Source organism: Achromobacter sp. 18P8.1.1, from assembly GCF_057799415.1.
The window spans coordinates 56,109-112,318 of sequence record NZ_JBYOKH010000015.1 but is presented as its reverse complement, the minus strand read 5'-3'; the positions used below and the strand labels follow the sequence as shown (position 1 = coordinate 112,318).

Sequence of the window (56,210 nt, the reverse complement as noted above, 5' to 3'; positions counted from 1 at the left end):
CGGATTCCTGCTGCTGCGCCTGGGCGGCAAGCCGCCGGAAGCCGCACCGCCACGATGAATCCGCGCGGAGCCTGTCGCCGCCGCCGGGGTCCAGGGTCGAAATATCGAAGGTGGCCGCGCTGCCGGGTGCCTTGCGCTACGGCTGCTGGCAGGCGTGCACGCCATTCGCGATCGCCTGCGCCACCCGTTTGACGACTTCAGGGCGGGCCAGGCGGCGTTCCTCGTCCGGATTCACGATCACCCCCACCTCTACCAGCACCGCAGGCATCGGCGCCGTCTTCAACACCGCCAACCCGTCGAAACGGTGCACACCCAGACGGCGGTCCAGCAACGGCCGGTTTTCGCCGGCGATCGGTTCCGCGTGATACAGCGACGGCTTCTCGCCCGCGGCCACCAACTGCTCGCCGATGGCGCGCGCGCAGCGCAGGCTTTGTTCGTACCTGGGATTGCGTTCCGACACGAACACGGAGAACCCCGCAAACTCGCGCTGGCGCCCCGCATCGATGTACTGCTGCTGCATCGAGTCGTGATGGATCGAGACAAAGAAATCCGCCGTCGGCGCTATGCGCGAACGCTTGCCCAGTTCGACTTCGGCGCCATTGGCCGCCACCTGGGTCACGCGATCGCCGGCGGCGCGCAGAACGGCCGCCACCAGATTGCTGACATCCAGGTTGTACAGATACTCCACCCGCCCGCTTGCGCCCGTCGCGCCCGGCCGGTTGGGGGTGTGCCCGGTATCCACCACGATGTGCGCGGCCTGCGCGGGCAACCCCAGCAGAACGCCCGCGCATAACGCCACGCACGCCGCAGTGCCCCGGAAACGATGGATGAAAGCTGATGCCACGCTGATGACCGCCTGCAAGAAGGGTAGGCATCTGGGAAAGGCCCAGCCGCCGGAATGGGCCAGATGTTACCGGCAACCGGCGGCCCGATGGCGTTCAGGCGTTGCTCAAGCTGAAGGGCTACCATCCAGGGATGCTCCTTGCGTCGGGGAGGTCGCACTCGCGCCTTCCCCTGCAAGGCCTGTTGCCGGCTCCGCGCCACGATGCAGCATGCGCGGGCCTGCCGGCATTCCTGAACCGGAGGTTGCAGCATGAGCCAGTTGAATGGAAAAGTCGCCGTCGTGACCGGCGCCGCCAGCGGTATCGGCAAGGAAATCGCCCTGACGCTTGCGCGCGCAGGCGCGACCATTGCGATTGCCGACCTGAACCAGGCCGGGGCCGACGCCGTTGCCCGCGAAATTGAACAGGCCGGCGGCAAGGCGATGGGCGTGGCGATGGACGTCACCAGCGAAGACGCCGTGAACCAGGGCATCGACAAGGTCGCGGCCGCCTACGGCAGCATCGACATCCTGATCTCGAACGCCGGCATCCAGATCGTGAACCCTATCGAGAACTACGCCTTTTCGGATTGGAAGAAGATGCAGGCCATCCACGTGGACGGTGCCTTCCTGACGACCAAGGCGGCGCTCAAGCACATGTACCAGGACAATCGCGGCGGCGTGGTCATCTACATGGGATCGGTGCATTCGCACGAAGCCTCGCCCCTGAAGTCCGCCTACGTGGCCGCCAAGCATGCGCTGCTGGGCCTGGCCCGCGTGCTGGCCAAGGAAGGCGCGGCGCACAACGTGCGTTCGCACGTCATCTGCCCGGGCTTCGTGCGCACACCGCTGGTGGAAAAGCAGATCCCCGAGCAGGCCCGCGAACTGGGCATCAGCGAAGAAGACGTGGTGAAGAAGGTGATGCTGGGCGATACGGTGGACGGCGTCTTCACCACCGTGGAAGACGTGGCCCAGACCGCGTTGTTCCTGTGCGCCTTTCCCAGCGCGGCCTTCACCGGCCAGTCATTCGTGGTCAGCCACGGCTGGTACATGCAATAGGCGAATGGATGCGCCGAAGTTGATACCCTTATGCCGTTGAGCCGGCGCGCGGCGTTGCGCGCTGGCCGTCATTGGCCTGCCTGCGGGCATAAGGAATCCCATGTCTTTCAGCTTTGACGCCTGGGCGCGCAACGCCGCGCTCTATGAAAAAACGCGCGACATGCCGTTCAACCAAGAACTGGCCAGCGGCCGGCTCGACGAGAACGCATTCAAGCACTACATGATTCAGGACGCGCACTACCTGGTGGCGTTCGGGCGCGCGCTGGCGATCGCGGCCGCCAAGGCGGACGACGCCGACGGCGTCGTGCAATTCGCGGACGCGGCCAAAGGCGCAGTGGTGGCCGAGCGTTCGCTGCACGCGGGCTTCATGAAGCAGTTCGGCATCGACGCGGCCACTTTCGAAGCCACCCCGCTGACGCCCGCCAGCCATCACTACACCAGCTTCCTGATCGCCACCGCCTGGAGCGCGCCCTACCCGGTGGCGCTCGCCGCCTTGCTGCCGTGCTTCTGGATCTATGCCGAGATCGGCCGCGAGATCCATGCCCGCGCGGCGCGCCCGAATCCCTATGCGGCGTGGATCGACACCTATGCCGGCGACGATTTCCACGCGCTGGTGCGGTCCGTGATTGCATCGGTAGACCGCGCCGCGGAAACGGCGTCGGCACAAACGCGCGAGGCCATGCACCAGGCCTACACGCACGCCGCCCAGCTGGAATGGATGTTCTGGGACTCGGCCCACCGCCAGGCCGGCTGGCCGGTCTGAGCTCGGCACGGGCCGGCGCTTGCGAGCTAGCCGGCCCGTGTTCCGGCGGGCGCGCAGGCCATGCTCGCCTCCCGCTTAGAACTGGTAGCGCGTGCTCAGCAGGAAACTGCGTGGCGTGCCGTAGTAGTTGCCGCCGTTGTTGCCTTCCAGTGAATCGAAATAGCGCTTGTCGAACAGGTTGTTCACGTTCAACTGGATATCCAACTGGCGGTTGACCTTGTAGCCGGCGACCAGATCAACCACAGCATAGGGTGATTGCGTGATCACGTACCCGGCACTACGGGTCGTCGACTGTGTCGTGGTCTTGCTTTGCGCGCGCACCGCGCCGCCCACCCGCCACCCGTCAAGGGCGCCTGGCAGGTGATACATGGCCGATACCTTGAACTGGTGCTGCGGGATGTAGCTGGCGTAAGGCTGGCCGGCCGCACCGTCCACGCCGCCGCTTGAAACCTTTGCCCGCGTGTACGAATAGCCGACGCCCACATTCAGCCGCGGCAGCAATTCGCCATTGACGTCGATCTCCACCCCTTCGCTCTTCACCTCGCCCACGGCCCGGTAGCAGTTGGTGGCTACGAAGCACGAAGGAATGTCCGTCACGGCTTGCGGCAGGTTCGTCTGCGTCGTCGAGAACAATGCGATAGCGGCGTTGACGCGCTCGTCCAGATAGCTGCCCTTCAGGCCGATCTCGTAGTTGATTCCCTCCACCGGCTTGAGCACGGTGCCGGACGTGTCCAGGTAGTACTGGGGCTTGAAGATGCTGGAATAGCTGGCATAGACCGAATGGTTGTCGTTCAGGTCGTAGACCAGCGCGGCGTAAGGCGTGAAGTGGGCGTCTTCGCCGAACTTGCGGTGGCTGCTCCAGCTGCCCTGCGTCTGCTTGTTGTCGAAGTCGAACCAATCCATCCGCGCGCCGAGGATCATGCTCAACGGATCCGCCAGGCTGAAACGGCCCGTCGCATACGCTGACGTCAGGTCAGAGCGCTGGTCGCGCCGCCACATCGTGTCTTTGGTGAAGTCCTGGCGACGCATGGAATCCGGGTTCCAGGTCGAGGGATCCACGCCCGAGACCATCAGGTAGCCGCCCGGCTCGTTCAGGTAGCTATAGCCGTTGTCGAGCCATCGGTCGTTGCGGTAGCTTGCGCCCACTGCGATGTCGTGCTGGCGGCCGAACAGGGTGACGGGGCCTTGCGCGGACAAGTCGAAGCTGCGCTGCTTCTTGTCGTAGTCGTAGCGGCCGCCCATTACGTCGTACACGTTGCCGCTCAGACCGCTGTCGCTGGCGACGAAATACGCGCCGTCCAACGACGATTTGGCATTGACCCCCCGAGCCGCGGCGCGCGCAATCCAACCATTTTCGAAATTGTGCTTGAGCTCCGCGAAGAGGCTGTACTCGCTCTTGTCCCAGTAGCTCCATGACGGCGAGAACCGCCGCGACCGCCGGATATCCAGCGGTGATCCGTCGATCGCGGTGGGTACCCCCATCCATTCGGAACCCGGGTTGTCTTCGCGGTTGGAATGCCCGCCCAGCGTCAGCGTGGTGTTGGCGGTGATGTCGATGTCCACCACCCCGTAGTACAGCTGCTTGCGGCTGCTGTAGCCGTCGGTGAAGTAGTCCCGCGATTGCTGCGACGTCACGAAGCGGCCGCGCACGGAACCGCTGTCGTTCAGCGGGCCGCTCGCGTCGAATTCGCCCGAGAAATTGTTCCAGGAGCCCGCACGCGCGGTAGCGATGAATTGGGCCGCATCGGTCGGCTGCTTGCGCACGAAGTTGATGGTGCCGGAGGGGTCGCCCATGCCGGTCATGAGACCCGTGGGGCCGCGCACGACTTCCACGTGGTCGTACATCGCCGTGGTGCTGTAGGTGGACGTGTCCGTCTCGTACGACACGGGCAGACCGTCCATCAGGAAGGTGTTGATGGTGAAGCCGCGCGAGAAATAGCGCGAGCGATCGTTGCTCCAGTGGTTCACCGTGACGCCGGTGGTGCTATTGGCCACGTCATCGATCGTCTGCATCGCAAAGTCGTCCAGCTTCTGCCGGGTGACCACGCTGACGGACTGCGGCGTTTCCTGAATGGTCAGCGGCAACTTGGTCGCCGTGTTCATGGCGCCGGTGGTGTAGGAGCCCGTGTCTTCGGTGATCGAGTTGCCTTTGCCCACGACCGTAATGGTGTTCAACATGACGCTGGACGTGTCGCCCTCCGCCTGGCGCGACACGGACACGCTGCTGCCGGACCGTTCGAACACCAATCCCGTGCCAGCCAGCAAGGCCCGCAACGCCTGGTCCGGCGTCAGGCTGCCCGACACTGCGGGCGCCTTCAGGCCCCGCACGGTGTCGGGCGCGTAGGCCAATTCCAGCGCGGCCTGCGTCGCCAGCTGCGTCAATGCGCCTTCCAGCGATTGCGCGGGGATGTTCAAGGACAGCGGCGCCTCCTGCGCCTGGGCGGCAGGCTGCGGGATGGCCAGCGCCAGCAGCACGGACACAGCCAGCACGGTCAACCCGCGCGTCGGCAAAGCCAGGCGCGCAGCGGCGCGGGTAGAGGGTCCAGAAGGGATACGGTTCACGGGACTAGCATTCCTGGAGGGGTCTTGAGACAGGGCTCGCCAGTCAGCCGGATGCGGAAGATTCTGGCGGCGCAGCGGCATCGGATCGATGCCCTTGGGAGACAAGACGCCTGTCGCGGTGAAATCCCTGATGGAAAAACGCTGCTGAATAGTAACTATTCGTAATTTCATTCGCCGCGCAAGGTGGGCGGCGGGCTGTCAGCCTTGCTTGGCTAACGGCGGACGATCAGGGACGAGCCATCCGGGCCGGCTTGCACGCGCACCGGCGCAATCGCGGGCAACAAGTCCAGGAACGCCCGGGGGTTGTCGACGCTGAATACGCCCGACACCCGGATTGCGGCCACGTCCGCGCCGGACACGCGGATCGGCGCGTGGCCATAACGGTTCATCTCGGCCACGGCGTCGCCCAGCGGGACATCGCGGAACACCGCGCGGCCGGTATGCCAGGCCAGCAGGTTCGGCACGTCCCATTTTTCGGAGGGCGACAGGCGTCCCCCCTCGACCGTGCGGGTGCCCTGCCCCGCGCTCAACAGCACCTGGCTGCGGTTCCACCAATGCCCGGCCTCGACCGCCACCGTGCCGGCCTCGACGGCCACACGTACGGCGTCGCCGTCGCGCCGCACGTTGAATCGCGTGCCGGTCACCCGGACGGTCGCGCCGCCCGCTTCCACGTAGAACGGCCGGCTGGCGTCCGGCGTCACCGAAAACGTGGCCTCTCCGGCAGCAAGCGCCACCACGCGGCGGTTGTCATACAGCGCCACCGACAATTGCGTGGCCGTGTTCAGGTCGACGACCGACGCATCAGGCAACGTCACGTGCTGGCGTTGCCCCGGCTGCGTGGCGTACTGCGCCGAGTAGCCGGGATCCCCCGCGATCCATCGTGGCAACACCACGGCTGCGACCACAGCGGCGGTACAGGCCACCGCCACGCCCGCCATGACACGGCGGCGCGACGACACGGCACGGGGCCGGCGGGCGGCGGCGGGCGCCTCTTGCAGCAGCGCGCGCAACCGGTCTTCGCCCAACTGGCTGCTGGCGTTCCAGATGCCGCGCGCGCGCCGGTATTCCAGGTCGTGCGCGGGGTCTGCCCGCAGCCACGCGTCGAACTGCTGGCGTTCGGCCTGGCTCATCTGTTCCGAATGCACGCGGGCGAACCAAAAGGCCGCCGCGTCGCGGGGATCAGTCAGGGTGTCTGGGTCGATGGGGTCTGTCATTGCGCGGCGGATCAATCCGGGCAGAAGTGTTTCAGCTGTTCGCGGATTTCTCGCGTGGCGTCCATGATATAGCGCTCGACCGTGTTCAGCGCCAAGCCCATCCGGGCAGCGACTTCGGGCTGCGTATAGCCCTCAAGGCGGCACCAGACATAGGCTTGCCGCTTCTTCAACGGCAGGCTGGCCAGGGCGCATTCCAGCGCATCGGCCAACTGGCGCGCACGCGCGTCGGACTCAGGATCATGCCACTGCGCAGGGTCATCCGCCGCCCACGCCTCCAGCGACACCTCGTCATGCCGCGTCTGCCGCCGGATCTCGCTGATCAGCCGGTTCTGCGCCGCCCGGAACAGATAGGACTTGCCATTCAATACGCCGCTGTTCGCCCCGCTCAACAAACCGGCCATCACGTCCTGGGCCGCGTCCTCGGCATCGCAAGGCCTGGAATTGCGCTTGGCCCACGCGCCCACCAACTCGCCGTAATGGGCGAGCCAGGCTTTCAGGCTGCTGGGGGGACGGGACATGAGGGCGACTGCGGCAAAGGCACGAAGGCCGCAATATTAACAATGATTCTCAATTAATAAACAATATCCCGCGCTTGCCGGCACGCCGGCACGCGGCGCCTTGCCTATGCCAAAATCGCGCCCATGCCGATCGATAACCGCCTCGTTCCCCACGCCCTCGCCGCCCAGACGGCGCAACTTCCCGACGCCTGGGCCGCCGCCTTCGGCAACCGTGCCGTCGCCGACGCGCTGGCCGCGGTCACCGCCCACGTCGAAAAGCGCCTTGCCGAAGGCACGGTGGTCTATCCCGCCACGCCGTTCCGGGCCCTGCACGGGCTGGCGCCGTCGGACGTGCGCGTGGTGATCCTGGGGCAAGACCCGTATCACGGCGCGGGCCAGGCCCAGGGCCTGGCGTTTTCGGTGCCCGACGATTGCAAGCGTCCGCCCAGCCTGCGCAACATCTTCAATGAAATTGCACACGAGTTCCCGGGCACCCCCGTCCCGGCGGGCAACGACCTGAGCCCCTGGGCGGACCAGGGCGTGTTGCTCCTGAACACCGCACTGACGGTGGAAGACGGCCAGCCCGCCTCCCACGCCAAGCGCGGCTGGGAGACCGTGACTGACGCCCTGATTTCGCTGGTCGCCCGCGACCCGTCGCCCAAGGCCTTCCTGCTGTGGGGCGCCCATGCCCAGGCCAAGCGGATGTTGCTGCCCGACAACAGCGGCCACCTCGTCCTGATGTCCAATCATCCCTCCCCGCTTTCCGCCCGGCGGCCCCCAGTGCCTTTTCTGGGCTGCGGCCACTTCCGGGCGACCAACGACTGGCTCGTCGACCAAGGGAAAAACCCTATTGATTGGGGACTGGACAAAAAAATAATTCCCTTGCAAGGCGAATTCGGGTTATGATCGCCGCACTGCACAAAACGAGTTCGGCATTTACCGCCTTGATTTAGCGGAATTTTTTGCAGTCTGCCGGGCAGCCTACGCCCCGGCCCCATGCCGAACTATCATCGATTCCTGACCTCCTTTCCTTTCGCCCTGCGTTCCACTCTGTATACGAGAACGCGCCACGCGCACGGTTGATTCGGTCGGCACGATGCTCCATCAACCGTCGCCTGGATCCGGCCGCCTAATCCCCTGGCCCGACCAAGCACTGCGTCGCATTGATTGCGGCAAGGGAAAGTAATGTCTTTCGAAAACCTGGGTCTTGCACCCGCTCTGTTGTCGGCCGTTCAAGAAGCTGGCTTCAGCACCCCCACCTCCGTCCAAGCCGCTGCCATTCCGCAAGCGCTGGCCGGTCACGACCTGATGGTGTCCTCGCAGACGGGCAGCGGCAAGACCGCCGCCTTCATGCTGCCGGCCCTGCACCGTATTGCCCAGATGCCCGCCAACAAGGGCGTCGGCGTGCAAGTGCTGGTGCTGACCCCGACCCGCGAACTGGCTCTGCAAGTCACCGAAGCGACCGAAACGTATGGCCGCAAGCTGGCCGACCTGCGCACCGCCACCGTCGTGGGCGGCATGCCTTACGGCGCGCAACTCAAGGCGCTGTCGCGCCGCGTTGACGTGCTGGTCGCCACTCCCGGCCGCCTGATCGACCACCTGCAATCGGGCCGCGTCAAGCTGAACACCGTGCACACGCTGGTGCTCGACGAAGCCGACCGCATGCTGGACATGGGCTTCATCGAAGATATCGAAACCATCGTCAGCCGCCTGCCGGAAGATCGCCAAACGCTGCTGTTCTCGGCCACGCTGGACGGCACGATCGCCAAGCTGGCTGCCAAAATGATGCGCGACCCGCAGCGTATCGAAATGGCCGGCGCCAAGGAAAAGCACACCAACATCACGCAAAGCCTGCTGTACGCGGACGATGCCAGCCACAAGATGCAGCTGCTGGATCACGTGCTGCGTGACGCCAAGCTGGACCAAGCCATTGTCTTCACGTCGACCAAGCGCGGCGCCGATGACCTGGCCGACCGCCTGGCCGACCAAGGCTTTGCCGCCGCTGCCCTGCACGGCGACATGAACCAGCGCCAACGCACCCGTACGCTGTCGCAACTGCAACGCGGCCAGCTGCGTATCCTGGTTGCCACCGACGTGGCTGCCCGCGGCATCGACGTGCAAGGCATCAGCCACGCCGTCAACTTCGACCTGCCGATGCAAGCCGAAGACTACGTGCACCGTATCGGCCGTACCGGCCGCGCCGGCCGCAGCGGCCTGGCGTTCACGCTGGCGACGCACTCCGAGCGCCACAAGGTTCGCCGTATCGAGCACTACATCGGCCAATCGATCACGCCTGAAGTGATCGCCGGCCTGGAACCCAAGCGCACGCCGCGTCCGTCGGCTGGCGGCAGCGGCGCCCCGCGTGGCGGCAAGCCGTTCGGCAAGCGTCCTGGCGGCTTCGGTGGTTCGCGTCATGAAGGCGGCTACCAAGGCAACCGTGAAAACCGTTCGTTCGGCGGCCCGCGTGACGGCGCCCCGCGTGGCGAGTTCAAGCCGCGTGAAGGCGGTTACCAAGGCAATCGCGACGGTGCGCCGCGCGAAGGCGGCTACCAAGGCAATCGTCCTTTCGGCGACCGCCCGGCCCGTTCGTTCAGCGACCGCCCCAGCTTCGGTGATCGTCCCCAGCGCGAAGGCGGCTACCAGGGCAATCGTCCCTTCGGCGACCGTCCCCAGCGTGAAGGCGGCTTCCGTGGCGGCGACCGCGATGCGCGTCCCAGCTTCGGCGGCGACCGTCCTAGCTTCGGTGATCGTCCCCAGCGCGATGCCCGCCCGTTCAGCGAGCGTGCTCCCCGTGAAGGCGGTTTCCGCGGCGGTGACCGTGATGCCCGTCCGAGCTTCAGCGATCGTCCCAGCTTCGGCGACCGTCCCCAGCGCGAAGGCGGCTTCCGCGGCGGCGACCGTCCGGAAGGTGGTTTCCGTGGCGCCAAGCCCTCGTTCGACAAGCGCCCCGGCGGCCCCGCCAAGCGCTTCGCCAAGCCGGCTGACCGCCGCGGCTAATTCGCCCGCTTGACCCCAAACAAACCCCGCGCCTGTCGCGGGGTTTGTCTTTTCAGGCCGGCAAACGCGCGCAGCAGGGCCGTTCTTTTTTTGGGAAAATGCCGCAATGACCACGCCTTCTTCGACCATGCAACGCCCCGCTCCCGCCAATCTTCCCCCGCTGTCCACCGCCGCCCAGGAACATAGCGACGCCGCTGCCGCGCACCTGCGCGCCGCGATCACGGCCAACGGCGGCTGGCTGCCGTTCGACCACTGGATGGCGGAAGCGCTGTATGCGCCCGGCCTGGGCTATTACGCCGCCGGCAACGTGAAGCTGGCCGACGGCGACGACGACGCCAAGACGCCCGCGGGCGACTTCGTCACCGCGCCGCAACTGACGCCGTTATTCGCCCACACGATGGCCCGGCAGGCGGCCCAGGTGCTGCGTCAGACGCAGACGCAGGCCGTGCTGGAATTCGGCGCGGGCACCGGCGCGCTGGCCGAAGGCGTGCTGCGCGAGCTGGATGCGATGGGGCTGGACCAGACCCGGTACCTGATCCTGGAAGTGTCCGCAGACCTGCGCGCCCGCCAGGCGGCGCGCCTGGCGCCGTTCGGCGATCGCGTGCAATGGCTGGACGCGCTGCCCAATGCGTTCGCGGGCTGCGTGCTGGCCAACGAAGTGCTGGATGCGATGCCCGTATCGCTGTTCACCTGGGACGCTGCCGGCGCCGTGCAGGAACGCGGCGTGGCGCTGGATGCCGACGGGGGATTCATCTGGGAAGACCGCCCCGCCCCGGTCGCGCTGGCCTCGGCCGTTGCCGCACGCATGCCGGCCTTGCCGGGCTACGTGTCCGAGATCAATCTGCAAGGCGAGGCGTGGATCGCCGCGATGGGCAGCTGGCTGGAGCGCGGCGCGGCACTGCTGGTGGACTATGGTTTCCCCCGCAGCGAGTACTACCATCCGCAGCGCGCAGGCGGCACGCTCATGTGCCATCTGCGCCACCATGCGCATGGCGACCCTTTCACCGCGCCGGGTCTGCAGGACATCACCGCGCACGTGGATTTCACCGCCATGGCCGACGCGGCGCTGGAATCCGGCTTGCAGGTGCTGGGCTACACGTCGCAGGCCCGCTTCCTCATGAACGCCGGCCTGATGGACTTGCTGGCCCAGCTGGACCCGTCCGACGCGCAGCAGTACGCGCAAGCCGTGGCGCCGGTTCAGAAGCTGCTGTCGGAAGCCGAAATGGGCGAACTCTTCAAGGTGCTGGCCGTGGGCCGAGGAGTGACCGAGCCGCTGGCCGGGTTCTCGCGCGGCGACCGGCTGGGCAAGCTGTAGCGCTGGGCGGGCCGGGCGGCCTCAGCCCGCCTGCAGCTGTTCCAAACGTTCAAGGCGCGCCTGGCGCACGCTGTCCTTGATGCGGGCCGGGTCGCCCGCACAGGCGCGGGCAATCGCCCCCGCGTCCACGCCGCGTACGGCGTCCGCACGCGACTGCCAGGCGGCCATGTCCACGGGTTGCAAGACCGAAGCCGTCTTCAAGAGATCGAAGAAACGTTCGGGTTTGCGCAGCGCGTCGGCGCGCTCCATCAGCGCCAGCTGCGTATCCGCGCCGCCCCCTTCGGCGGCGTCCAGGCCCGCCAGCACCTCGGGCAGCAGGCGGGCGTAATCATTGCATTCGGTGGGCACGCGCATGCGCCGGCCCAGCGCCTCGCGGTCGGGTGTCAGCCGGCACAGCAAGGCATAGCGCCCCGCCAACGACAGGGACTGCGCCGCTGCGCGGTCCACGTCGGCGCCCACTTCATTCACGCCTTGCAGTTCGGGCATCACGCGGGCGAGCGCGCCGGAATCCTGCAGCACGCCCAGCATGCGCGACGGGTTCTTCGCCATCAGGCCGCGCGACAATTCCTTCCAGACGCGCTCGGCCACCAGGGCGTCAGCCTCGCCGGCGTCCACCATGCGCCGGCACAGGGCCAGCGTTTCGGGGGCCACGGTGAAGTCGGGAAAGCGCGCCGCGAAGCGGCCCAGCCGCAAGATGCGCACCGGGTCTTCTTCGAATGCTTCGCCCACGTGGCGAAAGACGCGCGCGCGCACGTCGGCCTCGCCGCCCAGGGGATCGACCCGTTCGCCGTCCAGCGTCTGGGCGATGGCGTTGACGGTCAGGTCGCGGCGGCGCAGGTCTTCTTCCAGCGTCACGTCGGCGCCGGTGTAGAACGTGAACCCCTTGTAGCCGCGGCCGGACTTGCGTTCGGTGCGCGCCAGCGCGTATTCCTCTTTGGAGCGCGGGTGCAGGAACACCGGAAAATCGCCGCCGACCGGGATGAATCCACGGCGGACCATGTCTTCGGGCGTGGCGCCCACCACGACCCAGTCGTGGTCGCCCGGCGGCAGGCCGAGCAGCGCGTCGCGCACCGCCCCGCCCACGATATAGACCTGCAAGCCGTCGACGGCCGGATCCCGCGTCATGGAATCGACGTGCTCTCGGCGCCGATCGGCACGATATTGCCCAGCCGTTCCTTCAGGGACTGCGACTGCCCGCTGAACATCGCCGCGTAATAGACCGCGTTGGACATCACGTTCTTCACGTAGGTACGCGTCTCGTTGAACGGAATGGTCTCGGCGAAGATAGCGCCTTCGACCGGATGCGTGAACGTCGAGCGCCAGTTGTGCGGCCGCCGCGGACCGGCGTTGTAGCCGGCGCTGGCCAGCATCTGCGACCCGTTCAGGTCGCGCAGCACCATGTTCAGGTAATTGGTGCCCAGCACGGTGTTGGTGTCGAAGTCGTTGACGCTGGCCGGGGTGAAATCGGTCATGCCGATCTTGCCCGCGACCCATTTGGCGGTGGCCGGCATCAGCTGCATCAGACCCGAGGCGCCCACATGCGAGCGCGCGTCCATGATGAAACGCGATTCCTGGCGGATCAGGCCGTAGACCCAGGCAGGATCCAGCGCGATGGCGTTGGCCTTGGCGGTGACGCGGCCCTCGAACGGCGCGATAAAGCGCTGGCTGAAGTCGAATTCCTTTTCCGTGCGGTCGGACGTGTTGACGACGCGGTCGTAGATGTTTTCGGCGCGAGCCAGCTCGGCGGCCGCGATCAACTGGCGGTCGCTCATGCCGCGCAACGTGAAGTTCCATTCGGGCACGGCTTCGCCGCGCCAGCCCAGGCGGAACAGCTGCACGGCACGCTGCAGGCCGGGATTGGCGCGAGCCTCGGCGATTTCGCGGTCGCTGACGGGTGCGGGGCGCGGCGGCACATTGATGCGGCGGCCCAGTTCCTCGGCGGACAACTGGCCGTAGAAATCGAAGCGGTCGGCGATGCTGGCGTACAGGGTGTTGGCCTGGTCCTTGCGGCCGGTCGCGGCCAGGCCGCGCGCCTTCCAGTACACCCAGGAGGGGTCATCGCGCTGCGACGCGGGCATCTCGTCGATGGATTCAATGACCCACTTCCAGTCGATCTTCGGTTGGCGCAGCGCGGCGCGCACCTTCCAGCCGGCGTTGTAGTCCGTCATGCGGATATGGCCGGCTTCGTGATACCAGTCGTCGGCGCGGCTATCCAGCTTCAAGGCGGCCATCAGCGCGTACTGCCCGCGCACCCAGGCCAGGTTCGGCTTGGACATGGACTTGGCCCATTCGCGGCGCAGATAGGAATCGGCCACACTGACGTCCGAACGCGCCAGGCGAGCCAGCGCGATGGTCACCAGCTCTTTTTCGTTGCGACCCACCGGCATGCGGTCTTGCCGCGTCAGCCACTTCATCGGATCCTTCATCAGAAGGTCGTAGGTTTTGATGTCGCGCGCCTCGAACATGTATTGCACGAGCTTGCGCGCGTCGGCCGTCTTGTCGGCCTCGATGGCGTCGCGCAGTTGCGGCTCCAGCTGTTCCCAGCCCAGGATGCTGTCGGCCACCAACTGGTCATACAGCGCCCAGCAGGCGCCGCCCGGCGCGAACACCGCCGTGGCTTGCGCCGCCGTGGCGCGCTGGCCGGTCATGTGCTTGGCGTCCAGGATGGCGCATTCAATCTGCGCGTTGCTGTTCTTCACGGGCGCCAGCTTGCGCACGGTCTCGAAATCGCCGCTGCGCGCGGCCGCCAGCAGCCAGTCGCCGCGCAGGCGGTCGGCCAGGTAGGCGTCGCCGTTGCTGCTGATGAAGCGCTGCAGCTCGGCCGTGGGCCGGCCCGTGGCGGGCGGGGTCCAGAGCTGATAGCGCAGCAACCAGTATTCGGGGTACATGCCCAGCGTGTCAGGCTTGGCCTGCGGTACCAGCGCGCCCAGCACGGACCACTGCTTGCGGTTCATGGCTTCGCGCGCGGCCACGACGGCGGCGAGAGCGGGTGTGTCGGCGGTGGGCGGCAGGCCGGCCAACACGGCGGGCGGCACCGAGATGATGGGTTGCGTCGCCTGGACGGCGGGTTGCGGCTGGGGATTGACGGCGGCGCTGCGCTGTTGCGCGTCAACCGGCGCACAGGCGGCGGTGAACAGGGCCAGCAGCGGCAGCCAGCGGCGCAGCCCCGCACGGGGGTCCGAAGCGACGGCGCCGCCCGGGGATTTCCGGCCGGTTTTCTGATACCGTCGGACTTGCAGAATCTGTGTCATGCCGCGTCCCTCATTTGCCGTCATACACCGGCCCTGCACGCCGGCATGCCGACTGGCGTTTCAGATTCCTGCATGCCCGATTCCAGCATGTTCGCCTTCATTGTCCACCCCCATCACAGCCACTGCATGACTACGCAAAATACTCCAGAGGATACCGCAGTCCAGCACCGCACGCGATTGCGGAAACTGCGTGCCGAAATGCCCGAAGACCAGCGCAGCCGTGGCGGTTTGCTGATGCGTGCGCGTCTGTTCACCTGGCTGAATGTGGCGCGCGACGAAGCGGCCCGAGCCGGCCGTCCGGCGCCTGCCACCGTGGCTGCTTTCTGGCCCATGGCGGACGAGCCCGACCTGCGCCCCCTGCTGTCTCAATGGGTGGAAAACGGCGTCGCGGTGGCGTTGCCCGTGGTGCGCGAACGCAACGCCCCCCTCGCCTTCCTGCCCTGGACCCCTGATGCGGAACTGCGCGCCGGCCCCTACGGCATCCAGGAACCTGTGGCTGGCGCCGAAGTCCTGCCCGACGTGGTTCTGGTGCCGACGCTCGGTTACACGGATCAGGGTGACCGCCTGGGTTACGGCGGGGGCTATTACGACCGCACCCTGGCAGCGCTGCGCGAACGCGGCCACCCGTTCGTCACGATCGGCATCGCCTGGAGCTGCGGCGAACTGGACGCCGACTATGTCCCGGCCGCGCACGACTACCCGCTGGACGCCGTGCTGACGCAGGACGGCTGGGTGCCGCATGCGCCGCTGGAACAAGGCGCCACGAACGGCACCACGCTACACACGTACCGGATGAACTGACGCACCAGATAGGCCCGGCGGAATGCACCAATACGGTGCATACAGTACCGCTGGTGCCCTACGCGCGGCGGGGGATGGCGTTTCGGCGCCCTTGGGAGGATATTGTGCCCAAGGCCCCGGCTTGCCCGAAAAGCTGGCATGCGGGTTGCTTATTCTTTGGGACTGGCCACGTATCGGCCGGGTAATGACCGTGTGCAAGGCCGCCGCCTGCCGGCTGGCCGCAGCACCCAGCATCGGAGGAGCCATGAAGGACAGATCATCCCGTCCAGCCGCTTTTGACGAAATGCGCGACAGCGCCGGCGGCATACGCTCCCAATACCAGGCCTTCGAGCGCTGGCACCAAGAGCAATCGGCCGAAGCCATGGCCGTGCGACGGCTCGAAGCCGACCTGAGTTTCCGCCGCGTCGGCATCACTTTTTCGGTCGCCGGCGACGCCGCCGGCACCGAACGCCTGATCCCATTCGACCTGATCCCCCGGATCATCCCCGCCGACGAATGGCGCCACCTGGAAGCCGGCTTGAAGCAGCGCGTGCGCGCGCTGAACATGTTCATCCATGACATCTACCATGGCCACGACATCGTGCGCGCGGGCATCGTGCCGGCCGAACAGGTGTTCCTGAATGCCCAGTACCGCCCCGAAATGCAGGACGTGGACGTGGCGGAAGACATCTACTGCCACATCGCCGGCGTGGACATCGTGCGCGCGGGCGCGGGCGAGTTCTACGTGCTGGAAGACAATCTGCGGGTACCCTCCGGCGTGTCCTACATGCTTGAGAACCGCAAGATGTCGATGCGCTTGATGCCGGACGCGTTCAGCCGCATCAAGGTCGAACCGGTGGCGCACTATCCCGACCTGCTGCTGGACAACCTGCGCGAGGTCGCCCCGCACGGCGGCGACGACCCCACCGTGGTGGTGCTGACGCCCGGCATGTACAACTCGGCCTACTTCGAGCATGCCTTCCTGGCCCAGCAGATGGGCGTGGAACTGGTCGAAGGCCAGGATCTCTTCGTGGAGCAAAACACCGTCTACATGCGCACCACGCAAGGCCCGCGCAAAGTGGACGTGATCTACCGCCGGCTGGACGACGACTTCCTCGATCCCCTGTCGTTCCGCGCCGATTCGGCGCTTGGCGTGCCGGGTCTCTTGTCGGTGTACCGCGCCGGTCGCGTGACGCTTGCCAACGCCATCGGCACCGGCATCGCGGACGACAAGTCCACCTACCTTTACGTGCCGGACATGATCCGGTTCTATCTCAGCGAAGAGCCCATCCTGTCGAACGTGCCGACCTGGCGTTGCGGGCGGCCCGACGAACTGTCCCACGTGCTGGCGAACATGCACGACCTGGTGGTCAAGGAAGTGCACGGCGCAGGCGGCTACGGCATGCTGGTCGGCCCCTCCTCCACGCGCGCCGAAGTCGATGCGTTCAAGGACCGCGTGCGCGCCAACCCCGCCAACTACATCGCGCAGCCGACGCTGGCGCTGTCCACCATCCCCACCTATGTGGAATCGGGCGTTGCGCCGCGGCACGTGGACCTGCGTCCCTACGTGCTGTGCGGCAAGGACATCCGCACCGTGCCCGGCGGCCTGTGCCGCGTGGCGCTGACCGAGGGCTCACTAGTGGTCAACAGCAGCCAGGGCGGCGGCACCAAAGACACCTGGGTTCTGGAGGACTGAACATGCTGAGCCGAACCGCCGACAACCTGTTCTGGATGTGCCGCTACACCGAACGCGCCGAGAACACCGCGCGCATGCTGGACGTGAACCTGCAGATGTCACTGCTGCCGCAAGACACGCAGACGCGCGAGGGCTCGTGGCTGGGCGTGCTGCGCATCTCTGAACTGCAGGGCCTGTACCAGAGCAAGTACGCGGCCATCTCGCCGCACGACGTGCTGCAGTACATGGTGCGCGACCCCGAAAACCCCTCGTCCATCTATTCGTGCATGCGTGCCGCCCGCGAGAATGCGCGCGCGGTGCGCGGCAGCCTGACGACCGAAGTCTGGGAGACCTACAACACCACCTGGCTTGAACTGCTCAAGCACCTGCACACCGGCCTGCTGGAGCGCAACCCGGGCGAATTCTTCGAATGGGTGAAGTTCCGTTCGCACCTGGCGCGCGGCGTCACCATCGGCACCATGCTGGAGGACGAAGCGCTGTACTTCCTGCGCATCGGCATGCACCTGGAACGCGCCGACAACACCGCCCGCATGCTGGACGTGAAGTTCCATGAACGGGGCGGCAACGGGTCGCAGAGCGCGTCGCAGAGCGGCACGCAAGAGGCGCGCCCCGAACCGAGCGGCACCGCCGCGCTGCAAAGCGAGTTCTACCGCTGGTCCGCCCTGCTGAGTTCGGTGTCCGGGCTGGAGATCTACCGCAAGGTGTACCGCGACGTGATCACGCCGGACCGCGTGGCCGAACTGCTGATCCTGCACGGCGACATGCCGCGTTCGCTGCTGGCGTCGATGCGGGCGGTGGCCGACGATCTGGCGCGCGTCTCCAACCAGCGCTCGACCGAAACGCAACGCCGCGCCGGCATGCTGTGCGCCGAACTGCAATACGGCCGCGTCGAGGACATCCTCGACAGCGGGCTGCACCAGTATCTGGACCACTTCCTGGACCGCATCAACGACCTGGGCAACCGGATCAGCCAGGACTTCCTGGTCCCGCTGTCGGCATAACACGGAGACAGCAATGAAACAGTTCATCACCCACGTCACCCATTACCGCTACACCGCGCCAGTCACCTACAGCATTCAGACGCTGCGGCTGACGCCGCGCGACGACGAGCACCAGCGCGTGCTGCGCTGGCACATCGAAGCGCCCGGCGCGCTGGAAAAGCAGGTGGACGCCTACGGCAACATCACGCACACGCTGACGCTGAACCACCCGCATACCGACATCGAGCTGCGCGTGGTCGGGCAGGTGCAGGTCGCGCCGCTTGCGCGCGGCTTGCTGGGCGGCGAGGACAGCCGCCTGCCCGTGCATGCCTATTGTGTGCAGACGCCGCTGACGCAGGCCGACGACACGATCATGGCCTTCGTACGCGAGGTCTTGCCCGGCGGGCTGACGACGCCGGACGACATCCTGGCGCTCGCCAACGCCATCAGTGACCGCGTGGCCTACGAACCGGGCACGACCGATGTGACCACGGCGGCGAGCCAGGTGCTGACCATGGGCCATGGCGTCTGCCAGGACCACGCCCACCTGTTCCTGGCCTGCGTGCGCGGCCTGGGCGTGCCCGCCCGCTACGTCAGCGGCTACGTGCACACCACGACCGAACACTCGGCAAGCCACGCCTGGGCCGATGTCTGGCTGGCCGACATCGGCTGGACCAGCGTCGACATCACCAACCGCCAGTTCGCCTCGGACAGCCATTGCCGGCTGGCCGTGGCGCGCGACTATGACTCGGCCTCGCCGGTGCGCGGCGTGCGCAGCGGCGGCGGCGAGGAATCCATGGAGATCAGCGTGCAGGTCCAGACCTCCGGGCAGCAATAACCGCCGCACCCGCGCCGCAATACAATGCGGCGTGGTTTTTTCAAATTTTCGATCATGACTTACTGCGTAGCAGCCCGCCTCGATGCCGGCTTGGTTTTCCTGTCTGATTCCCGCACCAACGCGGGCGTCGACCAGATCAGCGTCTTTCGCAAGATGACCGTCTTCGAGCGCCCGGGCGAGCGCGTCATGGTCCTGATGACCTCGGGCAACCTGGCGGTCAGCCAGGCCGTGCTGCATGTGCTGACCCGCCAGCACGACGAAGGCGGCGACACCATCTGGAATGCGGCCGACCTGTTCGAGGCCACCCGCTGCGTCGGCGCCGCCGTGCGCGAGGTCTATCAACGCGAAGCCCCCGCCCTGCACGAGCAAGGCGTGGACTTCAACGTCAGCATGATTTTCGGGGGACAGATAGGCACCGAGCGCTGCCGGCTGTTCCAGGTGTATTCGGCCGGCAACTTCATCGAAGCCGGCCAGGAATGCCCGTACTTCCAGATCGGCGAAGCCAAGTACGGCAAGCCCATCCTGGACCGCGTGCTGCGTCCGGACACCTCGCTGGACGAAGCCGCCAAGTGCGCGCTGATCTCAATGGACTCCACGCTGCGCTCGAATATTTCGGTGGGCCTGCCGCTGGACCTGCTGGTCTACGACACGAACGCGCTGCGCGTCACGCACTTCGCCAGCATCGACGAGCACAACGAGTACTTCCGCATGATCCGCGGCACCTGGGGCGAACGCCTGCGCCAGGTCTTCGCCGAAATCCCGGACCCGCTGTGGACCAACCCGGATGACCCCGGTTCGCTCGTGCCGCCCAGCCGCGTCCACCAGCCGCTGCGCATCGACCCCGTGAACGCCCCGCAGCCCAGCTACCCGACCCCGCAAGTGCTGGCTGAGGATCCGGGCAAGGATCAGGCGAATTAAGGCAGGACCGACGTCGACCGCTTTCGGCTACTGCCGGATACGCTGGGTTCGGATTCGGTCTGATAACGACGATGTTGACTGCTGCGTGGGCAATTCTGCGACCTTACCGCTTGCACCGAAGCCTCGGATTCACCTAAAGTCTTCTCAACGCATATGCTCGTCATGTGCCCACCTTCCGAGGCCCGCGCAAGCAATTGTCGCGGGCTTTCGTGTCTTTGCTCGACAGAATGCGCCCGCATGGGAAGGGCAATGGTGACATTTCCGCGCGCTGGCGCAAACCTCCTCATTTTCCGAAAAAAGGAGCGCAACTCTACACTGTCAAGAATGTGGAGAAGTATCGACAGCTGAGGACTGGCACCGCACGTTTGCTCAATCAGCTAAGGCAGTTCGGCGGCCATGTGATCTATGGCGGCGAGCACAAAACGACCGACACCGCAGCCCACGAGCCCGCAAAGGTCTTCAGGCATCATCTGCTGCAACTCGTCCGTCAGGCAGACCAGTTTTGTGCTGCGCGAGACGCCACGTTCATGGTGTTGCTCGATGAACAGCAAGCCGGCAGCGTCTGGCGAGAAACGAATGTGGAGGCCTGCACGCTCGCAATGTTCGCCGCCGAAACAGACCGGTGCAGAGCACTGGTCGAACCGCCGCTTCAAGGTGAAAGCCACCTATTCCAGACACTTCAATGCGCAGACTGGATATGTGGCCTTATCGGCAGGCTATGCGCCTATCAAGTGGAATCGAGCCAATATGACGATTGGGAAATTTTCCATCGTTATTTCCATGATCGCATGAAGGCCGCCGCATTGCCGTATAGCGGGCTGGATGCGCGGGGTATCGCGTAAACCCGCCTTTCCCGCTGCCGAAGCCCCGCTTGTGAAACGGCAAATTCTCATCCTTGGCATGACACGCCACACTGGCTGTGGTCCGCGATGCGTTCGCGGGTCCGAGAAAACCACAAGGAGCGAGACATGCCCCCAATTTTCGCGCACGCGGCGACGCGTGCCGCCTGGCCCATGCTGGCCCTGTCCTGCCTTGCCTGGGGTTCCGCCAGCGCGCAAGGCGCGTATCCGAACCATCCCATTTCGCTTGTCGTGCCGTTCGCGGCGGGCGGCCCGACGGACGTGGTCGCGCGCAGCCTGGGCGCCTCCATGGCCAAGACGCTGGGCCAAAGCATCATCATTGAAAACCGCACGGGCGCGGGCGGCACGTTGGCATCCCAGCACGTCGCGCGCGCGGCGCCTGACGGCTATACCTTCCTGATCCACCACAACGGCATGGCCACGGCGCCGGCGCTGTACCGCAAGCTGTCGTTCAATCCGCTGACGGACTTTGCGTATGTCGGCCAGGTGGCGGACGTGCCCATGACGCTGCTGGGCCGCAAGGACCTGCCCGCCGACGGCATGGCGGGCTTCATCAAGTACGCCAAAGAGAACGGCAATAAGGTCAACCTGGCCAACGCCGGACTGGGCGCCGTGTCGCAGCTGTGCGGCATGTTGCTGCAAGAGTCGCTAGGCGTGCAGTTCACGACCGTGCCCTACGCCGGTACGGCCCCGGCGATGACGGCACTGCTGGGCGGCCAGGTCGACGTGCTGTGTGACCAGACCACGCAGACCATCCCGCAGATCAAGGCGGAACGCGTGAAGCTGTATGGCGTCACGACGCTGGACCGCATCAAGGCGCTGCCGGATTCGCCGACCCTGCAGGAAGGCGGCTTGAAGGGCTTCGAGGTCAAGGTGTGGCACGGCGTCTATGCGCCCAAGGGCACGCCGCCCGAGGCCATCGCGAAGTTCAACGCGGCACTGCGCACGGCGCTCAAGGATCCGGCCTTCTCGCAGAAGATGGCCGAGCTGGGCGCCGAGATCGTGCCCGAATCCAAGCAGACGCCGGAAGGCCTGCAGACCTGGCTGCAATCCGAAGTCGACAAGTGGGGCGGCATCATCAGGAAGGTGGGCGTGTACGCGGATTGAACCTGGGCCCCCGCCCGATTCAGGCATAAAAAAAAGGCCGGCATTTCTGCCGGCCTTTCCCATTGCGTACGCGACGCAAGGACTACAGCGACAGCTCCTTCCACACCGCCAGCGGGGCTTCCGCGTGGTTCAAGGTGTAGAAGTGCAGGCCCGGCGCACCGTTGTCCAGCAGGGTCTGGCACAGCTCGGTGACGACGTCCACGCCGAAGGCGCGGATGGAAGCCTTGTCGTCGCCGAACTCCGCCAGGCGCAGGCGGATCCAGCGCGGCACTTCCGCGCCGCACATTTCGGAAAAGCGCAGCAACTGCGTGTGGTTCGTGATGGGCATGATGCCCGGCACGATCGGTACTCGCACGCCCTTGGCCTGAGCCCGGTCGACGAAGTCGAAGTAGGCATCGGCGTTGAAGAAGTACTGCGTGATGGCCGCGTCGGCGCCAGCCTTCACCTTGGCCACGAAATGGTCCAGGTCGGCCGACGGATTGGACGCCTGCGGATGCATTTCCGGATAGGCCGCCACTTCGATGTGGAACCAGTCGCCGGTCTCTTCACGGATGAACGAGACCAGTTCGTTGGCGTAGCGCAATTCGCCCGCATCGCCGCCCATGCCCGAAGGCAGGTCGCCGCGCAGGGCGACCACGCGCCGCACGCCTTCATGCTTGTAGGCCTGGAGGATGTCCCGCAGATCCTGGCGCGTGGCGCCCACGCACGACAAGTGGGGCGCGGCATCGCAACCCAGGTTGCGCAGCGTGCGCACGGCGTCTGCCGTGCCGGCGCGCGTGGAACCGCCCGCGCCGAAGGTCACGCTGACGTACTTGGGCTGGATCGCCAGCATCTGCTTGGCCGCGCGGACCAGCCGTTCCTGACCGGCCAAATCGCGCGGGGGAAAGAATTCCAGACTGAAGGCGGGAGAAGTCGAGTCGGACATTAGGGGATCAGTTTGGTAAGCAGACCAGAGATGATGCTGTACAGAATCGCACCGCCCACGGCCCACCAGAACCCGTTGACCTGGAAGCCCTTCAGCACGGAGCCGACGAACCAGAACAACAAGGCGTTGATGACGATGAGAAAGAGCCCGAGGGTGACGATCGTGATGGGCAGCGTCAGCAGCACAAGCACCGGTTTGACCAGCATATTCACCAGGCCCAGCACCAGCGCGGCGATCAGCGCAGATCCGAAGCTGGCCACGGCGATGCCGGGCAACAGGTAGGCAACGGCCAGCAGGGCCACTGCATTCAGGATCCAGACGAGTATCAAAGTCACCATGTTCGTTCTCCTGTATTAACGCTCCGCGGCCCCTTGATCGCCAGGCGAGCCCGGGGGAGCTCCGCGGTTCGGAAAGCCCGCGCCAACATGGCGCGGCACCTTCCTATTTTGCTACATGCATCAATAGCGGTAGTGGTTGGGCTTGAAGGGGCCTTCCACCGGCACGTTGATGTAGTCGGCCTGATCCTGGCGCAGCGTCGTCAGCTTCACACCCAGCTTCTTCAGGTGCAGGCGGGCGACCTTCTCGTCCAGGTGCTTGGGCAGCACGTAGACTTCGCCGGACTTGTACGCTTCGTTGCGCGTGAACAGCTCGATCTGGGCGATGGTCTGGTTAGCGAACGACGACGACATCACGAACGATGGGTGGCCGGTGGCGCAACCCAGGTTCACCAGGCGGCCTTGGGCCAGCAGGATGATGCGCTTGCCGTCCGGGAAGATCACGTGGTCGACTTGCGGCTTGATCTCTTCCCACTGGCAGTCGGCCAGGCCGGCGACGTCGATTTCGTTGTCGAAGTGGCCGATGTTGCAGACGATCGCCTGGTCCTTCATGGCGTTCATGTGCTCACGCGTGATGACGTGGTAGTTGCCGGTGGCGGTAACGAAGATGTCGCCGTGGGCGGCGGCTTCTTCCATCGTCACGACCTTGAAGCCTTCCATCGCGGCCTGCAAAGCGCAGATCGGGTCGACTTCGGTGACCCAGACTTGCGCGCGCAGCGCGACCAGCGCCTGGGCGCAGCCCTTGCCCACGTCGCCGTAGCCGGCCACGACGGCGATCTTGCCGGCGACCATGACGTCGGTGGCGCGCTTGATGCCATCCACCAGCGATTCGCGGCAGCCGTACAGGTTGTCGAACTTGGACTTGGTGACCGAGTCGTTGACGTTGATGGCGGCAAAGGCCAGCTCGCCCTTTTGCGACATCTGGTACAGGCGGTGCACGCCGGTCGTGGTTTCTTCCGTCACGCCTTTGATCAGCGCGAGGCGGGTCGAATACCACTTGGGATCACGCTTGAGCGTTTCCTTGATGGCGGCGAACAGGATGCGCTCTTCGTCGCTGCCCGGGTTGGCCAGCACCGAGAGATCCTTCTCGGCCTTGGTGCCCAAGTGCAGCATCAACGTGGCGTCGCCGCCGTCGTCGAGGATCATGTTGGCGTTCTGGCCGTTGGGCCATTCGAAGATCTTGTGGGTGTACTGCCAGTACTCTTCCAGCGTTTCGCCCTTGACGGCGAAGACCGGCGTGCCGGACGCGGCGATCGCGGCGGCGGCGTGGTCTTGTGTGGAGAAGATGTTGCACGAGGCCCAGCGCACTTCGGCACCCAGGGCAACCAGCGTTTCGATCAGCACGCCGGTCTGGATGGTCATGTGCAGGCTGCCGGCGATACGCGCGCCCTTGAGCGGCTGCGCAGCGGCGAATTCCTCGCGGATGGCCATCAGGCCAGGCATTTCGGTTTCGGCGATGGCCAGTTCGCGACGGCCCCAGCCTGCCAGCGACAGGTCGGCAACCAGGTAATCGGAGAAGGATTTATCAGTCACAGCGTTCATGGTGTGTGTAGGCTCCACGTGAATATCGAACGGCGCACGATATGGCCGGACAACGCGAATACACCACGACAGTCGAGTGCTCGCCTTTCCCGCCATATGCGACAAAGGTGAGCGCCGTTGCTGTAGCGACGCGCAGGGCGCGGCGCTTGAACAAGGATTCCTGAGCCTGGCGAGCCGGGTTCCGCGTGGCATGGCTGTTTTAGATCACAGCACGGCGGGAACCGCAGGGTCGTCGCAACGCTCCTCAGGATTGCGAAGGATTGTACCGGTTTGGGGTGCGGTGCGGAAACCCGTCCCCCAAAAATTCCCCCAAGCCTCACCCGGCGCGGGCCAGCGACGGCCGCGACGGCGCGCCCGCCACGAGCGGCACGAGGGAATCCAGCAGGTCCGACGCCACCGAATCCCAGCTGCGGGTCAACGCGTGCGCCCGCACCGCGTGGCGGTCCAGCGGCAGTGCGGCGCGGCAGGCGTGGGCCAGGTCATCGTCCAGGCAGCCGGTGACGCCCTGGGTTACGACCGCCAGCGGCGCCTCGCTGCGGAACGCCGCCACGGGGGTGCCGCAGGCCATCGCCTCCAGCATCACGAGGCCGAACGTGTCGGTCAGGCTGGGGAACACGAAGACGTCGGCGGCAGCGTAGAACCCTGGCAGCGCATCGTCCTGCTGCATGCCCAGGAACACCGCGCCGGGGAATTTCTTTTTCAGCCGCGCCTCGTCCGGGCCTGCGCCCACCACCACCTTGCTGCCCGCAAGCTCAAGCGAGAGGAAGGCATCCAGGTTCTTTTCCCGCGCGACGCGGCCCACGCTCAGGTAGACCGGCCGCGGCAGGTGCGCGAACGCCGCGCTGTCGGCCGGCTGGAATTTGCGCGGGTCCACGCCGCGCGACCAGACCCGCAGGTTCGCCAGCCCGCGCTGCACCAGGATGTCGCGGACCGTGGGGGTCGGCACCAGCACGCATTGCGAGGGCCGGTGGAACCACCGCAGATAGCGCCACGGCAAGGCCGCGGGGATGCCCATGCGCGCTTGCAGGTAGTCGGGGAACATCGTGTGGAACGAGGTGGTGAATTGCCAGCCCCGGGCCAGTGCCATCCGGCGCGCGGCCAGGCCCAGCGGGCCTTCGGTGGCGATGTGCAGCGCGTCAGGAATGGTGTCGCCCAGGATGCGCCGCAACTGGCGCCCCGGCTGCAGGCATAGCCGCAGGTCCGGCTCGGACGGGGCCGGAACGGTCCGGCTGCCCTGCGGGTTCACCACGATCAGCTCGTGGCCCCATTCACTCAGGATCTGCTGCATGGTCGTCCAGGTGCGGACGACGCCGTTGACTTGCGGATGCCAGGCATCCGTAACCAGGACGATGCGCATGATAGGGCCGGAAGTGGGCGATAACGCGATTTAGCCCGCGCGATATGACATGCCCAAGACGGCCGGAAAATCCAGGCCGCCGCCCGCGCTCAGTTGTTGCGCCGGGGATACCCTTGCGCCTTGATGCGGATCCAGACTTCGCGCTTTTCCTCTTCCGTCATGAACACCCAATTGGCGACTTCCATGGCAGTACGGCCGCAACCGCGGCAGATATCGTCGAACAGGGTCGAGCACACGGCCACGCAGGGGGAGTCGGTCGCCTTGAAGACGCGTTGGGCGTCTTCAGGCTCGGGCAATTCGGAAAGATCGGCGAAGTAACGATTCATGGGGCGAAGGTTAACACCAGGGGTGTGTCCCCTTTTGGATAGCCCTATCGCCCGCCGTGGCTTGATTGACAGCCGCCCGCTACCGCCATCCGAAGAACACGCCGGCCTCGGCCAGCAGCGCGTCGGGGGTCTCTTCGGCCAGGTAGTGCGCCCCGGGCAACGGCGCGCCCGAGACTTCGTCGGCCACGGCGCGCCACAGCGCCAGCACGTCGAAATTCTTGCCCACCGCGCCGCGCTCTCCCCACAACGCCCGCACCGGCATGCGCAGGCGCTCGCCAGCGGCGCGGCCGGCGCGATCGTGATCCAGGTCCAGCGTGGCCGAGGCGCGGTAGTCCTCGCAGATGCCGGTGGCCCAGCCCGGCTGCCGGGCCGCGCGTTCATATTCCGCCATGGCTTCGTCGGAAAAATGCACCAGCCCGCCCGGCCGGCCGCCCATCACCGAGCGCAGGTAGAACACGGGGTCGTGCTCGATCATGGTTTCGGGGCCGGGCGCGGGCTGGATCAGCCAGAACCAGTGGTAGTACGCCTGGGCGAACGCCCGCGTCGTGCCCTCGTACATGTCCAGCGTGGGCGCGATGTCCAGCAGCATCATGCGGGACACGGCGTCGGCATGGTCCAGCGCCAGCCGGTGCGCCACGCGGGCGCCACGGTCGTGCGCCAGCACCTCGAAACGCTCATGGCCCAGCGCGCGCATCACCGCGATCATGTCGGCCGCCATCTGGCGCTTGGAATGGGCGGAGTGGTCCGCCGTGGCTGCGGGCTTGCCGCTATCGCCGTAGCCGCGCAGGTCCGCGGCCACGCACCTGCGGTGCCGCGTCAGTTCGGGCCATACGCGGTGCCAGATGGCATGCGTCTGCGGATGGCCGTGCAGCAACAGCAGCGGCGGCCCCGACCCGTCGATGCGCGCGGCGATTTCAATGCCATCACCCTGGATGCGGCGCACGGGCAAGTCGAAGAATGCGGTCATGGGTACTGCCTCCTGTTGCGTTTACTCGTGCCCGGCGTCCAGGCGGTCGCGCACCGTGCGCGCCACGTCCTTCATCCAGGGATGGCGCGCCCAGTGGGCGGCTTCGAAGCGTTCCACCTCGGGCAACTGGGCCAGCGACGCACCCACCATGTCCTGGCCTTGCGCGAACATGCGGCGATGCCGTTCGGGCAAGGTGAAGTTCGCCGTCCAGCCGTCGGCGGCGCGGACCTGGCCTGCCATCACATCGACAGCCACGCGGTTGCCGCCGGCCAGATCCGTATTGGACACCCGTGCGAGCAAGGCGTCGACCTCGGCCGGCGGCAGGCTGACCAGCAGCAGGCCGTTGTTGACGGCATTGAAGTAGAAGATCTCGCCAAAGCTCGGTGCGATCACGGCGCGGATGCCGAACTGCTGCAGGCCCCACACCGCATGTTCACGGCTGGACCCGCAACCGAAGTTCGGGCCGGCCACCAACACGGACGCGCCCGTGTAGGCCTGCTGGTTCAGCACGAAGCCGGGACGGGGCGCGCCATGCTCGTCAAAGCGCAGGTCATACAACAGGCCGCGGTCCAGCCCCGCCTTGTCGATGATGCGCAGGAACTGCTTGGGCATGATCTGGTCGGTATCCAGATTGGAGAACGGCAACGGCGCGGCGATGCCTTCGATCAACGGATTCATTTGGCTTGCTCCCAGTCGCGGGCGTCAACAATACGGCCGGCCAGCGCGGCTGCCGCCGCCATGGCCGGACTCATCAGGTGCGTGCGCCCTGCCCGCCCCTGGCGCCCTTCGAAATTCCGGTTGGTGGTGGAGGCGCAGCGCTCGCCGGGGCGCAGCACGTCGTCGTTCATGGCCAGGCACATCGAACAGCCCGGCTGGCGCCATTCGAAACCGGCGTCGATCAACTGCGCGGCCAGTCCTTCGGCTTCCGCCTGCGCGCGCACGGCGCCCGAACCCGGCACGACCATCGCGCGCACGCCGGCGGCGACCTTCCGGCCACGCACCATCGCGGCGACCACGCGGAGGTCTTCGATGCGGCCGTTGGTGCACGAGCCGATGAACACGCGGTCGATCGGCACGCCGGCAATCGGCATGCCCGGCGCCAGGCCGATGTAGTCCATGGCCTTTTCCAGCGCCAGCCGGGCCAGCGTGTCGGGCTCGGCCTGCGGATCCGGCACGCGGCCGGTCACCGGCATGGCCTGGTCGGGGCTGGTGCCCCAGGTGACGAACGGCGCGATGTCGGCAGCGTCAAACGCGTGCTCCACGTGGAAGGCGGCGTCGTAGTCGCTGCGCAGCGTGGACCAATAGGCGCGCGCGGCGGCTAGCGTTTCGCCGCGCAGTTGCGGCGCGTGGGCGGTGACGTACGCGTCGGTCACGGCGTCCGGGGCGATCAGCGCGGCGCGCGCGCCGGCCTCTACCGTCATGTTGCACAAAGTCATGCGGGCCTCGGCCGTCAAAGCGTCGATCGCCGTGCCGCAGAACTCCACCGCGTGGCTGCACGCGCCTTGAGCGCCGATGCGGTGGACCACGTAAATGACCAGGTCCTTGGCCGAAACGCCCGCGCCCAGTACACCGTCGACACGGATGCGCATGTTGCGCGCGACGCGGTAGACCAGCGTCTGCGTGGCCAGGATGTGCTCGACTTCCGACGTGCCAATGCCAAAGCCCAAGGCGCCCAAGGCGCCATAGGTGGTGGTGTGGCTGTCGCCGCAGAGCACCACCATGCCGGGCAGGATCATGCCGTGCTCGGGCGCAATCACGTGTTCGATGCCCTGCAGCGGGTCGGTGGTGTCGAAGAGCGCGATGTGCTGTGCGTCGCAATTGCGCTTCAGGTTCAGCGCCTGGCGCGACGAGGCGTCGTCGGGGATCACGCGCAACGCCGCCGGCACCGGGTGCGTGGGGATGATGTGGTCCACCACCGCCATCTGCTGGCCGGGACGCAGCACGTCCCGGCCGCGTGCGGCCAGGCCGCTGAAGGCTTGCGGGCTGGTGTATTCGTTCATGATGTGCAGGTCGACGTACAGCAGGATGTGCTCGTCGTCGATGCGGGCCACTTCATGGCTGGCCACCAGTTTGTCGTACAGCGTCATGCCGGGCATGTCTTTCGTCCTTGATTGCGGCGCCCGCGGCGGAGCGCGGGCGCATCTTGCGGTCTAGTTGGCCTGGATGCCGGCGTCCTTCACGATGTCCGCCCAGCGCGTCATCTCGGCGGCCACCATGTCGTCGGTCTTGGCCGGCGTGGAGATCAGGGGATCGAACCCCTCCTTTTGCATGCGTTCTTTCAGCGCGGGTGACTGCAACGCTTCGGCCAGTTTGGCGTTCAGGGTATCGATCACCGGCTGCGGCGTGCCCGCCGGCGCACTGACGACGAACCAGGTATTGAACTCGTAGCCTGGCAAGCCGGATTCCGCGATAGTGGGCACGTCGGGCAACAGCGGCGACCGCGTGGTGCCGGTCACGCCAAGCGCGCGGAGCTTTTTGCCGTCGACCTGCGGCTTGGCCGCGGACAGCACCGGAAAGCTCATCTGCACCTGGCCGCTGATGGTGTCCACCATGGCCGGTCCGCCGCCCTTGTACGGCACATGCAGGATCTGCGTCTTCGATACGGACTTGAACAGTTCCGCAGCCATGTGGAACGTGCTGCCCGTGCCGGCGGAACCGAAGCTCAGGTCATTGGCCGGCCGCGCGCGCACATAGGCCAGCAGCTCGCTCACACTGGCGACCGGCAAGGCGTTGGTGACGGTCAGCACGTGCTGGGACGTGCCCACCGTGCCCACGGACCGCAGGTCCTGCTTCGTGTCGAACGGCATGTCCTTGAACAGCGCGGGATTGATGGCCAGCGACATGGTGTTGATCGCCAGCGTGTAGCCGTTGGGCTGGGCGCGCGCCACGGCCGCCATGCCGATGTTGCCGGACGCACCGGCCCGGTTCTCGACGATCACGCTCTGGCCGAGAGCACGGCCCCAGGCGTCCGAGATGAGCCGCGCGGCGATATCCACGCTGCCGCCGGGCGCGAACGGCACGACAAGCGTCACCGCGCGTTCGGGAAACGCATTGGCGGCCACCGCCGGAAAGGTCCAACAGGATGCGGCGGCAAGGGCCGCGCACACGGCGCCGGCCACGGGTTTGATCTTCATTCCTGGTCTCCTCGGTTGGCCGCGTCATTGCGGCTCTATATCGGTAAGGCCAGTGTATAAGCCGGTTTAATTCTTATAATTACTGATAAAACTAAATCTTTATTAAATTAGATTTATAAGTAGCGGCTGGAGGCCCCTATGGACGCCCTTTCCGATCTCGCCTTCTTTTCGCTGGTGGTCAAGCACGGCAACCTGTCGGCCACCGCGCGCGAACTGGGGCTGACCCCGCCCGCCATCAGCGCCCGGCTGGCCCGGCTGGAGCAGCGGCTGGGCGTCCGGCTGCTGAACCGCACCACGCGCCGGGTCAGCGTCACGCAAGAGGGCGAACTGTATCTGGCCGAGGGCGGCCGCATCCTGGCCGACCTCGAGACGCTGGAACGTTCGGTCTCAAGCGCCCGCGCCCAACCCCAGGGCCTGCTGCGGCTGAACGCCACGTTCGGTTTCGGGCGCGCCCACATCGTGCCGGCCGTGTCGGACTTCGCGCGCCAGTATCCGGACGTGGAGGTGTTGATGCGGCTGACGGACCGGCCGCTGAACCTGATCGAAGAAGGCTTCGACGTGGCGGTGCGTTTCGGCGACCTGCCCGACGCCCGGCTGACCGCACGCAAGATCGCGTCCAATCGGCGGCTGCTCTGCGCCTCCCCCCGTTACCTGGATACTTATGGCGAACCGCGCACGCCGGGCGATCTGCAACGCCATCGCTGCATCGTGGTGCGTGAGAACGACGTGGCCTACGGTACGTGGCGGCTGGAATCCGGCCAGCGCGCTGAAACCGTGAAGGTGCGCGGCCCGGTCAGCTCGAATGACGGCCAGAGCGCGCTGGAATGGGCGCTGGACGGCCACGGCATCGTGATGCGGTCCGAATGGGAGACCGCCGCCTACCTGCGCGCCGGCCGGCTGCGCGAGGTGTTGACGGATTGGCGCACGCCGCCCGCCGACATCCATGCGCTGTATCCCGAACGCCTGAACCTGCCGGCCAAGACCGTCGCGTTCGTGGACTTCCTGTCGCAGCGCTTCGCCCGGCATCTGCGCACGCCGGGCGGGCTCGACGCCGTGTGGTGAAGGCCGGCCGGCTCAGATCTCGTCGATGGCCGTGCTGGCTGCCGTGCCCGCCGGCGCATCGCCCGCGCCGATCGCGTAGCGGTCCCGCGTGGTGACGTAGAAGCTGGCGCCGAAGCGGCCCACCGGAAAGTAGTCCTGCAGGCGCACGCGCCAGGTTTCCGTGTCGATCAGGCCGTCACGCGCGTGCAGCCAGCGCACCTGCCCGATGAAGATCTGCCGGCTGGCGGTTTCCATCGTTTCGTACAGCGTGCATTCGAAGGCCACGGGCGCCTGCACGATGCGGGGCGGCTTGACGTGGTGGCTGGGCGCGGCGTCCAGCCCCGCGTGGGCCAGCTCGCTGACGTCCGCCGGCAGGCGGTCGCCGCAGCGGTGCATCTTCTCGGCCATCGCCTCGTCGGTCAGGTGCACCACGAATTCCTTGTCGCGGGCAATGTTGCGCGCCGTGTCCTTCAAGCCGCCGTCTTCCAGGCGGTTGATGCTGACCATGACGATGGGCGGGTCCTCGCCCAGCATGTTGAACATGCTGAAGGGCGCCGCGTTGACCACGCCGGTCTCGGACAAGGTGGTGATCAGCGCGATCGGCCGGGGCACGATCAGGCTGGCCATCAACTTGTAGCGCTGGTATTCGGTGATTGCGTCGAAATCGATTTCCATGTCAGGCCAGTCCCAGCATCTGGGCAAGGGTTTGGGCGGGCTGCGGGCGCTCCAGGCTGATGCGCCGCTCCAGGTCCGCCAGGTGGTTGTCATTGATCTTCACGGCCTCGGCCACGTCGCCGCGTTCCATCAGGTCGACGATCAGCACGTGCTCGCCGTGTTCGCAGGCGGCGTTGCCGGGCGGTTCGTACAGCGCCACGATGAGCGAGCACCGCGACACCAGTTCCGCCAGGTACCCGTGCAGGATGGCGTTGCCGGACAGTTCGCCCAGCCGCACGTGAAACGCGCTGGCCTGGCGCGCCCACGCGGGCTGGCCGGCCCGATGCAGCAGGGCGTGTTCGTCGCGCAGCTGCTTGCGCAGCGACGCGTAGTCGGCCTTGGTGGCGCGGGCCACGGCCAAGGGCAGCAGCGCCGCCTCCAGCGCGCGGCGCGCCTGGAAGATCTGGCGCGTGTCTTCGGGTGTGGGTTCGGCGACCACCGCGCCACGGTTGTGATGCAGGTCCACCACGTGTTCGTGCGCCAGCCGCTGCAAGGCCTTGCGCGCCACCGAGCGCGACACGCCGAACAGCTCGCAGATGGCGGCCTCGGGCAGTTTGGTGCCGGGAGTAAGCCGCTGGCTCATCACGCTTTCATACACCGCTTCGCAGATGCGGCGCTCCATGTCGCTGTCCGGGACCGCCTCGGTACTGCCGGCGGCATCCGTCGCGGCGGGCTCGACGGCGATCCTGCTGCGGGCGGCGGGCTTGGCGCGGGGTTTGGCTGTTGGACGGGTAGGCATTGCGGGACTCGAATGGGCAGACGGAAGAAGGGATAGGAACGTAGGAAGCTCAGCGCGCGCCGGACGGCAGGCTGTCCACATGGCGGCAGATTTCGCCGGGCGTGGTGAACCAGATCTCGCCCCGGTCGCGGGCCGCGGCCAGCGGCGCCAGCGCCCGGCGCAAGTGCCGCAGCCGGTACGGCTGCCCGACGATATACGGATGCAGCGCGATGCCCATCACCAGCGGCTGGCGTGCGGCCTGTGTACGCATTTCCTCGAACTGGTCAAGAATCATATCGGCAAAGTCGCGCGCATCCATCTTGCGGCCCATGATCATCGGGATGTCGTTGAGCTCCTGCGGATACGGAATCGCCCACAGGTCACCCGCGCGGGTCCGCATGCGCATGGGTTGATCGTCATGGCACCAGTTCAGCGTATAGCGGTAGCCCGCTTCGGCCAGCAGGTCGGGCGTGGCGCGGCTTTCCGAAATCCACGGCGACAGCCAGCCCGCCGGCGCGTGGCCCGCGTGCTGGCGGATGCGGTCGCGGCAATGCGCCAGCAGCGCGCCTTCTTCGGCTTCGGGCAGGCCGCCCTGCCGGTGCGCATTGCTGTAGCCGTGCCCGATCAGTTCATCGCCGCGCGCCAGGAAGGCGTCGATCAGTTCGGGGCAATGCTCATACAGCGCGGTGTTGAGCAGCACGCCGGCGGGCAGGCGCAATTCCTCGAACAGCTCCAGGCAACGCCACGCGCCCACCCGGTTGCCGTATTCGCGCCACGCGTAGTTGAGCACGTCGGGATGCGGCGAGGCCGGTCCCAGTTCTGCGCCCAGCCCTTCCCCGAACGCGAAATGCTCGATGTTGAAGCCCAGGTACACGGCCAGCCGCGCCCCGTTCGGCCACGCGTAGTCCCCTCGCCCGGTGATCGGCTGGTAGGCGAAGCGGCCATGGCAGGCCAGCGGCGCGGGCGTCCACGCGGACGCGTCGCCGCGCCCCGGATTAGTGCTTGAAAGCAAGGTTGGATTCATTTTGGTGCAAATCCTGATGCATGATTGTTAACAAAATCCGTAAGCCTTTGGACACAAAATTTGAATCTGATGCGGACAAACCACGCCCAAAGACGCTGCATCCCCCTCGTAGCGGGGTGATCGCCGCCCCCGGCGACCGACTTGGACCAGATGGCATGGATCTTGCATAGGGAAGCAAAGCAGCACTTAACCCCATGCAAGATCCGTTCCACTTTTCCAGGAGTGCCCGATGGTCCCGACCCGCCGTTCCTTTCTGCTTCGCGCCACCGCCGCCGCCCTCTTCACGGCCGGCCTCGCCCTGCAACCGGCGCTTGCCGCCGACCCCATCAAGATCGGCCTGATCACGGCGCTGTCCGGCGAGTCGGCGCGCGCAGGTGAAGCCCTGACGCGCGGCATGACGATCGCCATCGACGAGATCAATGCGAAGGGCGGCCTCCTGGGCGGCCGCCAGATCGTGCTGGTGCGGCGCGACGACGAAGGCAATCCCGCCAAGGGCATGGCGGCTGCGCGCGAACTGATCTTCAAGGAAAAGGTCGCCGTGCTGTTCGGCGGCCTGGACACGCCGGTTTCCATGGCGATCGTGCCCATCGTGAACCAGGAGAAGGTCCCCTTCATGGGGCCGTGGGCCGCCGGCACAGCGATCACGCAGAACAAGGGCAACCCGAACTTCGTGTTCCGCGTGTCGGCCATGGACGAGATCGTGGACAGCGCGATGGTCCAGTACGCGCAAAAGACGTTCCAGAGCGCCAAGCCGGGCATGATCCTGGTGAACAACCCCTGGGGCGAATCCAACGAGAAAGGCTTGAATGCCGCGCTGGCGGCGGCCAAGGTCACGCCCGCGGGCGTCGAAAAATTCCAGCCCAACGATCTGGACGTGGTGCCCCAGTTGGGCCGCCTGAAGGCCGAGGGCGCGGACACGCTGTTCCTGGTGGGCAACGTCGGCCCGTCGGCGCAGGTCGTGAAATCGCTGGACCGGATGGGCTGGAAGGTGCCGATCGTGTCGCACTGGGGCCCCGCGGGCGGCCGCTTCACCGAGCTGGCCGGTCCCAATGCCAAGAACGTGCATTTCGTGCAGACCTACAGTTTCTTCGGCAAGCAAGGGCCAGTGGGCGACAAGGTGATGCAGGCGCTGAAGGCCAAGTATTCCGACATCAAGGGCCCGCAGGACATCACGCCTGCCGTGGGTGTGGCCAATGCGTATGACGGCATGCAGCTGGCTGCGCTGGCCATCGCAGCAGCCGGTTCGACCGATGGCGATGCGGTGCGCCAGGGCTTCTACAAGATCGGCAAGTACGACGGCCTGATCAAGACCTATGAACAGCCCTTCACGCCGGCCTCGCACGACGCGCTGCGCGAGAACGACTACGTGTGGACGCAGTTCATCGACAACCGCATCCTGCCCGTCAAGGGCACCCAGTAAACGGCACGTTCACGCGGGAGACGCGCATGTTGTTGATGTCCGCCATCGTCAGCGGCCTGGGTCTGGGAAGCATGTACGGACTGATGGCCCTGGGCTTTTACCTGACCTACGCCGTGTCGGGCACGGTGAACTTCGCCCAGGGCAGTTCCATGATGCTGGGCGCCGTGCTGACCTATACGTTCGCGCAGACGCTGGGCTGGCCGCTGGCGCCTGCCTTGCTGGCGGCCTTCGCGCTGTGTGCGCTGTATGGCCTCGCGGTCGAACGGCTGGCCGTGCGGCCGTTCGCCAGCCGGGGCTCCAACGCCTGGTTGATGTCCACGGTGGCGCTCGGCATCGTGCTGGACAACGTCGTGATGTTCACCTTCGGCAAAGAGCCGCGCAGCCTGCCGTCGCCGCTGGCGCAAGCGCCGCTGGAGATCGGCGGGCTGGGCCTGGGCATCTATCCGCTGCAGCTGCTGATCCCGCTGGTCGGCCTGGTGCTGGCGGCTGCGCTGCACACCTTGTCGCGCCGCACTCGCTGGGGCGTGGCGCTGCTCGCGGTGGTGCAGAACCCCGGCGCCGCGCGGCTGATGGGCATCCCGGTGCGCCGCGCCATCATGGCCGCCTTCGCCGTGTCCACGCTGTTCGCCGGCGTGGCGGGCGCCCTGGTCGCGCCGCTGTTCAACGTGCAGGCCGACATGGGCACGCTCTTCGGCCTGAAAGCCTTTGTCGTCGCGATTCTGGGCGGCATCACCAGCGCCTGGGGCGTGATGATCGCCGGACTGCTGTTCGGTGTGGTCGAAGCGCTGATCACCGTGGCCCTGGGCTCCGGATACACCCAGATCATCAGCTTCACGCTGGTGATCGTCATGTTGGCCGTGCGTCCCAATGGACTGTTCGGACGCGCCGATGTCAGGAAGGTCTGATGAATAAACGACTTGCATCGCGCTGGCTGCCGCTGGCGCTCTACGCCCTGCTGGCCGTGGCCGGCCTGGCCCTGGCGGCCACCGTCAACGGCTATTACGTGTTCGTGCTGGGCAACGTGGCGCTGCTGGCGCTGGCCGGCATCGGGCTGAACGTGCTGCTGGGGCTGACCGGGCAGATGTCGTTCGGCCATGCGGGCTTCTACGCCATCGGCGCGTATACCGTGGCCATCCTGACCGGCCAGGCCGGCTGGAGCTTCTGGCTGGCCTGGCCGGCGGCGGCACTTGTGGCCGGCGCGTTCGGGCTGCTGCTGGCGCTGCCCGCGCTGCGCGTGAAGGGCCCTTACCTGGCGATGATCACCATCGCCTTCGGCTTCATCGTCGAGCACGCGCTCATCGAAGGCGGCGACGTCACCGGAGGCCAGAACGGGCTGATGGGAATCGTGCAGCCGTCCGTTGCCGGCATCGGCGGGGACCGCGGCGTAGCCATGCTGGCCATCGTGGCGGTGTTCGTGGCGCTGGCGGCCTACGCGCTGCTGTCGCGCGGCACCTGGGGCGCGGCGATGCGCGCGGTCAAGGACAGTGAAACGGCCAGCGAATCCATCGGCATCAATCCGCTGGCGGTCAAGGCCGTGGCCTTCATGGTGTCGGCGGCGGTGGTAGGCCTGGCGGGCGGACTCTATGCGCCGCAAGCCGGCATGATCACGCCGCACAATTTCAACTTCATGCAGTCCATTCTGTTCGTGCTGGCGGTGACGCTGGGCGGCGCGGGATCGCTCGCCGGACCCTTGCTGGGCGCGGTCGTCGTCGGCCTGCTGCCGGAAATGCTGTCCAGCCTGGAGGAGTACCGCCTGCTGTTCTTCGGCGTCTTCCTGCTGGTGGTGCTGTGGGCTGCGCCGGACGGCGTGGCCGGGTTGGTGTCGCGCTGGCGCCGCCATTCGGCGGGCCACGCGCTGACGCCCCGCCAGGGCGGCGCCATGCCTGCCGGTGGCCGCCCCCGGCGTGTGCTGCGCGCGGACGCGTTGACCATGACGTTCGGCGGCGTGCGCGCCGTGCAGTCGGTGTCGTTCACCGTGCCGCCGGCCGCCGTCACGGCGCTGATCGGGCCGAACGGCGCCGGCAAGTCCACGGTCATTAACATGCTCAGCGGCTACTACCAGCCCACCAGCGGCGCGGTCGCGCTGGGCGACGCGCCGCTCACCGCTATGCCCGCCTATCGCGTGGCGCGCAGCGGCATCGGCCGCACCTACCAGACCTCGCAACTGTTCGACACGCTGAGCGTGGAAGACAACGTGGCGCTAGGCATGGTGCGCGGCCGGCTGGGCGGGCTGCTGGCGTCGCGCCGATATCTGGCGCCCGACGTACGCGAACGGGCACGCGCCCTGCTGGCGTTTTGCGGCTACGAGGGCGCGTTGGACGTGCCCGCCGCCGACCTGCCGCACGTTGACCGGCGCCTGGTGGAGATCGCCCGCGCGCTCGCCACCGATGCCGACATCCTGCTGATGGACGAACCCGCTGCGGGCCTGTCGCGCGAAGACAAGACGCGGTTGGCCGGCCTGCTGCGGCGCATCGCCGAGGCCGGCGCGGGCGTGCTGCTCGTCGAACACGACATGGCGCTGGTGATGGGGGTGTCGGACCACATCGTCGCCATCGACGCCGGCCGCGAACTGGCGCAGGGCAACCCTGCCCAGATCCAGCAATCGCCCGCCGTGCGCCAAGCCTATCTGGGCGACGAAGCTGCGCGTCGCGCGCCTGCCGCGCGGCAACGCCCTGCAGGCGCCCCCATCGCGCCGGAAGTGCTGGGCGTGGGCAATCTGGTCACCGGCTACGGCGCCAACCCCGTGCTGCACGGCATTGACCTGCAAGTGCGGCAGGGCGAGATGGTGGCCCTGCTGGGCGCTAACGGCGCGGGCAAATCGACGTTGATGCGCACGTTGGCCGGGCTGCACCGGCCGGCGCAAGGCGGCATGCATCTGCAGGGGCAAGAGCTCAACGGCCTGGCGGCCGACCGCATCGTGGCACGCGGCCTGGTGCTGGTGCCCGAAGGCCGCCAGGTCTTTCCGGGCCTGAGCGTGCTGGACAACATCCGGCTGGGCGCTTTCCTGCACCCGCAAGACCGCGAGGCGCGCGTCGAAGAGATGCTGACGCGCTTCCCGCGCCTGCGCGAACGCCTGCATCAACGCGCCGGCCTCTTGTCCGGTGGCGAACAGCAAATGCTGGCGATTGCGCGCGGCCTGATGTCCAAGCCCGTCATCCTGCTGCTGGACGAACCGTCGCTCGGCTTGGCGCCCAAGATCATCGACGAATTGTTCGATGCATTGGACCGTCTGCGTTCGGAGTCCATGACGATCCTGCTGGTGGATCAGATGGCCGCGCTGGCGCTGTCGCTGGCCGACCGCGCCTATGTGCTGGAGTCGGGCCGCGTCGCGGCGCAAGGCACGGCCGCGGAGATTGCAGAGGACGGGGCACTGGCCCGCGCCTACCTGGGCGCGTAGCGGCGCGGGCAGCCCCCGGGGCCGCGCACCCCTGGCCGGCGGACGCTATTCGGCGTCCGCCTCCAGCCGCGCGCCGGCGCGCACGATGCCGCAGCGCTTGTGTGCGCGCATCACCACGCCGACTTCACTATTGAGCACGCCGTCCAGTTCCCCCAGCCGGCGCGTCACGACATCCCACAGATGCAGGCTGTCGCGGCACAGCACGTGCCAGAACAGCTGCGACGCGCCGCTGGTGCCGAACAGGCAGCGCGTGTTCGGATCCAGCGCCAGATGCGCGGCCAACGCGTCCACCGCTTGTGGGCGCACCTGCACCGAAATCACGGCCTCTACCGGAAACCCCACCAAGGCCGGCTCCACTTCCACGCGGAAGCTCAGCGCGCGCCGCTCGACCAGATGCTGCAGCAGACGCTGCGCCGTGGGTTCGCTGACGCTGGCGTGCTCGGCCAGTTCGGCCAGGCTTGCCCGCCCGTCGCGCATCAGATGGGCGACCATGCGTTGTTCGGGTTCCGTCAGCGCCGCCGGCGGCTGCGCGTGCGGCGCTTCCGGGGCAGCGTCCGGCTGGGCCTGGATGCGCCATTGCCCGGCGCGGCGGAACGGCCGCAGCACCAGCCGCGCCTCCACGTGCTCGACGCCGTCGATGGAGGGCAGCACGCGCGTGACCACATCTGGCATGTCGGCCGCATCCGCCAGCGTCAGTTCGGCCATCAGGTCCGCGGTACCGGCCAGGGTGACCACCAACTGGCTGATGTCCAGCCGCGCCAGCTGATCGGCCACGTCCGGCACGCGGCCCGACCGGCAGCGCACCCAGGCGTGCAGCACCACCCCCTGGCCCATGGCCAGCGGGTCGGGCTCGGCGATGACCCGCAGTGCGTCGGCGTCCATCAGGCGGCGGATGCGGCGCGCGACGGTCCGCTCGGCGATGCCGGTGGCCGCACCCAGTTCGCGCCAGGACGCGCGGGGATCCGACTGCAAGGCAATCAGGCAGGCCAGATCGGTGTCATCGAGCGCTGGCATTAGGGGCTTACCCTTACTTGACGTGACCATATTCATTAATCTAACGTTCGCGCATTGATAAAAACACAAAATTAAACGGTCTTTTTGACCAAAAATAAATTCTTATTTTGAGGACGTCATGAGCAGCCCATCCGCGACCTTGCGCAGCAAGCAAGGAGCAAGCGCCGCATCAGCCAGCGCAGCGCCCGTATCCCGCGCCCGCACCATCCTGGCCGGTAGTGTAGGCAATGCAGTCGAATGGTTCGATTGGACCATCTACGCCTCCTTCGCCATCTTCTTCTCCAGCCAGTTCTTCCCGCCTGGAAATGAAACTACCGCGCTCCTGGCCACCTTCGGCATCTTCGCCGTGGGCTTCTTCATGCGTCCGGTGGGCGGCTGGGTCCTGGGCATCTTCTCCGACCGCTACGGCCGCAAAGCCGCGCTCGGCCTGACGATCCTGATGATGGCGGGCGGCTCGCTCATCATCGCCATCACCCCCACCTACGCCACGATCGGCATTGCCGCCCCGCTGCTGCTGACCGGCGCCCGCCTTCTGCAAGGCCTGTCGCTGGGCGGAGAGTATGCCTCGGCCACGACCTTCCTGGCGGAAATGGCCCCGCCGGAAAAGCGCGGCTTCTATTCCAGCTTCGTCTTCTTCAGCGCCGCCGTCGGCATCCTGGCCGCCTCCGCCGTGGGCTGGATCCTGACCTCGACGCTGACCAAAGCGGACATGGCGTCGTGGGGCTGGCGCATTCCCTTCCTGCTGGGCGCCCTGGGCGGCCTGGCCGGCATGTGGATACGCCGCGCCATTCCGGAAACCGAAGCCTTTTCGCACGCCAAGAAGGCCGGCGTCGAAAAGCAGCCGTTGCGCACGCTGCTGCGTGACCACCCGCGCGAAGTGCTGCGCATCGTGGGCTTTTCCGTCCTGACGACCTTCGCGTTCTACATCTTCGTGGCCTACGTCCCCACCTACGCCATCCGCCAGGTGGGTGCCGACCCCAAGACCGCGTTCGCCGCCAACACCGTCGCACTGATCGTGTTCATGCTGGTGCAGCCGCTGTTCGGCATCTTGTCCGACCGCATCGGCCGCAAGCCGCAGCTGATCTTCTTCGCCACCGGCTACCTGGTGTTCTTCTACCCGTTGATGACGACGCTGGGCCCGTCCTTCGGTTCGATTCTGGCAGTGGAGCTGTTCGGCCTGGTGCTGTATGCCATGTACACGGCGATCGCTCCGGCCATCATGTCCGAGCAGTTCCCCACCAGCGTGCGCGCGGTCGGCATCGGCACGCCCTACAACCTGGTTGTCGCGCTGCTGGGCGGCACCACGCCCTACCTGCTGACCTGGCTGCAAAGCAAGGGCATGGAGCGCTGGTTCTTCTACTACGTGCTGGCAGGCGCCGTGATCACGCTGATCACCTTCATCCGCATGCCCGAAACCAAGGGCCAGACGCTGAAGTAGCGGCCAGGCACCCGTGTAAACGCTTTCCAGCTCCGCAAGGGCCGGAAAGCTTTTTCTTTTTCCATGAGACCCATGCCAGAACAAGACCACACCGACCTGCATTTCCGAGACGCCCGCGAACTTGCCCGCGCCATCCGCCAACGCGAGCTGAGCTCGCGCCAGGTCACCACGCACTTCCTGGACCGCATCGAACGCGCCCCGGCGCTTGCGGCCTATAGCGAAGTCACGGCCGAACGCGCCCTGGCGCAGGCCGACGCGGCGGACCGCCTGCAAGACGCCAGCATCCTCATGGGCCCGCTGCACGGCGTGCCGGTGGCGGTGAAGGACAGCATCCAGTGGCAAGGCACGCCGGCCACCGGCGGCTCGCAGACCCGGCGCGGCGTCATCAGCGGAGAGACCTCGGCCGCCGTGCGCGCGCTGGCCGCGCAAGGCATGGTGATCCTGGGCAAGACGCGCATGACCGAATTCGCGTTCGGGCTGTCGGGCCAGAACCCGACCCAGGGCACGGCGCGCAATCCGTGGGACGCCCGCGTCGCGCGTGCGCCAGGCGGGTCATCGAGCGGGTCGGGCGTGGCGGTGGCGGCCGGGCTGGCACCGATCGCGCTGGGCGGCGACACGGGCGGCTCCGTGCGCGCCCCGGCAGCGTTGAACGGCGTGGTGGGCTACAAGCCGTCGACCGGCGTGATCAGCCGGGCCGGCTGCCTGCCCCTGTCAGACACGCTGGACGTGCTGGGCCCCTTGGCCCGCAACGTGGCGGACGCTCGTCTGCTAACCCAACTGCTGGCCGGCCCCGATGTGGACGACGCCACGACCCTGGCATTACCCGCCGCCTGCTTCACCGCGCTGCGCCACCCTGCCCCGCGCCGGCCGGGCGCAGTCGCCGTGCTGGCCCCCCAGGCCTGGCCCGCGTCGCTGACCGAAGCCGGGCTGCAGGTCTGGCATCAGGCGCAAGCGCGCCTGGAGCAAGCCGGCCTCACCCCCACCGCCTGGCACCCGCCCGCCTCGCTGTCGTTTGCGCGCATGGCGGACGACAACTCGGTGGTGCTGGCCTACGAGGCCTATCGCTACTACGGCGCGCTGGCCGAGAACCCCGCAGCGCCCTTGTGGGACATCGTGCGTGCGCGCATCGCGGCAGGCGGACGGATATCGCAGGCCGACTACGACGCCGCACTGCGCCGCCGCCAGGCCGACATGGCCGCGTTCGCCAGCGCCATGCGTGGCGTCGATGCCCTGTTGATGCCCGCCTGCGACCAGGCCGCGCAAGCGCTGGACGCCGAAGACGTCCGCCACGTCGGACTGGGCAAGCTGCTGCGCCCCGCCAACTTCCTGGGCGCGGCCGCAATCTCGCTACCGGCGGGCTTCGACGACGAAGGCATGCCCATCGCCGTCCAGCTGCTGGCCCCCGCCGGTTGCGACGCCGCCCTGCTGGACTGCGCCGCCGCGCTGGAACCCGTGCTGTTGCCTGCGCCGCGCGTGCCGGACCTGTCGGCCTGGGGACTGTAGGCGCGTCACGCGAAAACCGTCCCACCCAGCCTAGCCCGGGCGGGGTGCAAGACGAAAAAAAGCCCCTGCGAACCTTCCGCAGGGGCTTTTTCGTTGAAGAACCGCCTTACAGCGCTTTCTTCAGGTCCTGGACCTTGTCCGTGGCTTCCCACGAGAATTCCGGTTCCGAACGGCCGAAGTGGCCGTAGGCGGCGGTCTTCGCGTAGATCGGCCGCAGCAGGTCCAGCATGTTCACGATGCCCTTGGGACGCAGGTCGAAGTGTTCGCGGACCAGCTTGGCGATCTCGTGGTCGGGGATGACACCGGTGCCTTCGGTGTAGACGGTGATGTTGATCGGCTCAGCCACGCCGATGGCGTAGCTGACCTGCACCTGGCACTGGCGCGCCAGGCCGGCGGCCACAATGTTCTTGGCCACGTAGCGCGCGGCGTAGGCGGCCGAACGGTCGACCTTGGACGGATCCTTGCCCGAGAACGCGCCGCCGCCGTGCGGGCATGCGCCGCCGTAGGTGTCGACGATGATCTTGCGGCCCGTCAGGCCGCAATCGCCTTGCGGGCCGCCGATGACGAAGCGGCCGGTCGGGTTGACCAGGAACTTCGTATTCGGCGTGATCAGGCCTTCGGGGAAACTCGGCTTGATGATGTCTTCAATGACGGCTTCGCGGATGGTCTCTTGCGTGACTTCCGGCGCGTGCTGGGTCGACAGCACCACGGTATCGACTTCCGCCGGGCGGCCATCGACATAGCGGAAGGTCACTTGCGACTTGGCGTCCGGGCGCAACCACGGCAGGCGGCCATCCTTGCGCAGTTCGCTCTGGCGCTGCACCAGGCGGTGCGCGTACCAGATCGGGGCCGGCATCAGGTCGGGCGTTTCATCGCACGCGTAGCCGAACATCAGGCCTTGGTCGCCCGCGCCCTGGTTCAGATAGTCTTCCGAGCTGCGGTCCACGCCTTGGGCGATGTCGGGCGATTGCTTGTCGTAAGCAACCAGCACGGCGCAGCCCTTGTAGTCGATCCCGTATTCGGTGTTGTCGTACCCGATGCGGCGGATGGTGTCCCGCGCGACCTGGATGTAGTCGACGTTGGCGGTGGTGGTGATTTCACCGGCCAGGACGACCAGGCCCGTGTTGCACAGCGTTTCGGCTGCGACACGCGCGTTGGGGTCCTGCGTGAAGATGGCGTCCAGGATGGAATCGGAAATCTGGTCGGCAACCTTGTCGGGGTGCCCTTCAGAGACGGATTCGGAGGTGAAGAGAAAATCGTTATTGGCCACAGAAGCGTCCTTAGTGTCCGGCTTGGCCGGCGCATAGGTTCACGAGGCGCGTTGCACCCCGGACTGCATGGCATACGCTAATCTGGGCGCGACGCTTTAGCGGATTCAGCAAAGGCCGCGCATGGCGCCGCACCCTTGCCGTCGCCCCGCAAGTTGTCGGTTAACTCGGCGACTGAGCCCATTTTAAGCGAAAATGCCGTTCTTATGCTTACGCCCGGGGTGTAAACATATTCCCGGAAACCCGGCATCCCCCGGCATGACCGTGCCCGCCCTTCTCCATTTACCGAATGCTGCTTGCCCTGTTCAGACTCTTCGCCGCCTTGCCGCTACCCGTCGCGCACGCCATCGGGCGCCTGGCGGGGCTTGCGGTCTACGCCTGGCCCGGCAAGTACCGCCGCCGGCTCCAGGCCAACGCGGCCCAGGCCGGTTACCCTGGCGCGGCGTTCGCCCGCCAGGCCGCGGCCGAGACCGGCGCCATGATCCTGGAGAACCCCCGGGTCTGGTTCAAGAATGAGCAAAGCCTGGCGCAGGTGGTGTCGGACGACAACGACGTCGTCACGGCCGCCCGCGCTGAAAACCGCGGCATCCTGTTCCTGACTCCCCACCTGGGCTGCTTTGAAATCACCGCCCGCTACCTGGCGCGCCAGATGCCGATGACGGTGATGTTCCGCCCCCCGCGCAAGGACATCCTGGCCCCGCTGCTGGAAACGGCGCGCAACAGCTCGGACGTCAACGCGGTGCCGGCCACCATGCAAGGCGTGCGCGAGTTCGTGCGCGCCCTGCGCCGCGGCGAATCCGTCGGCATGCTGCCGGACCAGGCGCCCAGCGTAGGCGACGGCGTGTGGGTCCCGTTTTTCGGCCGCCTGGCCTACACGATGACCCTGCCCAGCAAACTGGCCACGCAAACCAATGTGCCGATCATCCTGACCGCGGGCGAACGCCTGCCCCACGGCCGTGGCTGGCGCATCCACTATGTGCGCGTGCCGGAGCCGCTGCCTGCCGACCCGCAGGCACAAGCCGCCTTGATCAACGCCGCGATGGAAACGCTGATCCGGCGCTGCCCCCAGCAATACCTCTGGAGCTACAACCGCTACAAGACCCCGCGCGGCGCCCCGGCAGCGCCAGACGCTGGCACGGCGCCCCCGGCCGCTCTCTGAAAGCCCCGCCGTCCCAAGTAGCCCGGTCTTACCCCCACTACCCCATGAACGAATCGAAAACGCGCACGCTGGTCACCCTGCTGAAATGGTTCGGCCGCATCAAGCCGTCGACGCGCCAGCGCATCGGCGCTGTCCTGGGTTGGCTGGCCCCCCGCCTTGCCCGGTCCCGCGCCCACATCGTGCGCCGCAATCTGGAACTGTGCTTTCCTGATCAGCCCGCGTCCGTGCGCGAACAATGGGTCGCTGACCACTTCCGGGCGCTGGCGCAATCCATCGTGGACCGCGGCGTGCTCTGGTACGGCACGCCCGAGGCCGTCAAGGACCTGGTCACGCAAACGGGCGCCGACCGCATCAACGCACTGACGGCCCAAGGCCGTGCCGTGATCCTGCTGGCGCCCCACTTCATCGCGCTGGACGCGGCCGCCACGCGCCTGACCATGGAAGTGCCCAGCGCGGCCACCATGTACACCCCGCAGAGCGACCCGCACATCGACGCGGTCGTGGCCGCCGGGCGCGCCCGCTTCAACGAGGTCTTCCTGGTCAGCCGCAAGGACGGCGTGCGCGACCTGATCCGCCACCTGCGCGCCCCGCGCCCGGTCTATTACCTGCCCGACATGGATTTCGGCCGCCAGGGCTCGGTGTTCGTGCCCTTTTTTGGCGTTCCCGCCGCCACACTGCTGGCCACCGCCCAGCTGGCCCAGAAGTGGAACGCGGCCGTGCTGCCGGTGGTGGGTTTCTGGAACCCGCAGACCGGCCGCTACCACGTCGACGTGCTGCCGGCGCTGGAGGACTTCCCGGGCGAAGACTCGCTGGAAGCCGCCACCGCCCGACTGAACCGCGAGCTGGAATCCTGGGTGCGCCGCTGCCCCAGCCAGTATTACTGGGTGCACCGGCGCTTCAAGACCCGCCCCCCGGGCGAACCGAAAGTCTATTGAGGACCCGGCACGCGCTGCCCGCACCCCAATAATGGGCGATAATCCAGGCATGAACTGGAACTTCACCAAAATGCATGGCGCGGGCAACGATTTCGTCGTGCTCGACGGGGTCCGCCAGACCATCGACATGACGCCCGAACGGGCGCGCGCCCTGGGCGACCGGCACTTCGGCATTGGCGCCGACCAGATCCTGCTGGTCGAACGCGCCACCCGGCCGGATGCCGACTTCCGCTATCGCATTTTCAATTCCGACGGCAGCGAAGTCGAACACTGCGGCAATGGCGCCCGCTGCTTCGTACGCTTCGTGCACGAGCAAGGCCTGTCCGACCGCAATCCGCTGCGCGCCGAAATCGCCACCGGCATCCTCGTCCTGGACGAAGGCGACGACGAACAGGTCACGGTTGAAATGGGCAGTACCCGTTTCGATCCCGCCGCGCTGCCGTTCGATACCGCCGGCCTCGCCTCGCAACGCCAAGGCGAAGACACGCTCTGGGAGCTGGAACTGGACGCGCCCGCCGGTGTGCCCGCCAAGGTGCTGCTGTCGGCCGTGGCCATTTCCAACCCGCATGCCGTGCAAGTGGTCGACAACGTCGACACCGCGCCCGTCGCCGTGCAGGGCCCGCTGATCGAAACCCATCCGCGCTTTGCGCGCCGGGTCAACGCGGGCTTCATGCAAGTGGTGGACCGCCACAACATCCGCCTGCGCGTGTTTGAACGCGGCGCGGGCGAAACCCTCGCCTGCGGCACCGGCGCGTGCGCCGCCGTCGCGGCCGGCATCCGCCGCGGCCTGCTGGAATCGCCCGTGCGCGTGCAAACGCGCGGCGGCGTGCTCACTATTGCCTGGAACGGCGAACAGCTGCGCATGACCGGCCCGGCCGAGTCCGTCTTCACGGGGCAGGTCGACATCGACAAGCTCGTCTTCTCCATGGCGCTGAACCGCTGACCCTATGACTGATACCGCATTCACCGCCCAGGACATCGCCGCCTTCCTGCAAGAACATCCCGGCTTCTTCGACGAGCACGCTGACGTCTTCGCCACCATGCAGGTGCCCCATCCGCACGGTTCGCGCGCGATTTCGCTGGGCGAACGCCAGATCCTCACCCTGCGCGAACGCAACCGCGAATTGGAATGGCGCTTGAACGAGCTGGTGCGCAATGCCACCGCCAACGAAAGCATCGGCACGCACGTGGCCAAATGGTGCAGCCGCCTGCTGTCCGAAAACGATGCCCAACGCGTACCGGGCGAAATCGCCCTGGGGCTGGCGGAACAGTTCGAACTCAACCACGTGGCGCTGCGCCTGTGGAATCTGTCCGAGTTGCCCGCCACCGGTTACGGCGAACCCGTCTCGCAAGACGTGCGCACGTTCACCGACAGCCTGAAGACGCCGTACTGCGGCACCGATACCGCGTTCGAAGCCGCGGGTTGGCTGGATAGCACGCCGAAGTCGCTGGCGCTGGTGCCCTTGCGCCTGGAAGCCGACGGCGCCGCCGTCGGCCTGCTGGTGCTGGGCTCCGACGACCCCGAGCGCTTCACCCCGGAAATGGGCACGGCATTCCTCGAATCCATCGGCCAACTGGCTTCGGCGGCGCTGCATCGCCTGAATCCGGCGTCGCCGAAGGCGTAGAGCAACGCCAGGGCGGGCGGACATGAATCCCACTACGCGCGACGCGCCCCCGCCCGACTCCCCGCCGCCTGCGGCGGGCGGGCAAGCCTTGCCCGATCCGATGGACGCCTGGCTGCGTCATCTGGAAACCAACCGCCGCTATTCTCCCCACACGCTCGACGGCTACCGGCGCGAACTGCACTTCCTGCGCGAACTCGCCGAAAAGGCCCGTCTGCCGCTGGACAAGATCGCCAACGGCCACATCCGCCAGTTCGTCGCGCGCCTGCATGCCCAGGGCCGCGGCCCGCGCAGCCTGGCACGCACGCTGGCGGCCTGGCGCGGCTTCTATCAATGGTGGGCGCCGTCGATCGAACTGGCCGGCAACCCCGTGGCCGGCGTTCGTGCCCCCAAGGCGCCGCGCGGCTTGCCCAAGGCCCTGTCGGTGGAACAGACGCAGGCGCTGCTGGACCGTGCACCGGCAAAGGTCGCGAACGAGCCCGCCGCGCTGCGCGACCAGGCCATGCTTGAACTGCTGTATTCCAGCGGCCTGCGGCTGTCTGAACTGGTGGGACTGGATCTGCGCTACACGCGCTCGGCCGACTACGAATCCCGCGGCTGGCTGAAACTGGACGAAGCCGAAGTCGAAGTGCTGGGCAAGGGCGGCAAGCGCCGCTCGGTGCCGGTCGGGCAGGCCGCCGTGGCGGCGCTGCAGAAGTGGATCGACGTGCGGGCCCAACTGGCGCCGCCCGCCCCCCAGCCGGAAGACGCCGCGGCCCTGTTCCTGGGCGCCCGCGGCAAACGTATTTCGCCCCGCGTCGTGCAGCTGCAACTGGCGCGCATCGCGCAAGACGCCGGCCTGCCCACGCATGTGCATCCGCACGTGCTGCGCCACAGTTTCGCCAGCCACGTGCTGCAATCGGCGCAGGACCTGCGGGCCGTGCAAGAAATGCTGGGCCACGCCAACATCTCCACCACCCAGGTCTATACCCGGCTGGATTTCCAGCATCTGGCCAAGGCCTACGACCAGGCGCACCCGCGCGCCGGCCGCAAATCCTGAAGGCCTAGCCGCCTGCCGCCACCATGCCGCCCAGCAGCATGACGCCCAGCAACAGCACCGCCAACGCCGCCAGCGCTTCCACGCCGTAGCGCAAGCGCGCCGCGCCCGTGCTGGACAAGCGGTGGCCGATACGCGTTGCGGCGCTACCAGCTGCCACTGCCAGGCAGGCCAGCGCCGCGACCGTCAGGCCCGTGCCCAAGCCCATCGCCAGGGCCGACGCCACGCCGGCCAGGAAGAAGCCTTGCGACAAGGCGAACACCAGCACGATCAGCGCGCCGCTGCACGGCCGCAATCCCACCGCCAATACTGCCGATCCCGCGCGACGCCAGTTCAACGGGCCCGCAACCTGATCAGGCGCCGGCATGTGCGCGTGGCCACAACCGCAGTCGTCATCGTGGTGATGGTGATGCGCAGGCGCCGGCGCGGTGGGCGCATGCACGGCAATCGCCTGCAATGCGGCGGCGCCCTTCAGCGCGGGTGCGGGAGGCATGGGCGCAGCGACGGCCGGCGCCGGCGCGACTTCTTGGCCTGCCCGGCGCCGCAGCAACGGCCGGATCGCCTTCACCCACACCAACCGTGCGCCCAGCAGCGTCACAAGCGCATAGGACGCCAGCTCCAGCCAACGCGTTGCCTGGTTCATCGTCGCCGCGGTGGCGTTGAACACCAACGCCAGCACCGCCACCACCGCAATCGCAACCAGCGCCTGGATCAACGCGGAAGCCAGCGCCAGCAGCGCGCCGTTGCGCGCCGTCTGCCGGTTGGCCAGCACATAGGAAGAGATCACCGCCTTGCCATGCCCGGGCCCCAGGGCGTGGAACACGCCATAGGCGAAAGACAGGCCGATCAGCGCCCAGGCCGCGCCGCCTTCCGCCTGCCAGGCCCGCACTGCGCCCGTCAGCTGACGGTAGAAATGACTTTGCCAGACCGACACCTGCCCAAAGAAGCTGGCCAGCCATCCCGGCCCGGCCAACCCCGAACCGCTTTCCGGCACGCCAAAGGGATGCGCACCCTGGGCGACGGCCGCGCCCATGCCGCCCAGCAGCACCAAAGCCACCGCGAACCGCAGCGCGGCGATCACGGCGACGCTCGGACGTCGCACTACGGGCACCGCACCTCGATACGGTGCGTCAGCCCCTTGGTGATCGCGAACAGCTCGTCGGGCAACGCGTCCGGGTCGGCCGGGATCGCGGCCAGTTGCTGCATGGTCTTCCAATCCAGTTCCTTGGGCTTGCGGTATTCGGACGTGCACGCCGCGGCAGCCGGGCCGCCCAGCGCCACGGCACCTTTTTCATCGAAGGCGTACGCGACGAAATACGTGGGGTCGTAGATATCGACTTGCGCGCCGTCGGCACCCGGCGCCACGGGCGCGGCCAGCGGCAACGTGAACGACAGCGTCAACCGTTTGGTCTTCGCATTCCAATCGACGCGCGCGTCGCGCGGAGCTGCGAACGCGGCCATCTTGCCGTCCGCGGTGACCCGGGTGAAATAGTGCGAGATCGGTTCGCCCAGTGCCTTCATCCAGTCATCGGCCATGCCCTTCAAGGTTGCGGCGGGCAAGGAACCGTCCTTGCCCGTCTTCAGGCCTTGCGTGGCATAGGCGCCGAACATCTCGTCAAACAACCAGACCTGACGGACTGCCGTGATGCGGTGCTGCGCGTCGATATCGATGGTGGCGCGAGCGTCGATCCACATGTGCGGATGCGCGCTGGCGGCGCCCGCCGCCAGCATGGCCGTCACGGCGCTCAGGGTTGCAAGGCCGCGGCAAGCTGACGTACGTTCCATTCAAACATTTCCAGATAGGTGGCGCCGGGCTGTCCGGACTTGGACAGCGCATCGGAATAAAGCGTACCACCCACCTTGGCGCCGGTCTCGCGCGCGATCTGCTGCACCAGCTTGGGGCTGGTGATGTTCTCGACGAAGACGGCCGGCACGCGTTCTCGCTTGACCTGTTCGATGATGGCGGCGACTTCGCCCGCCGACGGCTCGGCATCCGTCGACACTCCCATTGCCGAAATGAACGCCACGCCGTAGGCGTCGCCGAAATAGCCGAAGGCGTCATGCGAGGTCACGACCTTGCGGCGCTCGGCGGGAATGGCGGCAAACGTCTTCTTCACCTTGGCGTCCAGCGCTTGCAGCTTGGCGATGTAGGCGTTTGCACGCTGGCGGTAGTTGTCGGCATGCGCCGGGTCGGCGGCGACCAGGCCCTCGGCCACATTGCGCGCATAGATCACGCCATTGGCCAGGTTCTGCCAGGCATGCGGGTCGGCATCGCCGTGATGATGGTGGCCGTCCGCGCGGTCATGCCCGTGGTCGTGGCCGTGTTCGTGGTCATCGTCATGGCCGTGATCGTCGTGCTTGTCCGCATCGCCGTGCCCGGCGAACTTGCGCGGCGTCACGCCCTGCGAGGCCACCACGGTCTTGCCCGCAAAGCCCGAGGCCTTCGTCAGCTTGGGCAGCCAGGTCTCGAAATCCAGGCCGTTCACGAACAGCACCTGCGCGGCGGACAGCTTCTTCGCGTCGCCCGGAGTGGGTTCGTATTCATGGGCATCGCCGTCGGGGCCCACCAGCGTGGTCAGGCTGACGTCGTTGCCGCCCACTTCGCGCACGATGTCCCCAAGGATGGAAAAGCTGGCGACCGCCTTCACGGGGTCGGCGGCGTGCGCCGCGCCGAAAACGGCCGACAGGCACAGGCCGGCAACGGCCAACAGGGCGCGGCGGCGCGCCGGCAGAATGGAACGCATAGCGAATCTCCTAGTGAACTCAGGCCCGGCGCATGCGGCGCGGCGCCCGCAGCAACCCGCCATGCGGGCCGCCAACGATGGAAAACAGGTAACAGGCGCCGGCTGCCAGGATGATCGAGGGCGAGGCCGGCACGTTGTAGTGGTACGAGACCAGCAGCCCGCTGACGGACGCCAGCACGCCAAACGCCGCGGCCAGCGGAATCTGCCGGGCGGCCGAACGCGCCCAGAAGCGGGCGGCGGCCGCGGGCAGCATCATGATCCCGACCACCATCAAGGTGCCCAGCACCTGAAAGCCCGCCACCAGGTTCACGACCACCAGCACCAGGAAGCCCATGTGGACCCAGCCGCCCCCGCCGCCGCTGGCGCGCAGGAAGCCGGGGTCCAGGCATTCGGCCACCAGCAGGCGGTAGATCGCCGCCAGCACCAGCAAGGTCACGCTGGCCGTGATGGTCACCAGCAGCAGCGCCGCGTCGTCCAGGCCCAGCACCGTGCCAAACAGCACGTGCAGCAGATCCATATTGGAGCCACGCAACGACACCAGCAGCACACCCAGCCCCAGCGAGATCAGATAGAAAGCCGCAAAACTCGCGTCCTCGCGCAACGGCGTCAACCGCGCCACGAGCCCCGCCAGGAGGGCCACGGCCAGGCCGGTAGCGATGCCGCCCAGCATCATCGCGCCCAGCGACAGGCCCGACAGCAGGAAACCCGCCGCGACGCCCGGCAGGATGGCGTGCGACATGGCGTCGCCCATCAGGCTCATGCGCCGCAGCACCAGGAATACGCCCAACGGCGCGGCGCCCAGCGACAAGGCGCTGGCACCCGCCAGCGCGCGCCGCATGAAGCCGTAATCCAGAAAGGGCGAGACCACCCATTGCGCCAGACTCATGCGTAGGCCCTCGTGTGCCACTGCCGCGCCATCTTCAGATGCGCGTCGTTCAAGGTGTCTTGCGTCGCGCCCCAGGCCACGACCGATCCGCACAGCAGCAGGCAATCGGGGAAGTGATCACGCACCAGGTCCAGGTCGTGCAGGACGGCGATCACCGTCCGGCCCTGGCCGTGCAGTCCGCACAGCAACGCCATCAAGTCGTCGGCGGTATGGCTGTCCACGGCCGCGAACGGTTCATCCAGCAGCAGCACCGGCGCATCCTGCATCAGCATCCGCGCAAACAGCGTGCGCTGCATCTGACCGCCCGAGAGCGTATCCACGCCGCGTCCGGCGGCATCCGCCAGCCCCACCGTCTCCAGCGCATCCATGCAACGGTCAAGTTCTTCGCCGCCATACCGGCGCCATCCGCCGACTCGGCGCCACGCCCCCATCGCCACCAGGTCCAGCACCGTCACGGGGAACGACCGGTCCAGTTCAGCCGCCTGCGGCAGCCAGGCCAGTTCGGACCGGCCCGCGCCGCTGATGCGCACGCTGCCCGTCATGGGACGCAGCACGCCCATGATTCCCTTGATCAACGTCGACTTGCCTGCCCCATTAGGGCCCACCACCGCCGTCATGCCGCCGGCGGCAAACCGGCCCGACACCGATTTCAACGCCGGATGGCCATGCCAGCCGAACGACGCGTCATCCAGTTCGATGTGCACCGGCGCCACGCTCATCGCGGCCACCAGTCCAGCGCCCAGCCGGTCAGGGCCCAGAGGGCGGCGGCCGCCGCCAGTGCCGCCGCCATGCGGCGCCAGGCGGAAACGAGGAAGGCGGAACGGGGGATGGCGCCTTGCCGGGGTGCGGCGCCGGGCCGCGCAGGCAGAAGCGAGAAGTGAGACATGGGAAAGCGGTGTTCGAAAGGCGGTGGAATTGCGATGCTGCGTGGTTTTATTATGTTATATCATAACCAATAAGGCTTGAATCCGCCCTGGACGCCCGCATATTCATGTTTTCTGCTACCTTCCAGGCATCTCGCGCGCGTCGCGCGCGTTCCTCATTCAGGTAAAGCCCGCCATGCCCGCTCCGCCCCGATCCCCCCGCAGCGACACCGTCGGCGCTCAGCTCAGCGTCGCCGAGACGCTGTGCGAGCAGCGCGGACGCCGCCTCACGCCCATCCGCCGCAAGGTGCTGGAACTGTTGCTGCGTCACGGCCGCAGCCTGAAAGCCTACGAATTGCTGGACGCCATGCGCGAAGTCCACCCGGGCGCCGCGCCTCCGACGGTGTACCGGGCGCTGGACTTCCTGATGGACGAAGGCCTGATCCACCGGCTGGACGCCGTCAACGCCTGGAGCGCCTGTCATGACGCCGGCGGCGCCCCCCATGACCTGCTGGTGGTCTGCACGGGTTGCGGCGCCGTGGCGGAAGTGTCCGATCCGGCCATGAGCCGCCAGTTGGCCGAGCGCGTCGCCCAAACGGGCTACGCCCTGGCCACCCACGAAACCGAGATCCGCGCGTTGTGTCCCCAATGCCAGCAGAAGCAGCCCGCTGACGCCGGCCATCACCACCATCACCACTAGGCAACGGCGCCATCCGGCGGACGGCGTCCGCCTGGCGCGCCCCGCCCGCGGCAGGACGGACGCCTCACCGCCCTCTGTCCCTCATCGGGCCAGGGCCGCCGCCGCCCTTGAAATCCGGCAAACCGCCCCAAAATAGTGATATCGCCCGATACTTGACGGCGTACAGCCGCGATCCGGACGGCTTCGGCCCCTGGGTTGACCCGGGGTTTGCCCCCTGCCCCCGACTGTGCTGTAATCCTGCGTCCGGCCGCTGTTGGCGGCCTTCGCAGCCTGTGGCAAACATCATCCTGCACGGGAAAAATCCCCTGCCAGGCCCATGTGTTGAATGCCTAGACTTCAGCCTTGACCTCACGCTAGCAGCTTCGCCATGAACACCCCGCGCAGTTTGGACAAAATGGTTCCCGTCACCATCCTCACCGGCTTTCTCGGTGCGGGCAAGACCACCCTGCTCAAACGCATCCTGACCGAATTCCACGGCCGCCGCGTTGCGGTCATCGAAAACGAATTCGGACCGGAAAGCATCGACAACGACCTGCTCGTGCAAGACAGCGATGAAGAAATCATCGAACTGTCCAACGGCTGCGTCTGCTGCACGGTCCGTGGCGACCTCATGCGCACCCTGTCCGAGCTGCGCGCCAAGCGCGAAGCCGGCGAACTGAATTTCGAACGCGTCATCCTCGAGACAACCGGCATGGCCAACCCCGGTCCCGTTTGCCAGACGTTCTTCATGGATGACGACATCGCCGAGTACTACCGCCTGGATGCGGTGGTGACGGTGGTCGACGCCAAGCACGGCATGGCCACGCTCGACGCGCAACCGGAAGCCCAGAAGCAGGTTGGTTTTGCCGACCGCATCCTGATCTCCAAGCGCGACCTGGTCAACGAAGTCGACTACGAAGCGCTGCGCCACCGCCTGGTTCACATGAACCCGCGCGCGCCGATCACGCCGGTCAACTTCGGCGAAGTCGACCTGAAGTCCATCATCGACATCAGCGGCTTCAACCTGAATTCCATTCTGGACATCGACCCGGAATTCCTGGCCGATGAACACCCCGACGCCGCCCACGACCACGGGCACGATCACGGCCATGCCCACGATCACGACCATGAGCACGACGGCGACTGCGGGGCGCATTGCAATCATGCCCACCATCATCACCACCACCAGCACGACGACGAAATCGGCGCGTTCGTGTTCCGTTCCAACAAGCCGTTCGATCCCGCGCGCCTTGAGGAATTCCTGGGCGGCGTGGTGCAGGTCTATGGTCCCGACCTGATGCGTTACAAGGGCATCCTGTACATGAAGGGCATCAACCGCCGCATGTTGTTCCAGGGTGTGCACATGATGATGGGCGCCGAACCCGGCAAGCCGTGGACCGCGGCCGAAAAACCGTCCACCAAGATGGTGTTCATCGGACGTAAGCTGCCCCAGGAGATTTTCACCCGGGGCTTGGAGCAGTGCCTGGCGGGGTAATCCCCCTTCCCGACGTGACGCGATGCGACGAAGGCAGTACTGTGAGGTACGAATAGCGTAAGCAGCAAGCAACACGGACTGGGAAAGGACGCCCGCGCCAGGATCGATTCATAGTGGAGTGTTTTCATGGCTACCAAGGCAGCAACCAAAAAATCAAGCAAGTCGACGAGCGATACGGCGATTGATCTGCCCAGCGAGAAGGAATTGCTGGCCATGCCCGAGTCCGACTATATGAACGAACGCCAGCTGGCTTTCTTCAAGGAACGGCTCAAACAACTCGAACAGGACATCCTGGCCAACGCCGGCGAAACCACTGAGCACCTGCGCGAAACGCAGTTTGTGCCCGATCCCGCCGACCGCGCCACCATCGAGGAAGAACACGCCCTGGAGCTGCGCACCCGCGACCGCGAGCGCAAGCTGCTGAAAAAGGTGCAACAGTCCATCGCCCGCATCGACAGCGGCGAATACGGCTGGTGTGAAGAAACGGGCGAACCGATCGGCGTACCCCGCCTGTTGGCCCGCCCCACGGCCACCCTGTCGCTGGAAGCGCAGGAACGCCGTGAAATGCGCCAAAAGCTGTACGGCGACTAATCCGTCCCGACATTCACGCCATGCCCTGAAAGGCTATGCTGGTTTCCGGCATAGCCTTTTTTATTGTCCTTTTTGCCGGCCCAGAGGATGCACGCCCGCAGCCTTGATTTCCGGTCAACCGCCCCCAGCTAGTCCTTTCAAAGGAAGGAACGCATGGAACAATTTCACGCCACCACCATCGTGTGTGTGCGCCGCGGCAACCGCGTCGCGCTCGGCGGCGATGGCCAGGTCACCCTGGGCAACATCGTCGTCAAGGGCACGGCCCGCAAGATCCGCCGCCTGTACCACGACAAGATCCTGGCCGGTTTCGCCGGCGCCACCGCCGACGCATTCACGTTGCAGGAACGTTTTGAAGCCAAGCTGGAAAAGCACCAGGGCAACCTGATGCGCGCCGCGGTCGAACTGACCCGCGACTGGCGC

At 66.8% G+C, this 56,210-nt stretch carries 54 protein-coding genes and 1 riboswitch (2 of these 55 cut by a window edge); of the genes, 28 read left to right on the top strand and 26 right to left on the bottom strand.

Going from position 1 to position 56,210, the window contains the following annotated elements:
• A protein-coding gene (gene nhaA / locus AC27VE_RS12425) for a Na+/H+ antiporter NhaA (RefSeq protein ID WP_488704009.1) crosses the window boundary here: on the top strand, positions 1-58 show its 3' end. Its footprint begins 1,163 nt before the window's first position; only the last 58 of its 1,221 coding nucleotides appear in the window; its start codon lies off the left edge, out of view; the stop codon is at positions 56-58.
• 78 nt (positions 59-136) lie between these two features.
• Here the strand turns inward: nhaA and AC27VE_RS12420 are convergent, their stop codons facing one another.
• Positions 137-844: an N-acetylmuramoyl-L-alanine amidase family protein gene (locus AC27VE_RS12420; protein ID WP_488704008.1), complete on the bottom strand. Its 708-nt coding sequence runs from the start codon at positions 842-844 to the stop codon at positions 137-139.
• Between the two features lie 249 nt (positions 845-1,093).
• On the opposite strand from AC27VE_RS12420, the gene AC27VE_RS12415 reads away from it, so the two are divergent.
• On the top strand, positions 1,094-1,879 hold the full coding sequence (locus AC27VE_RS12415; RefSeq protein ID WP_315135961.1) for a 3-hydroxybutyrate dehydrogenase: 786 nt from the start codon (positions 1,094-1,096) through the stop codon (positions 1,877-1,879).
• Positions 1,880-1,979: 100 nt separating this feature from the next.
• Positions 1,980-2,642 carry a thiaminase II gene (gene tenA, locus AC27VE_RS12410; protein WP_488704007.1) on the top strand — a complete coding sequence of 221 codons (663 nt, stop codon included), beginning with the start codon at positions 1,980-1,982 and terminating at the stop codon, positions 2,640-2,642.
• A 75-nt stretch (positions 2,643-2,717) separates the two neighbouring features.
• Here tenA and AC27VE_RS12405 read toward each other — a convergent pair whose 3' ends face one another.
• The 3 genes from AC27VE_RS12405 to AC27VE_RS12395 form a co-directional block, all read right to left on the bottom strand.
• A complete protein-coding gene (locus AC27VE_RS12405; RefSeq protein WP_488704006.1) occupies positions 2,718-5,204 on the bottom strand; it encodes a TonB-dependent siderophore receptor in 2,487 nt (828 codons plus the stop codon).
• 212 nt (positions 5,205-5,416) lie between these two features.
• Complete coding sequence (locus AC27VE_RS12400) at positions 5,417-6,418, bottom strand: FecR family protein (RefSeq protein ID WP_488704005.1); 1,002 nt, start codon at positions 6,416-6,418, stop codon at positions 5,417-5,419.
• A gap of 11 nt (positions 6,419-6,429) precedes the next feature.
• Positions 6,430-6,936, bottom strand: coding sequence for an RNA polymerase sigma factor (locus AC27VE_RS12395; RefSeq protein ID WP_427962306.1), 507 nt, complete (start codon positions 6,934-6,936; stop codon positions 6,430-6,432).
• A 123-nt stretch (positions 6,937-7,059) separates the two neighbouring features.
• Between AC27VE_RS12395 and AC27VE_RS12390 the strand changes: the two genes are divergently transcribed.
• From AC27VE_RS12390 to AC27VE_RS12380, 3 genes are all read left to right on the top strand, one after another.
• Positions 7,060-7,821, top strand: a complete 762-nt coding sequence (locus AC27VE_RS12390) for a uracil-DNA glycosylase (protein ID WP_488704004.1) — start codon at positions 7,060-7,062, stop codon at positions 7,819-7,821.
• 279 nt (positions 7,822-8,100) lie between these two features.
• Positions 8,101-9,912: a DEAD/DEAH box helicase gene (locus tag AC27VE_RS12385; protein WP_006224793.1), complete on the top strand. Its 1,812-nt coding sequence runs from the start codon at positions 8,101-8,103 to the stop codon at positions 9,910-9,912.
• 106 nt (positions 9,913-10,018) lie between these two features.
• Positions 10,019-11,227 (top strand): class I SAM-dependent methyltransferase, encoded by a 1,209-nt coding sequence (locus tag AC27VE_RS12380; protein WP_488704003.1) that lies wholly within the window; start codon positions 10,019-10,021, stop codon positions 11,225-11,227.
• Positions 11,228-11,248: 21 nt separating this feature from the next.
• Here the strand turns inward: AC27VE_RS12380 and AC27VE_RS12375 are convergent, their stop codons facing one another.
• Both AC27VE_RS12375 and AC27VE_RS12370 read right to left on the bottom strand, forming a co-directional pair.
• Entirely contained in the window at positions 11,249-12,352 is a 1,104-nt protein-coding gene (locus AC27VE_RS12375; RefSeq protein ID WP_488704002.1) for a tRNA nucleotidyltransferase/poly(A) polymerase-related protein, read from the bottom strand.
• Complete coding sequence (locus tag AC27VE_RS12370) at positions 12,349-14,478, bottom strand: lytic transglycosylase domain-containing protein (RefSeq protein ID WP_488704001.1); 2,130 nt, start codon at positions 14,476-14,478, stop codon at positions 12,349-12,351. The genes AC27VE_RS12375 and AC27VE_RS12370 overlap by 4 nt, the downstream gene beginning before the upstream one ends.
• 126 nt (positions 14,479-14,604) lie before the next feature.
• Between AC27VE_RS12370 and AC27VE_RS12365 the strand changes: the two genes are divergently transcribed.
• From AC27VE_RS12365 to AC27VE_RS12335, 7 genes are all read left to right on the top strand, one after another.
• Positions 14,605-15,279: a 5-formyltetrahydrofolate cyclo-ligase gene (locus tag AC27VE_RS12365; protein ID WP_488704000.1), complete on the top strand. Its 675-nt coding sequence runs from the start codon at positions 14,605-14,607 to the stop codon at positions 15,277-15,279.
• 244 nt (positions 15,280-15,523) lie between these two features.
• Positions 15,524-16,954: a circularly permuted type 2 ATP-grasp protein gene (locus AC27VE_RS12360; RefSeq protein ID WP_488703999.1), complete on the top strand. Its 1,431-nt coding sequence runs from the start codon at positions 15,524-15,526 to the stop codon at positions 16,952-16,954.
• Between the two features lie 2 nt (positions 16,955-16,956).
• Positions 16,957-17,955: an alpha-E domain-containing protein gene (locus tag AC27VE_RS12355; protein ID WP_088588656.1), complete on the top strand. Its 999-nt coding sequence runs from the start codon at positions 16,957-16,959 to the stop codon at positions 17,953-17,955.
• Positions 17,956-17,968: 13 nt separating this feature from the next.
• Positions 17,969-18,772 (top strand): transglutaminase family protein, encoded by an 804-nt coding sequence (locus tag AC27VE_RS12350; protein ID WP_088588655.1) that lies wholly within the window; start codon positions 17,969-17,971, stop codon positions 18,770-18,772.
• A 54-nt stretch (positions 18,773-18,826) separates the two neighbouring features.
• Positions 18,827-19,690 (top strand): proteasome-type protease, encoded by an 864-nt coding sequence (locus AC27VE_RS12345; RefSeq protein WP_427962317.1) that lies wholly within the window; start codon positions 18,827-18,829, stop codon positions 19,688-19,690.
• Between the two features lie 209 nt (positions 19,691-19,899).
• Positions 19,900-20,532: a DUF3800 domain-containing protein gene (locus AC27VE_RS12340; RefSeq protein WP_488703998.1), complete on the top strand. Its 633-nt coding sequence runs from the start codon at positions 19,900-19,902 to the stop codon at positions 20,530-20,532.
• Positions 20,533-20,658: 126 nt separating this feature from the next.
• A complete protein-coding gene (locus AC27VE_RS12335; RefSeq protein ID WP_488703997.1) occupies positions 20,659-21,657 on the top strand; it encodes a tripartite tricarboxylate transporter substrate-binding protein in 999 nt (332 codons plus the stop codon).
• Between the two features lie 82 nt (positions 21,658-21,739).
• On the opposite strand, the gene metF is transcribed toward AC27VE_RS12335, so the two are convergent.
• From metF to AC27VE_RS12290, 9 genes are all read right to left on the bottom strand, one after another.
• On the bottom strand, positions 21,740-22,582 hold the full coding sequence (metF, locus tag AC27VE_RS12330; protein ID WP_088588652.1) for a methylenetetrahydrofolate reductase [NAD(P)H]: 843 nt from the start codon (positions 22,580-22,582) through the stop codon (positions 21,740-21,742).
• Positions 22,582-22,917: a phage holin family protein gene (locus AC27VE_RS12325; RefSeq protein WP_006224804.1), complete on the bottom strand. Its 336-nt coding sequence runs from the start codon at positions 22,915-22,917 to the stop codon at positions 22,582-22,584. Before AC27VE_RS12325 ends, metF begins: the two co-directional genes overlap by 1 nt.
• 123 nt (positions 22,918-23,040) lie before the next feature.
• Positions 23,041-24,459 carry an adenosylhomocysteinase gene (ahcY, locus tag AC27VE_RS12320; protein ID WP_006224805.1) on the bottom strand — a complete coding sequence of 473 codons (1,419 nt, stop codon included), beginning with the start codon at positions 24,457-24,459 and terminating at the stop codon, positions 23,041-23,043.
• Between the two features lie 102 nt (positions 24,460-24,561).
• A riboswitch (S-adenosyl-L-homocysteine riboswitch) is annotated at positions 24,562-24,711 on the bottom strand.
• 64 nt (positions 24,712-24,775) lie between these two features.
• A complete protein-coding gene (locus AC27VE_RS12315) occupies positions 24,776-25,816 on the bottom strand; it encodes a glycosyltransferase family 4 protein (protein WP_424624612.1) in 1,041 nt (346 codons plus the stop codon).
• An 89-nt stretch (positions 25,817-25,905) separates the two neighbouring features.
• Positions 25,906-26,142 carry a DUF1289 domain-containing protein gene (locus AC27VE_RS12310; protein ID WP_006224807.1) on the bottom strand — a complete coding sequence of 79 codons (237 nt, stop codon included), beginning with the start codon at positions 26,140-26,142 and terminating at the stop codon, positions 25,906-25,908.
• Positions 26,143-26,221: 79 nt separating this feature from the next.
• A complete protein-coding gene (locus AC27VE_RS12305) occupies positions 26,222-27,109 on the bottom strand; it encodes an alpha/beta fold hydrolase (protein WP_488703996.1) in 888 nt (295 codons plus the stop codon).
• A 21-nt stretch (positions 27,110-27,130) separates the two neighbouring features.
• Complete coding sequence (gene leuD, locus AC27VE_RS12300) at positions 27,131-27,787, bottom strand: 3-isopropylmalate dehydratase small subunit (protein WP_006224809.1); 657 nt, start codon at positions 27,785-27,787, stop codon at positions 27,131-27,133.
• Positions 27,784-29,205, bottom strand: a complete 1,422-nt coding sequence (leuC, locus tag AC27VE_RS12295; RefSeq protein WP_488703995.1) for a 3-isopropylmalate dehydratase large subunit — start codon at positions 29,203-29,205, stop codon at positions 27,784-27,786. The genes leuD and leuC overlap by 4 nt, the downstream gene beginning before the upstream one ends.
• A 54-nt stretch (positions 29,206-29,259) precedes the next feature.
• Entirely contained in the window at positions 29,260-30,243 is a 984-nt protein-coding gene (locus AC27VE_RS12290; protein WP_006224811.1) for a tripartite tricarboxylate transporter substrate binding protein, read from the bottom strand.
• Between the two features lie 138 nt (positions 30,244-30,381).
• On the opposite strand from AC27VE_RS12290, the gene AC27VE_RS12285 reads away from it, so the two are divergent.
• A complete protein-coding gene (locus tag AC27VE_RS12285; protein ID WP_488703994.1) occupies positions 30,382-31,305 on the top strand; it encodes a LysR family transcriptional regulator in 924 nt (307 codons plus the stop codon).
• A gap of 12 nt (positions 31,306-31,317) precedes the next feature.
• Here the strand turns inward: AC27VE_RS12285 and AC27VE_RS12280 are convergent, their stop codons facing one another.
• The 3 genes from AC27VE_RS12280 to AC27VE_RS12270 are packed head-to-tail and all read right to left on the bottom strand — an operon-like array spanning position 31,318 to position 33,740.
• Positions 31,318-31,959 (bottom strand): flavin reductase family protein, encoded by a 642-nt coding sequence (locus tag AC27VE_RS12280; protein ID WP_050446162.1) that lies wholly within the window; start codon positions 31,957-31,959, stop codon positions 31,318-31,320.
• Between the two features lies 1 nt (position 31,960).
• Positions 31,961-32,737, bottom strand: a complete 777-nt coding sequence (locus tag AC27VE_RS12275; RefSeq protein ID WP_280028440.1) for a GntR family transcriptional regulator — start codon at positions 32,735-32,737, stop codon at positions 31,961-31,963.
• Positions 32,738-32,786: 49 nt separating this feature from the next.
• Entirely contained in the window at positions 32,787-33,740 is a 954-nt protein-coding gene (locus tag AC27VE_RS12270) for a polysaccharide deacetylase family protein (RefSeq protein WP_006224815.1), read from the bottom strand.
• Between the two features lie 229 nt (positions 33,741-33,969).
• On the opposite strand from AC27VE_RS12270, the gene AC27VE_RS12265 reads away from it, so the two are divergent.
• The 3 genes from AC27VE_RS12265 to AC27VE_RS12255 are packed head-to-tail and all read left to right on the top strand — an operon-like array spanning position 33,970 to position 38,557.
• Positions 33,970-35,160, top strand: a complete 1,191-nt coding sequence (locus AC27VE_RS12265) for an ABC transporter substrate-binding protein (RefSeq protein ID WP_488703993.1) — start codon at positions 33,970-33,972, stop codon at positions 35,158-35,160.
• Between the two features lie 26 nt (positions 35,161-35,186).
• Positions 35,187-36,065 carry a branched-chain amino acid ABC transporter permease gene (locus AC27VE_RS12260; protein WP_035213091.1) on the top strand — a complete coding sequence of 293 codons (879 nt, stop codon included), beginning with the start codon at positions 35,187-35,189 and terminating at the stop codon, positions 36,063-36,065.
• Positions 36,065-38,557 carry a branched-chain amino acid ABC transporter ATP-binding protein/permease gene (locus tag AC27VE_RS12255; protein ID WP_488703992.1) on the top strand — a complete coding sequence of 831 codons (2,493 nt, stop codon included), beginning with the start codon at positions 36,065-36,067 and terminating at the stop codon, positions 38,555-38,557. Before AC27VE_RS12260 ends, AC27VE_RS12255 begins: the two co-directional genes overlap by 1 nt.
• 45 nt (positions 38,558-38,602) lie before the next feature.
• Here the strand turns inward: AC27VE_RS12255 and AC27VE_RS12250 are convergent, their stop codons facing one another.
• Positions 38,603-39,607: an Lrp/AsnC family transcriptional regulator gene (locus AC27VE_RS12250; protein WP_488703991.1), complete on the bottom strand. Its 1,005-nt coding sequence runs from the start codon at positions 39,605-39,607 to the stop codon at positions 38,603-38,605.
• Between the two features lie 82 nt (positions 39,608-39,689).
• Between AC27VE_RS12250 and AC27VE_RS12245 the strand changes: the two genes are divergently transcribed.
• Together AC27VE_RS12245 and AC27VE_RS12240 are read left to right on the top strand one after the other, a co-directional pair.
• Entirely contained in the window at positions 39,690-41,009 is a 1,320-nt protein-coding gene (locus tag AC27VE_RS12245) for an MFS transporter (RefSeq protein ID WP_488703990.1), read from the top strand.
• 72 nt (positions 41,010-41,081) lie between these two features.
• Positions 41,082-42,512: an amidase gene (locus AC27VE_RS12240; protein ID WP_488703989.1), complete on the top strand. Its 1,431-nt coding sequence runs from the start codon at positions 41,082-41,084 to the stop codon at positions 42,510-42,512.
• 106 nt (positions 42,513-42,618) lie between these two features.
• Here the strand turns inward: AC27VE_RS12240 and metK are convergent, their stop codons facing one another.
• On the bottom strand, positions 42,619-43,782 hold the full coding sequence (gene metK / locus AC27VE_RS12235) for a methionine adenosyltransferase (RefSeq protein WP_006224822.1): 1,164 nt from the start codon (positions 43,780-43,782) through the stop codon (positions 42,619-42,621).
• Between the two features lie 287 nt (positions 43,783-44,069).
• Between metK and AC27VE_RS12230 the strand changes: the two genes are divergently transcribed.
• From AC27VE_RS12230 to xerC, 5 genes are read left to right on the top strand one after another with little or no spacing between them, the layout of a single operon-like run.
• Complete coding sequence (locus AC27VE_RS12230) at positions 44,070-44,939, top strand: lysophospholipid acyltransferase family protein (RefSeq protein WP_488703988.1); 870 nt, start codon at positions 44,070-44,072, stop codon at positions 44,937-44,939.
• Positions 44,940-44,983: 44 nt separating this feature from the next.
• Positions 44,984-45,874, top strand: coding sequence for a lysophospholipid acyltransferase family protein (locus tag AC27VE_RS12225; protein WP_315135900.1), 891 nt, complete (start codon positions 44,984-44,986; stop codon positions 45,872-45,874).
• Positions 45,875-45,905: 31 nt separating this feature from the next.
• On the top strand, positions 45,906-46,817 hold the full coding sequence (gene dapF, locus AC27VE_RS12220) for a diaminopimelate epimerase (RefSeq protein WP_088588636.1): 912 nt from the start codon (positions 45,906-45,908) through the stop codon (positions 46,815-46,817).
• A 4-nt stretch (positions 46,818-46,821) separates the two neighbouring features.
• Positions 46,822-47,499 (top strand): DUF484 family protein, encoded by a 678-nt coding sequence (locus AC27VE_RS12215; protein WP_006224826.1) that lies wholly within the window; start codon positions 46,822-46,824, stop codon positions 47,497-47,499.
• A 22-nt stretch (positions 47,500-47,521) separates the two neighbouring features.
• Positions 47,522-48,535, top strand: coding sequence for a tyrosine recombinase XerC (xerC, locus tag AC27VE_RS12210; protein WP_488703987.1), 1,014 nt, complete (start codon positions 47,522-47,524; stop codon positions 48,533-48,535).
• A 4-nt stretch (positions 48,536-48,539) separates the two neighbouring features.
• Here xerC and AC27VE_RS12205 read toward each other — a convergent pair whose 3' ends face one another.
• The 6 genes from AC27VE_RS12205 to AC27VE_RS12180 form a co-directional block, all read right to left on the bottom strand.
• On the bottom strand, positions 48,540-49,565 hold the full coding sequence (locus AC27VE_RS12205) for a nickel/cobalt transporter (RefSeq protein WP_488704016.1): 1,026 nt from the start codon (positions 49,563-49,565) through the stop codon (positions 48,540-48,542).
• Positions 49,566-49,633: 68 nt separating this feature from the next.
• Positions 49,634-50,317, bottom strand: a complete 684-nt coding sequence (locus AC27VE_RS12200) for a DUF1007 family protein (RefSeq protein WP_088588635.1) — start codon at positions 50,315-50,317, stop codon at positions 49,634-49,636.
• Positions 50,278-51,276: a metal ABC transporter substrate-binding protein gene (locus AC27VE_RS12195; protein WP_488703986.1), complete on the bottom strand. Its 999-nt coding sequence runs from the start codon at positions 51,274-51,276 to the stop codon at positions 50,278-50,280. Before AC27VE_RS12195 ends, AC27VE_RS12200 begins: the two co-directional genes overlap by 40 nt.
• Before the next feature lie 19 nt (positions 51,277-51,295).
• Entirely contained in the window at positions 51,296-52,162 is an 867-nt protein-coding gene (locus tag AC27VE_RS12190) for a metal ABC transporter permease (RefSeq protein ID WP_280028429.1), read from the bottom strand.
• Complete coding sequence (locus AC27VE_RS12185; protein WP_315135891.1) at positions 52,159-52,881, bottom strand: metal ABC transporter ATP-binding protein; 723 nt, start codon at positions 52,879-52,881, stop codon at positions 52,159-52,161. The genes AC27VE_RS12190 and AC27VE_RS12185 overlap by 4 nt, the downstream gene beginning before the upstream one ends.
• A complete protein-coding gene (locus AC27VE_RS12180) occupies positions 52,878-53,048 on the bottom strand; it encodes a hypothetical protein (protein WP_167390059.1) in 171 nt (56 codons plus the stop codon). The genes AC27VE_RS12185 and AC27VE_RS12180 overlap by 4 nt, the downstream gene beginning before the upstream one ends.
• 173 nt (positions 53,049-53,221) lie before the next feature.
• Here AC27VE_RS12180 and AC27VE_RS12175 point away from each other — a divergent pair, with 173 nt between their 5' ends.
• The 4 genes from AC27VE_RS12175 to hslV form a co-directional block, all read left to right on the top strand.
• On the top strand, positions 53,222-53,725 hold the full coding sequence (locus tag AC27VE_RS12175) for a Fur family transcriptional regulator (protein WP_006224833.1): 504 nt from the start codon (positions 53,222-53,224) through the stop codon (positions 53,723-53,725).
• A 367-nt stretch (positions 53,726-54,092) separates the two neighbouring features.
• Positions 54,093-55,199 (top strand): CobW family GTP-binding protein, encoded by a 1,107-nt coding sequence (locus AC27VE_RS12170; protein ID WP_488703985.1) that lies wholly within the window; start codon positions 54,093-54,095, stop codon positions 55,197-55,199.
• A gap of 126 nt (positions 55,200-55,325) precedes the next feature.
• Positions 55,326-55,790, top strand: coding sequence for an RNA polymerase-binding protein DksA (gene dksA, locus AC27VE_RS12165; protein ID WP_006216410.1), 465 nt, complete (start codon positions 55,326-55,328; stop codon positions 55,788-55,790).
• Positions 55,791-55,943: 153 nt separating this feature from the next.
• Positions 55,944-56,210, top strand: partial view of an ATP-dependent protease subunit HslV gene (gene hslV / locus AC27VE_RS12160; protein WP_006224835.1) — the start only. It continues 273 nt past the right edge of the window; the window shows 267 of its 540 coding nt (coding positions 1-267); its start codon is at positions 55,944-55,946; its stop codon lies beyond the right edge, outside the window.

Bases quoted from the DNA above. Each gene is read 5' to 3' on its own strand.
- AC27VE_RS12335 (WP_488703997.1), top strand. From the start codon at position 20,659: ATGCCCCCAATTTTCGCGCACGCGGCGACGCGTGCCGCCTGGCCCATG.
- AC27VE_RS12200 (WP_088588635.1), bottom strand. From the start codon at position 50,317: ATGGAACGTACGTCAGCTTGCCGCGGCCTTGCAACCCTGAGCGCCGTG.
- AC27VE_RS12225 (WP_315135900.1), top strand. From the start codon at position 44,984: ATGAACGAATCGAAAACGCGCACGCTGGTCACCCTGCTGAAATGGTTC.
- metF (WP_088588652.1), bottom strand. From the start codon at position 22,582: ATGTCCGACTCGACTTCTCCCGCCTTCAGTCTGGAATTCTTTCCCCCG.
- tenA (WP_488704007.1), top strand. From the start codon at position 1,980: ATGTCTTTCAGCTTTGACGCCTGGGCGCGCAACGCCGCGCTCTATGAA.
- AC27VE_RS12310 (WP_006224807.1), bottom strand. From the start codon at position 26,142: ATGAATCGTTACTTCGCCGATCTTTCCGAATTGCCCGAGCCTGAAGAC.
- xerC (WP_488703987.1), top strand. From the start codon at position 47,522: ATGAATCCCACTACGCGCGACGCGCCCCCGCCCGACTCCCCGCCGCCT.
- AC27VE_RS12395 (WP_427962306.1), bottom strand. From the start codon at position 6,936: ATGTCCCGTCCCCCCAGCAGCCTGAAAGCCTGGCTCGCCCATTACGGC.
- AC27VE_RS12380 (WP_488704003.1), top strand. From the start codon at position 10,019: ATGACCACGCCTTCTTCGACCATGCAACGCCCCGCTCCCGCCAATCTT.
- AC27VE_RS12360 (WP_488703999.1), top strand. From the start codon at position 15,524: ATGAAGGACAGATCATCCCGTCCAGCCGCTTTTGACGAAATGCGCGAC.
- AC27VE_RS12270 (WP_006224815.1), bottom strand. From the start codon at position 33,740: ATGAATCCAACCTTGCTTTCAAGCACTAATCCGGGGCGCGGCGACGCG.
- AC27VE_RS12400 (WP_488704005.1), bottom strand. From the start codon at position 6,418: ATGACAGACCCCATCGACCCAGACACCCTGACTGATCCCCGCGACGCG.
- AC27VE_RS12195 (WP_488703986.1), bottom strand. From the start codon at position 51,276: ATGCGTTCCATTCTGCCGGCGCGCCGCCGCGCCCTGTTGGCCGTTGCC.
- AC27VE_RS12265 (WP_488703993.1), top strand. From the start codon at position 33,970: ATGGTCCCGACCCGCCGTTCCTTTCTGCTTCGCGCCACCGCCGCCGCC.
- AC27VE_RS12315 (WP_424624612.1), bottom strand. From the start codon at position 25,816: ATGCGCATCGTCCTGGTTACGGATGCCTGGCATCCGCAAGTCAACGGC.
- AC27VE_RS12170 (WP_488703985.1), top strand. From the start codon at position 54,093: ATGAACACCCCGCGCAGTTTGGACAAAATGGTTCCCGTCACCATCCTC.
- AC27VE_RS12260 (WP_035213091.1), top strand. From the start codon at position 35,187: ATGTTGTTGATGTCCGCCATCGTCAGCGGCCTGGGTCTGGGAAGCATG.
- AC27VE_RS12280 (WP_050446162.1), bottom strand. From the start codon at position 31,959: ATGGAAATCGATTTCGACGCAATCACCGAATACCAGCGCTACAAGTTG.
- AC27VE_RS12190 (WP_280028429.1), bottom strand. From the start codon at position 52,162: ATGAGTCTGGCGCAATGGGTGGTCTCGCCCTTTCTGGATTACGGCTTC.
- AC27VE_RS12385 (WP_006224793.1), top strand. From the start codon at position 8,101: ATGTCTTTCGAAAACCTGGGTCTTGCACCCGCTCTGTTGTCGGCCGTT.
- AC27VE_RS12255 (WP_488703992.1), top strand. From the start codon at position 36,065: ATGAATAAACGACTTGCATCGCGCTGGCTGCCGCTGGCGCTCTACGCC.
- AC27VE_RS12240 (WP_488703989.1), top strand. From the start codon at position 41,082: ATGCCAGAACAAGACCACACCGACCTGCATTTCCGAGACGCCCGCGAA.
- AC27VE_RS12175 (WP_006224833.1), top strand. From the start codon at position 53,222: ATGCCCGCTCCGCCCCGATCCCCCCGCAGCGACACCGTCGGCGCTCAG.
- AC27VE_RS12205 (WP_488704016.1), bottom strand. From the start codon at position 49,565: ATGGGCGCGGCCGTCGCCCAGGGTGCGCATCCCTTTGGCGTGCCGGAA.
- dapF (WP_088588636.1), top strand. From the start codon at position 45,906: ATGGGCGATAATCCAGGCATGAACTGGAACTTCACCAAAATGCATGGC.
- leuD (WP_006224809.1), bottom strand. From the start codon at position 27,787: ATGAATCCGTTGATCGAAGGCATCGCCGCGCCGTTGCCGTTCTCCAAT.
- AC27VE_RS12365 (WP_488704000.1), top strand. From the start codon at position 14,605: ATGACTACGCAAAATACTCCAGAGGATACCGCAGTCCAGCACCGCACG.
- dksA (WP_006216410.1), top strand. From the start codon at position 55,326: ATGGCTACCAAGGCAGCAACCAAAAAATCAAGCAAGTCGACGAGCGAT.
- AC27VE_RS12180 (WP_167390059.1), bottom strand. From the start codon at position 53,048: ATGTCTCACTTCTCGCTTCTGCCTGCGCGGCCCGGCGCCGCACCCCGG.
- AC27VE_RS12375 (WP_488704002.1), bottom strand. From the start codon at position 12,352: ATGACGCGGGATCCGGCCGTCGACGGCTTGCAGGTCTATATCGTGGGC.
- AC27VE_RS12390 (WP_488704004.1), top strand. From the start codon at position 7,060: ATGCCGATCGATAACCGCCTCGTTCCCCACGCCCTCGCCGCCCAGACG.
- AC27VE_RS12275 (WP_280028440.1), bottom strand. From the start codon at position 32,737: ATGCCTACCCGTCCAACAGCCAAACCCCGCGCCAAGCCCGCCGCCCGC.
- AC27VE_RS12290 (WP_006224811.1), bottom strand. From the start codon at position 30,243: ATGAAGATCAAACCCGTGGCCGGCGCCGTGTGCGCGGCCCTTGCCGCC.
- ahcY (WP_006224805.1), bottom strand. From the start codon at position 24,459: ATGAACGCTGTGACTGATAAATCCTTCTCCGATTACCTGGTTGCCGAC.
- AC27VE_RS12185 (WP_315135891.1), bottom strand. From the start codon at position 52,881: ATGAGCGTGGCGCCGGTGCACATCGAACTGGATGACGCGTCGTTCGGC.
- AC27VE_RS12350 (WP_088588655.1), top strand. From the start codon at position 17,969: ATGAAACAGTTCATCACCCACGTCACCCATTACCGCTACACCGCGCCA.
- AC27VE_RS12355 (WP_088588656.1), top strand. From the start codon at position 16,957: ATGCTGAGCCGAACCGCCGACAACCTGTTCTGGATGTGCCGCTACACC.
- AC27VE_RS12370 (WP_488704001.1), bottom strand. From the start codon at position 14,478: ATGACACAGATTCTGCAAGTCCGACGGTATCAGAAAACCGGCCGGAAA.
- leuC (WP_488703995.1), bottom strand. From the start codon at position 29,205: ATGCCCGGCATGACGCTGTACGACAAACTGGTGGCCAGCCATGAAGTG.
- AC27VE_RS12345 (WP_427962317.1), top strand. From the start codon at position 18,827: ATGACTTACTGCGTAGCAGCCCGCCTCGATGCCGGCTTGGTTTTCCTG.
- AC27VE_RS12215 (WP_006224826.1), top strand. From the start codon at position 46,822: ATGACTGATACCGCATTCACCGCCCAGGACATCGCCGCCTTCCTGCAA.
- AC27VE_RS12230 (WP_488703988.1), top strand. From the start codon at position 44,070: ATGCTGCTTGCCCTGTTCAGACTCTTCGCCGCCTTGCCGCTACCCGTC.
- AC27VE_RS12250 (WP_488703991.1), bottom strand. From the start codon at position 39,607: ATGAATATGGTCACGTCAAGTAAGGGTAAGCCCCTAATGCCAGCGCTC.
- AC27VE_RS12285 (WP_488703994.1), top strand. From the start codon at position 30,382: ATGGACGCCCTTTCCGATCTCGCCTTCTTTTCGCTGGTGGTCAAGCAC.
- AC27VE_RS12415 (WP_315135961.1), top strand. From the start codon at position 1,094: ATGAGCCAGTTGAATGGAAAAGTCGCCGTCGTGACCGGCGCCGCCAGC.
- AC27VE_RS12245 (WP_488703990.1), top strand. From the start codon at position 39,690: ATGAGCAGCCCATCCGCGACCTTGCGCAGCAAGCAAGGAGCAAGCGCC.
- AC27VE_RS12305 (WP_488703996.1), bottom strand. From the start codon at position 27,109: ATGACCGCATTCTTCGACTTGCCCGTGCGCCGCATCCAGGGTGATGGC.